This window comes from Psychrilyobacter piezotolerans, assembly GCF_003391055.1.
Classification (GTDB): domain Bacteria; phylum Fusobacteriota; class Fusobacteriia; order Fusobacteriales; family Fusobacteriaceae; genus Psychrilyobacter; species Psychrilyobacter piezotolerans.
In genome coordinates this window covers 1-57671 of record NZ_QUAJ01000007.1, presented here as the reverse complement: position 1 = coordinate 57671, position 57671 = coordinate 1, and the positions used below count along the sequence as shown (strand labels likewise).

The 57671-nt window shown below is 34.7% G+C and carries 55 protein-coding genes and 2 riboswitches (1 of these 57 running past the window's edge); of the genes, 17 read left to right on the top strand and 38 right to left on the bottom strand.

Going from position 1 to position 57671, the window contains the following annotated elements:
* A protein-coding gene (carB, locus tag DYH56_RS05470) for a carbamoyl-phosphate synthase large subunit (protein ID WP_114641860.1) crosses the window boundary here: on the bottom strand, positions 1-2178 show its 5' portion. 1029 nt of this gene lie to the left of the window's left edge; only the first 2178 of its 3207 coding nucleotides appear in the window; it begins with the start codon at positions 2176-2178; the stop codon falls past the left edge of the window.
* A gap of 118 nt (positions 2179-2296) precedes the next feature.
* On the bottom strand, positions 2297-3358 hold the full coding sequence (gene carA / locus DYH56_RS05465; RefSeq protein WP_114641859.1) for a glutamine-hydrolyzing carbamoyl-phosphate synthase small subunit: 1062 nt from the start codon (positions 3356-3358) through the stop codon (positions 2297-2299).
* 370 nt (positions 3359-3728) lie between these two features.
* On the opposite strand from carA, the gene DYH56_RS05460 reads away from it, so the two are divergent.
* A complete protein-coding gene (locus DYH56_RS05460) occupies positions 3729-4712 on the top strand; it encodes a DUF8173 domain-containing protein (protein WP_114641858.1) in 984 nt (327 codons plus the stop codon).
* A gap of 146 nt (positions 4713-4858) precedes the next feature.
* Here DYH56_RS05460 and DYH56_RS05455 read toward each other — a convergent pair whose 3' ends face one another.
* From DYH56_RS05455 to DYH56_RS05445, 4 genes are all read right to left on the bottom strand, one after another.
* The gene (locus DYH56_RS05455) at positions 4859-6961 is read right to left on the bottom strand and encodes an HD domain-containing phosphohydrolase (RefSeq protein ID WP_114641857.1); all 2103 of its coding nucleotides are present in this window, start codon (positions 6959-6961) and stop codon (positions 4859-4861) included.
* 10 nt (positions 6962-6971) lie between these two features.
* Positions 6972-7121, bottom strand: coding sequence for a hypothetical protein (locus tag DYH56_RS15920; RefSeq protein ID WP_158539064.1), 150 nt, complete (start codon positions 7119-7121; stop codon positions 6972-6974).
* Positions 7122-7167: 46 nt separating this feature from the next.
* On the bottom strand, positions 7168-7641 hold the full coding sequence (locus tag DYH56_RS05450; protein ID WP_114641856.1) for a free L-methionine (R)-S-oxide reductase MsrC: 474 nt from the start codon (positions 7639-7641) through the stop codon (positions 7168-7170).
* A gap of 119 nt (positions 7642-7760) precedes the next feature.
* On the bottom strand, positions 7761-8246 hold the full coding sequence (locus DYH56_RS05445) for a YchJ family protein (RefSeq protein WP_114641855.1): 486 nt from the start codon (positions 8244-8246) through the stop codon (positions 7761-7763).
* Between the two features lie 184 nt (positions 8247-8430).
* On the opposite strand from DYH56_RS05445, the gene DYH56_RS05440 reads away from it, so the two are divergent.
* The 9 genes from DYH56_RS05440 to DYH56_RS05405 all read left to right on the top strand — a co-directional run bounded on the left by DYH56_RS05440 (position 8431) and on the right by DYH56_RS05405 (position 15133).
* On the top strand, positions 8431-8808 hold the full coding sequence (locus DYH56_RS05440; protein ID WP_114641854.1) for a desulfoferrodoxin: 378 nt from the start codon (positions 8431-8433) through the stop codon (positions 8806-8808).
* 24 nt (positions 8809-8832) lie between these two features.
* Complete coding sequence (locus DYH56_RS05435) at positions 8833-9084, top strand: Rdx family protein (RefSeq protein ID WP_114641853.1); 252 nt, start codon at positions 8833-8835, stop codon at positions 9082-9084.
* A 68-nt stretch (positions 9085-9152) separates the two neighbouring features.
* Positions 9153-9296, top strand: a complete 144-nt coding sequence (locus DYH56_RS15915) for a hypothetical protein (protein WP_158539063.1) — start codon at positions 9153-9155, stop codon at positions 9294-9296.
* A gap of 59 nt (positions 9297-9355) precedes the next feature.
* Positions 9356-10147, top strand: coding sequence for a dihydroorotate dehydrogenase electron transfer subunit (locus DYH56_RS05430; RefSeq protein WP_114641852.1), 792 nt, complete (start codon positions 9356-9358; stop codon positions 10145-10147).
* Positions 10147-11115, top strand: a complete 969-nt coding sequence (locus DYH56_RS05425; RefSeq protein WP_114641851.1) for a dihydroorotate dehydrogenase — start codon at positions 10147-10149, stop codon at positions 11113-11115. The genes DYH56_RS05430 and DYH56_RS05425 overlap by 1 nt, the downstream gene beginning before the upstream one ends.
* Complete coding sequence (pyrF, locus tag DYH56_RS05420; protein ID WP_114641850.1) at positions 11099-11827, top strand: orotidine-5'-phosphate decarboxylase; 729 nt, start codon at positions 11099-11101, stop codon at positions 11825-11827. The genes DYH56_RS05425 and pyrF overlap by 17 nt, the downstream gene beginning before the upstream one ends.
* A 54-nt stretch (positions 11828-11881) precedes the next feature.
* Positions 11882-13135 carry a dihydroorotase gene (locus DYH56_RS05415; RefSeq protein WP_114641849.1) on the top strand — a complete coding sequence of 418 codons (1254 nt, stop codon included), beginning with the start codon at positions 11882-11884 and terminating at the stop codon, positions 13133-13135.
* Entirely contained in the window at positions 13128-13751 is a 624-nt protein-coding gene (gene pyrE / locus DYH56_RS05410) for an orotate phosphoribosyltransferase (protein ID WP_114641848.1), read from the top strand. The genes DYH56_RS05415 and pyrE overlap by 8 nt, the downstream gene beginning before the upstream one ends.
* A gap of 650 nt (positions 13752-14401) precedes the next feature.
* Complete coding sequence (locus DYH56_RS05405) at positions 14402-15133, top strand: tyrosine-type recombinase/integrase (protein WP_114641847.1); 732 nt, start codon at positions 14402-14404, stop codon at positions 15131-15133.
* Positions 15134-15218: 85 nt separating this feature from the next.
* Here the strand turns inward: DYH56_RS05405 and DYH56_RS05400 are convergent, their stop codons facing one another.
* Positions 15219-15494, bottom strand: a complete 276-nt coding sequence (locus tag DYH56_RS05400) for an HU family DNA-binding protein (protein ID WP_028857317.1) — start codon at positions 15492-15494, stop codon at positions 15219-15221.
* A gap of 267 nt (positions 15495-15761) precedes the next feature.
* Here DYH56_RS05400 and DYH56_RS05395 point away from each other — a divergent pair, with 267 nt between their 5' ends.
* From DYH56_RS05395 to DYH56_RS05385, 3 genes are all read left to right on the top strand, one after another.
* Positions 15762-18014, top strand: a complete 2253-nt coding sequence (locus tag DYH56_RS05395) for an adenosylcobalamin-dependent ribonucleoside-diphosphate reductase (protein WP_114641846.1) — start codon at positions 15762-15764, stop codon at positions 18012-18014.
* A 95-nt stretch (positions 18015-18109) separates the two neighbouring features.
* Complete coding sequence (aroQ, locus tag DYH56_RS05390; protein ID WP_114641845.1) at positions 18110-18550, top strand: type II 3-dehydroquinate dehydratase; 441 nt, start codon at positions 18110-18112, stop codon at positions 18548-18550.
* Positions 18543-19085: a hypothetical protein gene (locus tag DYH56_RS05385; RefSeq protein WP_114641844.1), complete on the top strand. Its 543-nt coding sequence runs from the start codon at positions 18543-18545 to the stop codon at positions 19083-19085. Before aroQ ends, DYH56_RS05385 begins: the two co-directional genes overlap by 8 nt.
* 13 nt (positions 19086-19098) lie before the next feature.
* On the opposite strand, the gene DYH56_RS05380 is transcribed toward DYH56_RS05385, so the two are convergent.
* A complete protein-coding gene (locus tag DYH56_RS05380) occupies positions 19099-20454 on the bottom strand; it encodes an ATP-dependent nuclease (RefSeq protein ID WP_114641843.1) in 1356 nt (451 codons plus the stop codon).
* Between the two features lie 143 nt (positions 20455-20597).
* Between DYH56_RS05380 and gnd the strand changes: the two genes are divergently transcribed.
* The 3 genes from gnd to pgl are packed head-to-tail and all read left to right on the top strand — an operon-like array spanning position 20598 to position 23660.
* A complete protein-coding gene (gene gnd, locus DYH56_RS05375; RefSeq protein ID WP_114641842.1) occupies positions 20598-21503 on the top strand; it encodes a phosphogluconate dehydrogenase (NAD(+)-dependent, decarboxylating) in 906 nt (301 codons plus the stop codon).
* A 10-nt stretch (positions 21504-21513) separates the two neighbouring features.
* Positions 21514-23019, top strand: coding sequence for a glucose-6-phosphate dehydrogenase (gene zwf, locus DYH56_RS05370; RefSeq protein WP_114641841.1), 1506 nt, complete (start codon positions 21514-21516; stop codon positions 23017-23019).
* On the top strand, positions 23016-23660 hold the full coding sequence (pgl, locus tag DYH56_RS05365; RefSeq protein WP_114641840.1) for a 6-phosphogluconolactonase: 645 nt from the start codon (positions 23016-23018) through the stop codon (positions 23658-23660). The genes zwf and pgl overlap by 4 nt, the downstream gene beginning before the upstream one ends.
* A 50-nt stretch (positions 23661-23710) precedes the next feature.
* Here pgl and DYH56_RS05360 read toward each other — a convergent pair whose 3' ends face one another.
* From DYH56_RS05360 to DYH56_RS05215, 30 genes are all read right to left on the bottom strand, one after another.
* Positions 23711-24196 carry a DUF2628 domain-containing protein gene (locus DYH56_RS05360; RefSeq protein WP_114641839.1) on the bottom strand — a complete coding sequence of 162 codons (486 nt, stop codon included), beginning with the start codon at positions 24194-24196 and terminating at the stop codon, positions 23711-23713.
* Positions 24178-24927, bottom strand: coding sequence for a metallophosphoesterase family protein (locus DYH56_RS05355; RefSeq protein WP_114641838.1), 750 nt, complete (start codon positions 24925-24927; stop codon positions 24178-24180). Before DYH56_RS05355 ends, DYH56_RS05360 begins: the two co-directional genes overlap by 19 nt.
* A 71-nt stretch (positions 24928-24998) precedes the next feature.
* The gene (locus DYH56_RS05350) at positions 24999-25352 is read right to left on the bottom strand and encodes a hypothetical protein (protein ID WP_114641837.1); all 354 of its coding nucleotides are present in this window, start codon (positions 25350-25352) and stop codon (positions 24999-25001) included.
* A 129-nt stretch (positions 25353-25481) separates the two neighbouring features.
* Positions 25482-26390 carry a DMT family transporter gene (locus tag DYH56_RS05345; protein WP_114641836.1) on the bottom strand — a complete coding sequence of 303 codons (909 nt, stop codon included), beginning with the start codon at positions 26388-26390 and terminating at the stop codon, positions 25482-25484.
* A gap of 168 nt (positions 26391-26558) precedes the next feature.
* A riboswitch (FMN riboswitch) is annotated at positions 26559-26671 on the bottom strand.
* Between the two features lie 46 nt (positions 26672-26717).
* Positions 26718-27503: a M48 family metallopeptidase gene (locus DYH56_RS05340; RefSeq protein ID WP_114641835.1), complete on the bottom strand. Its 786-nt coding sequence runs from the start codon at positions 27501-27503 to the stop codon at positions 26718-26720.
* Between the two features lie 30 nt (positions 27504-27533).
* A complete protein-coding gene (locus tag DYH56_RS05335; RefSeq protein ID WP_114641834.1) occupies positions 27534-28850 on the bottom strand; it encodes a cobyrinic acid a,c-diamide synthase CobB in 1317 nt (438 codons plus the stop codon).
* A 674-nt stretch (positions 28851-29524) separates the two neighbouring features.
* Complete coding sequence (locus DYH56_RS05330) at positions 29525-30949, bottom strand: leucyl aminopeptidase (RefSeq protein ID WP_114641833.1); 1425 nt, start codon at positions 30947-30949, stop codon at positions 29525-29527.
* A gap of 129 nt (positions 30950-31078) precedes the next feature.
* On the bottom strand, positions 31079-31537 hold the full coding sequence (locus DYH56_RS05325; RefSeq protein ID WP_114641832.1) for a precorrin-2 dehydrogenase/sirohydrochlorin ferrochelatase family protein: 459 nt from the start codon (positions 31535-31537) through the stop codon (positions 31079-31081).
* 331 nt (positions 31538-31868) lie between these two features.
* Positions 31869-33161, bottom strand: a complete 1293-nt coding sequence (gene hemL / locus DYH56_RS05320) for a glutamate-1-semialdehyde 2,1-aminomutase (protein WP_114641831.1) — start codon at positions 33159-33161, stop codon at positions 31869-31871.
* Between the two features lie 62 nt (positions 33162-33223).
* On the bottom strand, positions 33224-34195 hold the full coding sequence (gene hemB, locus DYH56_RS05315) for a porphobilinogen synthase (RefSeq protein ID WP_114641830.1): 972 nt from the start codon (positions 34193-34195) through the stop codon (positions 33224-33226).
* Between the two features lie 14 nt (positions 34196-34209).
* The gene (cobA, locus tag DYH56_RS05310) at positions 34210-35667 is read right to left on the bottom strand and encodes a uroporphyrinogen-III C-methyltransferase (protein ID WP_114641829.1); all 1458 of its coding nucleotides are present in this window, start codon (positions 35665-35667) and stop codon (positions 34210-34212) included.
* A complete protein-coding gene (hemC, locus tag DYH56_RS05305) occupies positions 35660-36559 on the bottom strand; it encodes a hydroxymethylbilane synthase (protein WP_114641828.1) in 900 nt (299 codons plus the stop codon). The genes cobA and hemC overlap by 8 nt, the downstream gene beginning before the upstream one ends.
* Positions 36517-37542: an NAD(P)-binding domain-containing protein gene (locus tag DYH56_RS05300; RefSeq protein WP_114641827.1), complete on the bottom strand. Its 1026-nt coding sequence runs from the start codon at positions 37540-37542 to the stop codon at positions 36517-36519. The genes hemC and DYH56_RS05300 overlap by 43 nt, the downstream gene beginning before the upstream one ends.
* Positions 37529-38593 carry a threonine-phosphate decarboxylase CobD gene (gene cobD / locus DYH56_RS05295; RefSeq protein ID WP_114641826.1) on the bottom strand — a complete coding sequence of 355 codons (1065 nt, stop codon included), beginning with the start codon at positions 38591-38593 and terminating at the stop codon, positions 37529-37531. Before cobD ends, DYH56_RS05300 begins: the two co-directional genes overlap by 14 nt.
* 26 nt (positions 38594-38619) lie before the next feature.
* Positions 38620-39567, bottom strand: a complete 948-nt coding sequence (gene cbiB / locus DYH56_RS05290; RefSeq protein ID WP_114641825.1) for an adenosylcobinamide-phosphate synthase CbiB — start codon at positions 39565-39567, stop codon at positions 38620-38622.
* A complete protein-coding gene (gene cobK, locus DYH56_RS05285; RefSeq protein ID WP_158539062.1) occupies positions 39564-40301 on the bottom strand; it encodes a precorrin-6A reductase in 738 nt (245 codons plus the stop codon). Before cobK ends, cbiB begins: the two co-directional genes overlap by 4 nt.
* Complete coding sequence (gene cobJ, locus DYH56_RS05280) at positions 40298-41029, bottom strand: precorrin-3B C(17)-methyltransferase (protein WP_199532976.1); 732 nt, start codon at positions 41027-41029, stop codon at positions 40298-40300. The genes cobK and cobJ overlap by 4 nt, the downstream gene beginning before the upstream one ends.
* A gap of 473 nt (positions 41030-41502) precedes the next feature.
* The gene (gene cbiG, locus DYH56_RS05275) at positions 41503-42537 is read right to left on the bottom strand and encodes a cobalt-precorrin 5A hydrolase (RefSeq protein WP_114641823.1); all 1035 of its coding nucleotides are present in this window, start codon (positions 42535-42537) and stop codon (positions 41503-41505) included.
* A 99-nt stretch (positions 42538-42636) separates the two neighbouring features.
* Positions 42637-43395 carry a precorrin-4 C(11)-methyltransferase gene (gene cobM / locus DYH56_RS05270; protein ID WP_114641822.1) on the bottom strand — a complete coding sequence of 253 codons (759 nt, stop codon included), beginning with the start codon at positions 43393-43395 and terminating at the stop codon, positions 42637-42639.
* A complete protein-coding gene (gene cobI, locus DYH56_RS05265; RefSeq protein WP_114641821.1) occupies positions 43374-44093 on the bottom strand; it encodes a precorrin-2 C(20)-methyltransferase in 720 nt (239 codons plus the stop codon). The genes cobM and cobI overlap by 22 nt, the downstream gene beginning before the upstream one ends.
* Positions 44094-44096: 3 nt before the next feature.
* Positions 44097-44666 carry a precorrin-6Y C5,15-methyltransferase (decarboxylating) subunit CbiT gene (gene cbiT, locus DYH56_RS05260; RefSeq protein ID WP_114641820.1) on the bottom strand — a complete coding sequence of 190 codons (570 nt, stop codon included), beginning with the start codon at positions 44664-44666 and terminating at the stop codon, positions 44097-44099.
* A 47-nt stretch (positions 44667-44713) separates the two neighbouring features.
* The gene (gene cbiE, locus DYH56_RS05255; protein ID WP_114641819.1) at positions 44714-45346 is read right to left on the bottom strand and encodes a precorrin-6y C5,15-methyltransferase (decarboxylating) subunit CbiE; all 633 of its coding nucleotides are present in this window, start codon (positions 45344-45346) and stop codon (positions 44714-44716) included.
* The gene (cbiD, locus tag DYH56_RS05250; protein ID WP_114641818.1) at positions 45333-46523 is read right to left on the bottom strand and encodes a cobalt-precorrin-5B (C(1))-methyltransferase CbiD; all 1191 of its coding nucleotides are present in this window, start codon (positions 46521-46523) and stop codon (positions 45333-45335) included. The genes cbiE and cbiD overlap by 14 nt, the downstream gene beginning before the upstream one ends.
* Positions 46524-46530: 7 nt before the next feature.
* Positions 46531-47178, bottom strand: coding sequence for a precorrin-8X methylmutase (locus DYH56_RS05245; RefSeq protein ID WP_114641817.1), 648 nt, complete (start codon positions 47176-47178; stop codon positions 46531-46533).
* A gap of 12 nt (positions 47179-47190) precedes the next feature.
* Complete coding sequence (locus DYH56_RS05240) at positions 47191-48090, bottom strand: ABC transporter substrate-binding protein (RefSeq protein ID WP_158539061.1); 900 nt, start codon at positions 48088-48090, stop codon at positions 47191-47193.
* Position 48091: 1 nt separating this feature from the next.
* Positions 48092-48865 carry an ABC transporter ATP-binding protein gene (locus tag DYH56_RS05235; RefSeq protein ID WP_114641815.1) on the bottom strand — a complete coding sequence of 258 codons (774 nt, stop codon included), beginning with the start codon at positions 48863-48865 and terminating at the stop codon, positions 48092-48094.
* Positions 48862-49860 (bottom strand): FecCD family ABC transporter permease, encoded by a 999-nt coding sequence (locus DYH56_RS05230; protein ID WP_114641814.1) that lies wholly within the window; start codon positions 49858-49860, stop codon positions 48862-48864. Before DYH56_RS05230 ends, DYH56_RS05235 begins: the two co-directional genes overlap by 4 nt.
* A 3-nt stretch (positions 49861-49863) precedes the next feature.
* Complete coding sequence (locus tag DYH56_RS05225; RefSeq protein WP_114641813.1) at positions 49864-50784, bottom strand: sirohydrochlorin cobaltochelatase; 921 nt, start codon at positions 50782-50784, stop codon at positions 49864-49866.
* 172 nt (positions 50785-50956) lie between these two features.
* A riboswitch (cobalamin riboswitch) is annotated at positions 50957-51133 on the bottom strand.
* 423 nt (positions 51134-51556) lie between these two features.
* On the bottom strand, positions 51557-53287 hold the full coding sequence (locus DYH56_RS05220; RefSeq protein ID WP_114641812.1) for an ABC transporter ATP-binding protein: 1731 nt from the start codon (positions 53285-53287) through the stop codon (positions 51557-51559).
* A gap of 267 nt (positions 53288-53554) precedes the next feature.
* A complete protein-coding gene (locus DYH56_RS05215; RefSeq protein WP_114641811.1) occupies positions 53555-55117 on the bottom strand; it encodes a GGDEF domain-containing protein in 1563 nt (520 codons plus the stop codon).
* Between the two features lie 288 nt (positions 55118-55405).
* On the opposite strand from DYH56_RS05215, the gene DYH56_RS05210 reads away from it, so the two are divergent.
* Positions 55406-57613, top strand: a complete 2208-nt coding sequence (locus tag DYH56_RS05210; RefSeq protein ID WP_114641810.1) for a diguanylate cyclase — start codon at positions 55406-55408, stop codon at positions 57611-57613.
* The last annotated feature ends 58 nt before the right edge of the window (positions 57614-57671 follow it).

The following is a 57671-nucleotide window of genomic DNA, read 5'->3' as shown; positions in this document are numbered from 1 at the left end:
TTCCTCTAAGTAACAGATCTCCATACCTTGTCCGCCCAATACATATGAAGGTCTTACCAATACCGGATATTTTACTTTTTCAGCTTCTGTTATACCGTCTTCAGTATTCCAGACAGCCCTTCCCTTTGGTCTGTTTATATCTAATTTTTCTAAGATAGCCTCAAATCTTTCTCTATCCTCGGCAGCATCTATCATATCAGCAGAAGTACCAATGATATTAATTCCTAAGTCTGCTAAATCATTAGCCAATTTTATAGCAGTCTGTCCGCCAAATTGCAGGATAACTCCCTCTGGGTTCTCTTTTTCAATGATATTCATTACATCTTCTAATACCAATGGTTCAAAGTATAATTTATCAGCAGTTGAGAAATCAGTCGAGACAGTCTCAGGATTGTTATTTATAATGATAGTTTCTATATCTAGACTTTGCAGTGCTTTTACTGTGTGTACTGTACAGTAGTCAAATTCAATTCCCTGTCCGATCCTGATAGGCCCGGATCCAATTACTATAACCTTTCTTCTGTCAGATATTTCTACTTCATCATATAGATCATAAGTTGAGTAGTAATAAGATGAAGAAGCTTCAAATTCTCCTGCGCAGGTATCTACCATCTTGTATACAGGCATAACATTTAATTCTTTTCTTTTAGCTACTATATCATCTTCATTTAATCCCATAAATTCTGCCATGGCTCTGTCTGAGAATCCTTTTTTCTTCCAGTTTCTAAGGTTTTTAGGAGTAAGATCAGATAATTTAGTCTTCTTTAAAATTTCTTCCTGTCTAACTATCCATTGGAGTTTTTCCATGAAGAACGGATCCATTCCGGTAATTTTCTGCAGCATAGTCTTAGTATACCCACGTCTGAGCATCTCAGCCAGGTCAAATATTCTTTCGTCATCTGGACTCACTACCCTCTTTTTTAGTTCCTCCATAGATCTTATCTTAGAGGCTTTATGCTCTAAGCTGTACTGCCCGATCTCCAATGATCTTATACCTTTTAAAAATGCAGCTTCAAAGTTGTTTCCAATAGCCATGATCTCCCCTGTAGCCATCATCTTTGTACCTAACTTTCTGTCAGCTTTATCGAATTTATCAAAGGGCCACTTTGGAATCTTTACTACTATATAGTCCAGTGCCGGTTCAAAACAAGCGTATGTTTTTCCTGTAACCTCATTTTTTACTTCATCCAGAGTGTATCCCAGTGATAATTTTGCCGCTACCCTTGCAATGGGATAACCAGTAGCTTTAGAAGCTAGTGCAGATGATCTTGATACTCTGGGATTGATCTCTATAATTGCGTATTCAAATGAATCAGGGTTGAGAGCAAACTGTACATTACACCCTCCTACAATTCCGATCTCATCTATAATGTTAAGTGCAGATGTTCTCAGCATTTGGTATTCTTTATCAGATAATGTCTGGGATGGAGCTACTACGATACTGTCTCCTGTATGGATTCCAACGGGGTCGATATTTTCCATGTTGCATACTGTAATTCTATTCCCATTGATATCTCTCATTACCTCATATTCTACTTCTTTCCATCCAAGGATAGATTTTTCAACTAAAACCTGTCCTACACGGGATAATACCAATCCCTTCAATAAGATGTCTTCCAACTCCTGAGGGTTAGCTGCCATTCCTCCACCAGTACCACCCAATGTATATGCAGGTCTTACAATCAACGGGTATCCTATTTTTGCAGCGAATTCCAATCCATCTTCCAGGCTCTCAACTATCATACTCTCTATAGTAGGTTCCCCTATCTTATTCATTGCATCTCTAAACAGGTCTCTGTCCTCTCCCCTTTTTATAGAATCGATACTTGTACCCAATACCTTGATATTGTGTTCTGCTAATATTCCGCTGTCTTCCAATTCCACTGCCATGTTAAGAGCAGTTTGTCCACCCATTCCTACCAGGATTGAATCAGGTTTTTCCTTTATGATTACCTTAGTTACAAACTCCAATGTAATGGGTTCTATATATATTCTATCGGCTACACTTTTATCTGTCATTATAGTTGCGGGGTTAGAGTTTATTAATACTACTTCTATCCCCTCTTCTTTCAATGCCTCACAAGCCTGTGTTCCAGAATAGTCAAATTCAGCAGCCTGTCCTATTACAATTGGTCCCGATCCTATTACAAGGGTTTTCTTTATATTTTTATCTAACATTCAATTACCTCACTTTAAAAAAATTTACCAAAGAGAAGACTCTTCTTTTTTATGGTTTCTCTTGGTTAAAGAAACCAACGTAGGAGCTTTGAAGCTCTACGATGTCAATGGGAAATGCCTATCCCAGCATTTTGATGAAATCATCAAATACATACTGAGAATCTTCCGGTCCAGGTGCTGCTTCTGGATGATACTGTACCGATGCTATCTTATTCTTATAGTCTTTCATTCCCTCTACAGAGTTGTCGTTTAAGTTTATTTGAGTGATCTCCACACCTTCCGGCATTTTGTCTACCACATACCCATGGTTTTGAGATGTGATAAATATCTTATTTTTTTCCAAATCTTTTACCGGGTGGTTAGCTCCCCTGTGACCAAACTTTAACTTGTTCGTCGACCCTCCCAATGCCCAAGCCAGAAGTTGGTGTCCTAAACATATTCCGATTATAGGAGTTTTTCCAATCATTTTTTTGATCTCATCTATTACACCTGTTAGATCAGCGGGATCTCCTGGTCCATTAGATAAAAAGACACCATCCAGATCATAGGATAAGATCTCCTCAGCAGTTGTATTCCATGGGAATATAGTCAAGTCACAGTTTCTTTTATGAAAAGATCTGATGATATTTTGTTTTATTCCAAAATCAATCATTCCGATTTTTTTATTTACTTTTTCTGCACCACAGGGAGCTTCATAGATCTCTTTTGTACTTACTATACTTACTGCGTCTATATTTGAAAAATCATTCATTGTATTTTTTATTTCTTTTTGTGTAAGCTCATCTACGGTGATGATAGCTTTCATAGATCCGTTATCTCTTATGATCTTAGTTAAATGTCTTGTATCGATACCTTTAAATCCCATGATCTTATGTTGTTTTAGATAACCATCCAGGGTCATCTCACATCTAAAGTTATTCGGCAGTTTAGCAGGTTCTTTTATTACAAATCCTCTTACCTTTGCACCATTACTTTCCAAGTCATCCAGGTTAAGACCGTAGTTTCCTATCATTGGGTAAGTCATTACAACTATTTGTCCATAGTAAGATGGATCAGTAAGGACTTCTTGATATCCTGTCATAGATGTATTAAACACTAACTCTCCTACAGCTTCCTCTATGTATCCAAAAGCTTTTCCTTCAAATACCATTCCGTTTTCTAATATCAGTTTTGCCTTCATAACGCCTCCTAGGTTCTCATAAGTTTATGCTAAAAAAAAAGAACAATAACTAAAATAGATTAGTCATTATTCTTTAGAATAAAATTATTATTAAAATTTAAAAACAAAGATACAGCTCCATATGTTATATAGGGAACATCTTTCAAAAATAAAAATTTGTTAAATTGAAACAGATTATTGAATTTAATTGGTATTACTAGTAATCTATTATTTTTCAAATCTAACGCCTCCTAAAATTTTCTTATATCAGAATATCAAAAATAATTGAATGTGTCAATATTTATTTTTGAATTCTCCCTAATATTGGTGTAGTATTATATATAGCTTAAAAAAATTTAACATAAATAAAAAATAGAGCGGGGAGGTAAGGATGAAGAAATTATGTGTTTTATTGTTCATAACTTTAATTTCAGTTTTCAGTTTTTCAGAGTCGGAAAATATTTTTGGAAAATTTGCAATTGGAGAAAATATAGTTGTAAATGATGGGGATGAGGGAGATTTAGTTGTAGCAGGCAGAGAAATACTTATAGACAGAAATTCCTCTAAGCGTGTAATTATTGCTGGTGAAAGAATTACAATAAAAAGCAGGTCAAAAGAACTTTACCTGGCAGGGAAATATGTCGCAATAGATGGGATGGTAGAAGATAATTTAAATATAATGGCTAAAAATTTATATATAAATGCCCCTGTAGGCGGAGATGTCAGAATGGTTGTTGAAAACGCTGTCGTCTCAGAGGGGGCAGTTATAAATGGTGATATTGAGATAGATGGAAACCTCCTGGTATCCAAGGGAGCGGTTGTTAAAGGAGATATCTATTATAGTGGTAAAATGCCTGTAATAGAAGGCCGTGTAATGGGAGAACTTGTAAAAAAGACAGAGCAAAGTTATACCTTTGAGAGACACTTTACTTTTCTTCCATTTAAACTATTTTCAGTATTTTACTTGTTTATACTCACCTATATAATTTTTAAACTAAAAAAAGACCTGGGGAAAGAAAGGCTGGATAGATATTTAAATAATAAAAGTTTAATTTTATTCAAGGGATTTGCAGGTTTAGTCCTCACCCCGGTAGCTGCTGTATTATTATTTATTACAATTTTAGGATTTCCCGTGGGGGTCTTACTGATCTTATTCTATATGATCTTACTGTTCCTGGCTACTCCCATAGCAAATCTGATTATAGCAACTAAATATTTTGATGAGATAAACTTTCTCAAGCTTTTATTATCTAGTTTTGTAATAATAATTTTAATAAGTTTACCCTTTATAGGATGGCTGATAAAATTATTCTTAATTTTACTTGGCTTAGGAAGTATAATAGACAGGTTTGGAAATAAGATGATCTGCAAATAAAAATAGGCTTGATCCTTTTGGGTCAAGCCTATTTTTATTTTGGGTTCAATTGGATTCAAAAATCAAATTAAATTTTTCATTATATTTTATAAAAACATCTACAATTTCAGGGTCAAAGTGCTTTCCCCTTTCTTCTAGAATAATATTCATGATTTTTCATGGGTAAATCCGTCTTTATAGGATCTTTTTTGCCGCAGGGCATCATATACATCGGAAAGAGCAGCTATTCTTGCTTCCAGAGGAATTTCCTCTCCCTTTAATCCTTCTAAATAACCCATACCATTCCATTTTTCATGATGATAAAGGGTTATGTTCTCTACCATAGAAGGGAGATTAGCATCCTTTATAAGATTATATCCTATTTTCACATGTTCTTTCATAGACTTAAATTCTTCTTCGGATAATTTCCCATTTTTCTTTAGGATTCCATCATGGACACCTATTTTTCCTATATCGTGGAGGGAGGCATAATAACCAATATCTTTAATAAAATTCTTATTACACCGGAGCTTTTCTGCAATTAATCTTGAATATTCATTTACCCTTCTTATATGATTACCGGTGTCTTCATCGTTATAGTAATTGGCATTTTCCAGAGTAGTAACCAGGGATAGGGTGATTTTTTGCAGGGCTATTTTTCTATTTTTAACATTCCTATAGGAACCAAGGGTAATACTCAGTATACCGAGGGAAATTACTAATATAAAGATAGAAACCTTATAATCACCGGAAAAAACTGCGTAGTCGGCATTCCATTTTTTCATCAAAAATTTATTTTCTATGTGAAGCTTGGAAAATATTTTATTTAAAATACTATAAAGCTGGGGATTGTCTCTATTTACAGCAAAGGAAACCTCATATGTTTTATCGGTAACTCCTGCAATTTTTATGTCATTTATCTTGGTACCCAAAAGATGATTCTCAATAGTTTTCATATCCCCTACTAAGAAATCGACTTTACCTTCCCTCAGGAGTTTAACAGATTCAGCCAGGGATCTTGTGTAAATATAGGTTGCATCATCCAGGTTGTTTTTTAAATAACCGAAATAATATGCTCCCTTAATTACTGCTATAGTGCTCTTTTCCAGGTCTGAAATGTCATCGATAAATCCGGCTGATTTATGGTTGTAGACACTTAAATTAAAGGAGTAGTATGGTGCCGGGAATAAGAATTTTTTTTCTCGTTCAGGGGTTTTAATTAAAAGGGGCAGGATAAAATCTTTATGAGTATAGGATTCTTCATAAATTTTATCTTCCTTCACCGTATATTCTATATCTATATTTTTATTTAATATATTTTTTATAGAATTTATATAGTCGATTGCAAGTCCTTTTAAATTTCCTTTGGAGTCTCTGGAATAATAAGGAAAATAATTATCATCTTTTAAAAGAACCAACTGTAATTTTGAAAGACGGCTTAAAAATTCTCTTTCCTCAGAATCAAAATAGATATTATTTTTTTTATACTGCAGGAGGTATATTTCTATAAGTTGTGATTTCTCCTTGTCATTGTATAAATTAATAAGCTTATTAAAAATATCTTTCAAAGGGCTGTATTCTTTTTTTACGGCAAATTTCAGACTGGAGTTAATCTCAGTCAATAAAAAATTGAGTTTAACAGTATTATTTAAGTCAATAAAATTACTATTTTTTTCTACTTCACCTATATACAATAAAGATTCATCGGCATTTAAATTTTCAAATACCTGTTTTCTGTTTTTGGCAAAGACAGGAGTTATGTTCAGATACCCGTATTTAACCATGAAATCATCGTATAATTTATCCCCCTTTAAAAAAATAATTTTTTTATCTTTTAAATCTGAGATTTTTTTTATATCTTGCTGTCCCATAACTGCTGTATTAAAATTATAGATGGGTTTAGAAAAAACATAATGATTATGAAGATCATTTTTTTCGAGCATATCAAAAATTATTGTTCCTTCCCCTTTTTCCTTGAGCCGGGACAGTTCAAAAATTTCTTTGGGAATTATATTTAAATTAAGATCAAAAATATAATTCATGTCTTGGATGATCTTGGGGTATAAACCCCTTTGATTTTTTTCAAGATCATAAAAAAATAAAAAATTATCGGAGTTTTCTATGAATACATCTATTTTTTTGTCTCCTATTTTCTTTAAAAAAGTTCTTTCTTTTTCTGAAAGAGAAACTTGGGATATGTCAATATCAGGTTGTGAATAAAGGTTGGTGCCTAAAAAAAATATAATAAGAAACATTATATATTTTTTCATTTGTATCCTCCTATTTATCTTCTATTTTTTCATATTTAGAGCCTGAACATACGGGACAGAGATCCAAAATTTCTCCTTCCTCCATCTTTAAATCTAAACCGCATAAGATGCACCTATAAATACCTTTTTTTACTTCTTCATCAAAATAATAATATTTCATATATTCCTCCTAAAAATTTTTTTATCTAGTTTATTATACTATAAATTTAAGCTGAAATTATACTGTTAGTTATTAAAATCGTAACCAGTTTTTCTAAATTAATTTTATCTTCCTCGGAAAATCTATTCAATTTTGGACTGTCTATGTCTAAAACTCCAATTAATTTATTCTCTTTTATTATGGGAATTACAATCTCTGAATTAGATGCTAAGTCACAGGCTATATGACCCGGGAATTTATGCACATCAGGAACTACATATGTAATTTTATCTCTGGCGGAACTCCCGCAGACTCCTTTTCCCAGCTCTATCTTAGTGGTAGCAGTCTGGCCCTGAAAGGGTCCTAAAATCAATTTTTCATTTTTCCACAGGTAAAATCCGGCCCAATTTAAATCCTCAATATTATTGAAGATAAGGGAGGAGATGTTGGCACAGTTGGCAATAAAGTCGTCTTCATTTTCAGTTAAATTCTTAGCTAAGTTTAAAAGATAGGTATAACTTTTAACAATATTCTTATTCATAATGCCTACAACTCCTTAATTTTTATTTTAATTGAGTATATCATATTTATTATCATTCTCTAGATAAAATAATAGATTTTTATTAAAAAAAAGAGAGAAAATTCTCTCTTTTTCAGTCTTTAGTTTTTTCCACAACATTTTTTATATTTCTTACCTGATCCACATGGACATGGATCATTTCTACCAATTTTAACTTCTTTTTTTATTGTCTTTTGTGTAGATAAGGCTGAATCATACATCCATTCTCCATCTATCTTTTTAAATACAGATCTTTCATGGTGAAACAATGTTTCTCCCTCTTCTGAATAGTAACCTTTAAATTCAACAATACCTTCAGAATCATCTGCTCCTCCATCTACAGTTTCAATGATCTCTAACTTATTCCATTCTGTAGATTCAGACCAGTGTTTGATCTCTTCTTTACTAAGAGTTCCACGTGTTTTAGGATTATGTGTATTATAGACATAATCTACCTCTCCTACAACATAGGCTGTATATCTAGATCTCATCATATCTTCAGCAGTAACTGGGGTCTTTTCACCTAATATATATGGCTTACAACATTCTTCATAACTTAATTCTTTTCCACAAGGGCAATTTTTCATTTGTTTTCCTCCTAAATATTATGCATAATTGCTTATAATTATACCATATGTAGAGTAAATTTCCTAAGAGTTCCTATAGATAGACCATAGAGTATAAATGTTAAAAAAAAAATTAAAATTTAATTAGAAAAAAGATGAAAATAGGGTATACTAGAAAAAAGGACAAAAAATTCAGGGGGGAAAAATGACTAAGAAATTAGAGGTTTATAAATGCGAAATCTGCAATAATATCGTAGAGGTAATGCATACAGGAGCTGGAGCATTAAGCTGTTGTGGAAAAGAGATGGTTTTACAAGTAGAAAACACAAGGGATGCCGCTGTGGAAAAGCATATACCAAAAGTTATTAAATTAAGTGATGGTTATGAGGTTCAGATAGGATCGACTCTTCACCCGATGACAGAAGATCATTATATCGAATGGATAGAATTAATAGTGGATGGCTGTGTATCTACTCAATTTTTAAAACCAGGAGACACACCAAAAGTTACTTTTAAAGCGTGTTACGGGGAAAAAGCAGAGGCTAGAGCTTATTGTAACCTGCATGGACACTGGAAAAAATAAATAAAAGAAATAAGGAGGAGAAAAATGAAACCAGTTTTATCTATAGAATTTTGTATATCGTGCGGGTATGAAAAAAGAGCACTTACTCTTATGGAAACATTTGTGAGGTTGTATAAAAATGATGTAAGTTCATTCAATCTTATTCCTTCTTCCGGAGGAGCCTTTGAAATTAAATTTGAAGATCTGCTTATATTTTCAAAGAGGTCGGAAGACAGGTTTCCAATAACGGAAGAATTATTGCGTACCTTGGATGAAAAAATAAGAGATAAAAAATAAAACTCCTTGACAGTCTTTTATTAGTGTGATAATATCTTTAAAAGATAAAAAAAGACAGGGAGGATAAGATGAAATTTTTAACGACAAACAATAATTTTATAAATTTCATAGATAAATTTCTTATTTTTCTAACTGATGTTCCCTATGTTATATTTGGAGCAGTCAATTCAATTTTTAATTTTTATATTTATAATAGTGGGAATAAAAACTAATATTTTAGTTTTTATTCCTTTTTTTTTAAATCAATATTAGGGTATCTTAGGAGGAATATATGTTTTTAGAGGATGTTAAGATCATAGAAAATATACAAATAGCAGATAACTACTATTTAATGAGGGTAGAAGGGGATAAAATACCTGAACATTCTAAACCAGGACAATTTTTCATGCTCCAGTGTCAAGACCGTTCAAGAGTTTTAAGGAGGCCGATAAGTTTACACAATGTAGACGGTAATATTTTGGAATTTTACTATGAGTCTCTGGGAAAGGGGACTGAAGAATTCACCAAATTACCCATAGGCGAAACTATAAATATCCAAGGGCCATTAGGAAATGGATACGATACAGATCTTGAGGGGAAAAATATAGTAGTAATCGGCGGGGGAATGGGAATGGCTCCCATCAAGTACCTCATTAAAAATTTGAAAGATAACAACAAGGTGACGTTTATAGGTGGAGGAAGAAATGCCGGAGCTGTAAAAATCATAGAAAAATTTAATTTTGAAAATATAAAGATAGAGGTAGCCACTGATGACGGCAGCGTGGGGATAAAAGGAAATACTGTAGATCTGCTAATGAAAATATTAAAAGATCAAAATATAGACATAATTTATACCTGCGGACCCCACCCTATGATGGAGGCAGTAGCAAAAGTAGCACAGGAGAATAATATAAGGTGTCAAATATCTTTAGAAGAGAGAATGGCTTGCGGGATAAAAGCCTGTGTAGGGTGCTCTATACTGACAAAAAAAGGTATGAAAAAAGTTTGTTATGATGGGCCGGTATTTGAAAGTACAGATATAGTGGATTTAGATGTGATAGATCCAAATGGAGGATGTAAATAATGAGCAATAGATTAAATATAAATTTTTTAGGAAAAAAGTTAAATAATCCTATAATGACAGCATCGGGGTGTTTTGGATACGGATTGGAATATAAAGATTATTTTAACCCCAATGAATTAGGCGCTGCTGTATTAAAGGGAATTACTATGGAGCCTAGAAACGGGAATTCCGGTACCAGGATCGCCGAGACACCATCTGGAATGCTAAATTCAGTGGGATTAGAAAATCCGGGGATTGAAGAATTTAAAAAGATAATACCATCTATAAAAAAAGAACTTCATATTCCCCTGGTGGCAAATATAAATGGAAAGATCCTAGAGGAATATATAGAGATAGCCAGAGAGGTTGAACAGATAGAAGAGATAGAGATAGTAGAACTTAATATATCCTGCCCCAATGTAAAGGATGGAGGGATGGCCTTTGGAGCTAATCCAGAGATGGCAAGGTTAGTAACCCGTGAAGTAAGAAAAGTTTTAACTAAACCTATGATTGTAAAATTATCACCAAATGTTACCAATATAGTGGAGATCGCAAAAATAGTAGAGGAAGAGGGAGCAGATGGTGTAGCCCTTATCAATACTCTATTAGGAATGGCAGTGGATATAAGAAAAAGAAAACCGGTTTTAGGAAATATAATGGGCGGATTATCCGGCCCTGCTGTAAAACCAGTTGCACTGAGAATGATATACCAGGTGTCCCAGGCAGTTTCAATCCCGATCCTTGGAATGGGAGGAATATCTTCTACAGAGGATGCAATAGAATTTATTATGGTAGGAGCCAGTGCTATATCTTTAGGGACAGGAATGTTTGCTAACCCGACATTGCCAATAGAGATAAAAAAAGGACTGGAAAAATACTGTAAAGAAAATAATATAGATAATATCAGTGAGATTGTAGGAGCAGCTCATCCCGATGGAGGAGCAGCTTACAGGAATAGATTAGGAGGGAATTATGAAATTAAAAGCTAAAGACAGGTTGATAGTAGCATTAGATTATAAAACATTAGATGAGGTAAAAGATATAGTAAATGAAATTGGAGATGCCGTATCTACATATAAGGTAGGATTAGAATTATTTTTAAACACTCGTGGAGAAGCGGTAGATTACCTGCATAGTATAGATAAAAAAGTATTTTTAGATCTGAAATTTCATGATATTCCAAACACAACAACTATGGCATCGATGTTTGCAAATAAGCAAGAGGTATTTATGTTTAATGTCCATGCAGGCGGGGGGCCTACAATGATGAGATCAGTTGCAGATATGTTAAAAGAAAATAGCTCCGATTCAATAGCAATAGCAGTGACTGTATTGACATCATTCACAGAGGAAGAGGCGGCAGCCCACTTTAAAAGTGATTTAAACATCAGTGGATTAGCCAATCACTGGGCAATAGAAACTAAGGAATCAGGATTACACGGAGTAGTGTGTTCCCCATTGGAAGCCAAGAAAATAAAGGAACTTTGTGGAGAAAACTTCTACACAATCTGCCCGGGAGTAAGACCATTATGGGCAGCTTCAAATGACCAAAAGAGAATCATGACTCCTAAAATAGCTGTTGAAAATGGGGCTGATTTCTTGGTGGTAGGCAGACCAATAACTAAATCAGAAAATCCTGTCCATGCAGCTAAATTAATTTTAGAAGAAATAGAGGCAGGGTTAAAAATAATTAACAGTTAATCAAAAAAGTCAGATTTTAGTCTGCATTAAAAGGGAGAATTGGGAGGCAGAACTTTGTTAATAAAAAACGCTAGAATAAGTACTATAGACAATGAATACGAGATAAAAGATATCTATATAAAAGATGGAAAGATAGCTGAAATAACTTCTGATATCGATACTTTGGATATAATTAAAGGGACATTTTTATCCTCAGATGAAATTATAAAAAAATTAGAAATTATAGATTTAAAAGGAGAGAAATATCTCATCCCGGGAATCATAGATGCCCATGTGCATATGAGAGATCCAGGGCTGACTCATAAAGAAGACCTGTATACAGGATCTAGAGCGTGTGCCAAAGGCGGGATTACTACTTTTATAGATATGCCGAATACAGTACCCACCACTACAAATCCCCGTGCACTCCAAGAAAAAAAAGACCTGGCTTCCGTTAAATCACTGGTAAACTATGGATTTCATTTTGGCGGTACAAGTACAGACAACAGTGATATTATTCCCGGTGAAGGGATAGCTTCTACCAAGGTATTTATGAATATATCCACAGGAAAGATGTTGGTAGAAAAAGATGAGGTTTTAAAAAATATATTTCTAAAATCAAAGATGGTTTCAGTCCACGCTGAAGGTGAGATGGTAGAAAAAGCTATCACCTATAATGAAAAATATGGAAAAAAACTTTACCTGTGTCATATTTCCAATAAAAAAGAGTTGGATATTATCAGAAAAAGCAGGTTGAAAGCGGAAAAAAAAATCTATACCGAAGTAACCCCCCACCATCTTTTTCTTAACGAAAATGATATAAAGGGAAAAAACGAAATGTTACTGCGAATGAAACCGGAATTAAAAACAACCCATGATGTAGAAGCTCTATGGGAAGCTGTAAATGACGGTACTATCGATACCATCGGTACTGACCATGCACCTCATCTGCTTTCAGAGAAACTGGAAAAGGTAACATTTGGAATTCCGGGAGTTGAAAACTCATTACCATTGATGTTAGATGCTGTATCTAAAGGTAAAATTACTTTATCTAAACTGATACAGCTCATGTCTAAAAATCCCAGTAAAATATTTGGTATAAAAGACAGGGGAGAGATCAAAGAGGGTTACTATGGAGATCTTGTAGTAGTGGATCTAAATAAAAAGTTTATCTTAGAGAATAAAACTACCCTGTCAAAATGCGGATGGACTCCATTTGATGGATATACAGGCTACGGTAAGATTGAGACTACGATAGTTAATGGAAAAATAGTATATAATAAAAACCAAATAATTGAGAATACAGGGAGTGAGATTGAATATGAATAACGCCAAAAGAGTAGCTAGAGCACTATTGAAAGTAGAAGCAGTAAGATTAAATGTAGCACAACCATTTACCTTTGTATCAGGGATAAAATCTCCGATATATTGTGACAATAGAAAAGTTATTGGTTTTCCAAAGGAAAGAACAGATATAGTAAATGCTTTTGTAGAAGCATTAAAAGATAAAGATTTTGATATCTTAGCAGGAACTGCAACAGCGGGAATTCCATGGGCAGCATTTATCGCGGAAAAGATGAATAAACCAATGGCTTATATCAGATCTAAACCAAAAGCACATGGAGCAGGGAAACAGATAGAGGGAGCAGATGTAGAGGGGAAAAAAATAATCGTAATTGAAGATCTTATCTCCACTGGCGGAAGCTGTATATCAGCACTTGAGGCTGCAAGGAGAGAAGGAGCTAAAGATGTAGAAGTTATGGCAATATTCTCATATGAATTTAAAAAGGCATATGATAGATTTGAAGAAGCTAACTGTAAATGGGAAACACTCTCTGGATTTCCTGATTTGATAGAATTAGCAGTTGAAGAAAATTATCTATCACCTGAAGATGCAGAAGAAGCCAGCCAATGGAATAAATCCCCAAATACCTGGAAAAAATAATTTTTTAATGTTTGACCCTATAATTAAAATTATAGGGTCTTTTATATTTATGGAGAATTATTTAATTGAAATTGAGTGTAATACCAATTTTAATTAATATAATTCGTGGTATAAATTCATAAAATCTGGATCATCGGATTATCAGACCTATAATTTTAACTATAGGACTTTTTTTCTGTTGTGCAAAAAAAAATTAAACTTTCATGACCTCTAACACCAGTAAAATCAGCATTTTTCATCAAATATTCGATTTAAAGGCTTGGTAAAATAAAAGATGAGTGTTTATACCCTTAAACTTCTTAAAATCAAAATAAGGGCGTCTTATTTTTTTAACCCTTTTTTAAGATATGTCCGATTAATAAAAATATTGAATAGATATTTGGAAGGAATTATTCTAGCTATATAATTCAGCTTCTGACCTAGAAAAATCCATGAAAAAACTTTGTATTTCCGCTTTTTATAATGGAACATTCGTTTTTTTATAAACAACGAAAAGGTTTTACCCCTTTATTTACAAGGATCTATTTCGAAAGTTCCAAAATAAACATTTTGGAACTTTCATTGAAATATGATGAATTTTAGGGTATTATATAGTGAATGAAAATTTTAAGGTAAAAAAATAAAAATAATAAAATTTATAGGAGAAATTTATGGATATAGGTCAATTGGATGCTCTGAGGAAAAAACTTGAAGAAAATAAAGATGATGTGGTAATCAGTATCTTACTGGAAGATAAGATAAAGGAACTTGAAAAACAGCTGAAAAAAGGGAAAAAGAAAAGATCTGTAAATAGGGAAATTAAATATTTGACCAATAAAGAATTTGACAAATTAATGTTATCTTTTGAAGAAGCTGAAAAATTATTTTTCCTGGATAAAAAGAAACAAAAGTTTAAATTTTTTAAAAGAGATAAATTAATTTTTCTCCTTGCTTACGAATGCGGACTGAGAGCAAGTGAAATTTCTAACTTAAAGAAGGAGGATTTTCATGAGAACAGCAAGGAATTATTTTGCAGAAGGTTGAAGGGGAGTAGGAATAATACCATCCGTTTAACCAGAGATACAAGCAGATTATTAAGTGAGTATATCGGTTATGAAAACAATTCAAATCATATATTTTTAAGTAGAAAATCGACACCTTTAAGCCGCCAGCATCTCACGAGGTTATGTAAAAAATATTTTGATTTGGCAGATATACCAAAAGAAAAACAACACTTTCATACCTTAAAACATACAGCAGGGGTTCATTTAGCTGATTGCGGATTAGATATAAAGGAAGTCCAGTACATTTTAGGCCACAGAAATGTAGAAAACACCATGATTTATTTCGATTTCACATCTAAACAACAAGAAGTTTTATATGGTAAATTAGGGAGAGATTAAGCGGTGTTCGGAATAAAAATTATCTCGAATAATTTAGAAAGAAAGGTATAAAAAAAAGGAGATAAAAATCTCCTTTTTTATTTTTTTAGTTCATCTTGTCGTTTAATTTTTTTCCAGCTTTAAACTTAACAGCTTTCTTTGCAGGAATAGTGATCTCTTCACCAGTTTTAGGATTTCTTCCTTTTCTTTCAGCTCTTGCAACTACTTCAAATTTTCCCCATCCGATAAAGTTAACTTCATCGCCGTTTAATAATACTTCCTCAACAGTTGTCATGAATGTATCTAATTTTCTTTCAGCCTCTGCCTTAGATTCAAAATTTCCTCTCTCTGCAAATAATGCTACGAATTCTTTTTTAGTCATTTTAATACCTCCCATTTTTTATCCCTTATAAAACAAGGGCTTCAATGCTTCTATCAATTTATACCATATTTAATAAATGATTTCAACTTTTTTATCTATTTATTATTTTATTTATTACTAATAAAATAGTGAAATTTAGTTTAATATTGTTTGTTTTTTTAAAAAAATAGTATGAAAATTTCGAAATCGGTGGTATATACTATAATATAAAACACAATATTTAGTGAAATATATATAATAAAAACTATATAATGGGGTGAAATTATTTTGAATGAGATTAAGTGGTTAGGAGAAGAAAATATTTTAGGTCAGGATATTTGGAGAAAAAAATATAAATATAATGATGAAACTTTTAAAGAGTGGTTGGACAGAATTTCCAATGATGATCCTTTATTGAAGGAAGCTATAGTTAATAAAGAATTTATTTTTGCAGGCAGAATATTAGCTAATAGAGGGCTGCATAAGTTAGGGAGAAAGATAACTTATTCAAACTGTTATGTATTAACTCCTCCAGAAGACAATTTAGAGTCGATATTTGAAACAGCTAAAAAATTGGCTCGTACTTTTTCCTACGGTGGTGGATGTGGGATCGATATATCCAATCTGAGACCCAGGGGAACTACAGTTAATAATTCGGCTATGGAAACCACAGGCTCAGTTTCTTTTATGGATCTATATAACCTTACTACTGAGATCATAGGACAAAATGGAAGAAGGGGGGCACTAATGCTGTCCCTTTCCATAGATCACCCGGATATTTGTGATTTTATAAAGATAAAGGGAGATCTTTCAAAAGTCCAGAAAGCCAATATCTCTGTCCGAATGACCGATGAATTTATGGAGAAAGTGAAAAAAGATGAATTATTTACATTAAAATTTGAAGTTTTGGATACAGATCAGGTTGTGGAAAAAGAAGTTAGAGCTAAAGAGTTATTCAAAGAATTAGCACGTCAAAATTGGAATTATGCTGAACCAGGGATGTTATTTTGGGATAGAATATCCAACTGGAATCTTCTCAGTGAAGATGAAAATTTTGAATTTGCAGGAACCAATCCCTGTGCAGAAGAACCTCTTCCTGCTGGTGGAAGCTGTTTATTGGGTTCACTGATTCTTCCTAGTTTTCTAAATGAAAGAAAAGATGAATTTGATTTTGAAAGATTAAAAAAAGCTGTAAGGATAGGAGTAAGAGCGCTCAATAATGTTTTAGATGAAGGTTTACCCTTACATCCATTAGAAGAGCAAAGGGAGTCTGTAGCCGACTGGAGGCAGATAGGATTAGGAATTTTAGGAGTAGGAGACCTGCTTATCCACCTGGATCTCAGATATGGTTCTCCTGAATCTATAGAATTTTGTGATACTCTGGGGAAAATTATTATTATTGAAGCCCTCAAAGAGAGTGCCCTCCTTGCGAAAGAAAGTGGAAGTTATCCTAAATTTGATTTAGAAACAATTTTAAAGTCACCATTTTTAATTGAAAACTCCGATGAAGAAGTTATGGAATTGATTAAAAAATATGGATTAAGAAATTCCCAGCTGCTTACCATAGCTCCTACAGGATCTATCGGCACTATGCTGCAAATAAGTACCGGGATTGAACCTAACTTTGCTTTTTCCTATACAAGAAAGACAGAGAGTCTGCATGGGGAAGATGTATTTTATGAAGTTTTTGCTCCCATTGCCAGGAGATATATGGAAAGGTATGATATCCAAAATGTAGAAGATCTCCCTGAATCCTTTATAACAGCTCAAAATTTAGACCCTGTTGAAAGACTGGAGATGCAGGCTGCCTGGCAGAACAGAATAGATGCCAGTATCTCTTCTACTGTAAATCTGATAAATAAAACTACCACAGAAGAGGTTGAAAATATATATCTAAAAGCCTGGGAATTAGGACTAAAAGGAGTTACTGTCTACAGGTCTGGATGTGCCCGGGAAGGAATCCTCACATTGGAGGATGAGGCGGCAGAGGAAACCGCAAAACTATCCAGGGGAGAGTTGAAAAGGATAGCTGAAGATACGATATATTACCCTAAAAATTTACGAATTGGCTGTGGAAAATTAAAGGTGATGATTGGATATTCTCCAAGTGAAAACAAGATCCAGGATCTGTATGTAATAAGGAGCGGATCTGGAGGTTGTGAAAAAAACATTCAAGCTGTAGCCATATTTATGTCAGGGATGCTGAGGTTAGGAGGAAATTTATTTATGCTGGAAAAATCCATTGAAGGTATCAGCGGCTGTCCTGCTTTTGCCGGGGGAAATGCTGTAGGAAGAAAACTATCTAAGGGTGATACCTGTCCACTTGCGATCCTGAATATATTAAAGGAATTTGAAGATGAGATGGGGTTAAAAGATTATGAAGCAGCACAGGTTTTTATAAAGCAGAAAGAAGAGAAGTTCAATGAAGAAGTTGATGAACTACACAGGCATGAGGCAATCTGCCCTGAATGTGGGGAAAAATTGGAGATCTCTGGAGGATGTTATTCCTGCAGAGCTTGTGGATATTCAAAATGTGATTAATTTTTGATTAAGTTGAAAACCTCCTGCTTTTATAGTATGATATAAAAAAACAACGTGACGCTGCATTCAGTTAACAAAAATAGTAGGAGGTTTTTATGAAAATTTTAGTTATAAATGGTCCCAATATAAATATGCTGGGAATCAGGGAAAAAAAAATATATGGAAATCTGTCATATCCTAAATTAATAGAGATGATAGAAGAAAAATCTAAAGAATTAAAGATACAAATTGAGTGTTTTCAAAATAATATTGAGGGTGAAATAATAAATAAAATTCAAAGTGCATATGCTGAATATGATGGTATTATAATCAATCCCGCAGCATATACTCACTATAGTATTGCCATCCTGGATGCAATTAAATCCGTTTCAATCCCGACAATAGAAGTTCACCTCAGTAATATTCATTCTAGAGAAGAATTCAGACATCGGTCTGTTACAGCTTCTGCCTGTATAGGTCAGATATCTGGATTTGGTCCTTATGGGTACCTTATGGCACTAGACTATTTTAAAGAGATGGGAGTCATTAATGAATAAATTTATAATCAAGGCAGATATTATCTTTATAGTTTTATTTATTGGATTTCTTTCATTTTTTACATTCTTCAAGATAAAAAATAACTATAGTCTCTCATCCTTATCCAGTACAAATAAGAATCTTACCTTAGTTAGAAGGTCTATCGATGAATTTTATAGCACTTATGAGAGATACCCCAGTGAAAATGAGATAAGGGGGCGCGATGAAGATAGAAAGTTCTTCTCTATTTTAGCCGATAATACTGGCAGTGGTTTTAATCTTTTAAAAAACTTCAAATTTCCAGTCACTCCTAAATACACAAAAGAAGTAGATGGGGTATCTGTAGAGATAGAAACAAGTAACAACATTAAAATTTGTAATAGATTAGAAAATTTAGGCTTAGCTAATGAATTCTATACCTCAAATGGAGGATGGATATATTCACCTAAAAACGGGGAGTTCAGAGCAAATCTTCAAGATGGTCAGGCTAGAGATAGAAAGACCGCTTCCAGCAGACCCAAGTGGGGTAACGAAATAGATTGGTATTATAAATAGGAGGGCAGCCCTCCTATTTATATATCTTTAAAATCTTCTTTTTTAAACCGTCGGGAACTATATAGTTCTCGCCGGAAATATTTTTTATAGCAATAAATGGTTTATTTTTATAATTTTTTTTAATCCTATCCTTTCCTTCCAGTTCCTCCTCTATATCATTTGTGAACTCCACAATTTCTCCTATGTTTTCATGGATCAATTGTTTCAGATATTTATTGTCACGCCTGCTTTTTATCTTACTCTCATAATCTCTCCACAGATGCTCATCTTTATCATACACAGCTACATATGGTATTTTATATTCATTCAATAACCTTATAAATTGAGGAATACTGCTCTTACTTCCGCACTCAACAATGGAGTACTCATACTTATACACTCCTAATTTTTTTGCTAAAAAAGGTATGATAATCTTATCGGTCTGTCCCTCTACTAAGATCACTTTCTTGGCAAAGAAAAGCTCTCCCCTGTCAGGATTCATCCAATAGTTCATATTAAAATTTTTTATCTCGTCTCCTTTAAATAGATCCCCCTTATGCTGCATCACGTGGGTTCCATCATCATTTTTTCTAACTAAACATATAGATTTATAATTATTTAACTCTATAAATGAACTAGAATGAGTAGTCACATAGATCTGCCCGCCATATCTGGCAATATTTGTCATAACAGAATGCAGTTCCCTTTCAGCCTGTGGATGAAGGTAAAGTTCAGGCTCCTCATACATGATAATCGTATTTCCCAATAGATTATACCGGGTACTCTTAGTCACGCTGGCTATTCTCCTCATCATCCTGAACATTACTTCTCTCTGAAGACCTCTGCTGGCATACCTTTCCTCCAGATACTGCATCTCTAAATCTAACTTATCTATTAATTTTTCTACATAAACAAGTTTATTGTTATTAGTTAAGACCAATATAATTTTTTCATATATATCTAGGATAGTCTTATTGGACGAAGCAGAAAATGAGGGAATAAATATTATCTCTATATTTTCCCTTATATAATATTCTAAGTGTTCTGACAAAGGGTGAAATTCATTGTTATTTTTATAAAAATATTGTTTTTTGTCCGCTGAAAGAACTTTTTTTATGACAATTTCATCTTCTGTATTTTTAATATCCTTAAAAACATTTAATTCCTTCAATCGCAGGCTGTCAAAGGTGATAATAAGCTCTGTAGGAATATTCATACGATAACTATGTTTATTTTTAAATATAATCTTGTCAAAAAATAGGAGTATCGCAGATAAAATATTTGATTTACCGTGATTACTCTGCCCTATAAATAATAAGAAGTTTTCAAACTCTATATGAGTTTCATCTATAGATTTCCAGTTTTTAATTGTTAAGTTTTTAATATGCATCTTTCTCCTCCTATCATTATTTAAACCTATTACTAGTATACCTAATGTTTCCTTGAAATGCCAGAAATACTAAATTTTAAAAGGTTTTAAAAGATTCCTTCAGTATATAAAAAGAAACTATAATACTACTAGGAGGTAGAAATATGAAGATAGGCATCATAGGTTTAGGCAAGATGGGGGGGAAGATTGCCCTGAGATTGTTAAAATACAATCATGAAGTTTTTGTATACGGACACCATCGTGATAAGATTGATCTTATGGTAGAACATGGAGGAGTGGGATTCAATCATATGGATGATTTGATTGAGGAACTGAATACCCATGAAACCCCTGTAGTTTGGGTTATGATTCCATCTGGGGATATTACAAACAATGTGTTGATAGAACTTGGGGAAAAATTAAAAAAAGGGTCTATAGTCATAGATGGGGGGAACTCCAACTATAAAGAGAGTGTCAATACCGCAGCTTTATTGAAAGAAAGATCTATAAATCTATTGGATATAGGCACCAGTGGAGGACTTTGGGGATTTGAAAACGGATATTGTTTGATGGCTGGAGGAGAGAGAGAATCCTTTGATATAGTAACACCAGTCTTAAAAGATCTAAGTGCTCCAGGGGGATATGAATATATGGGTAGGAGCGGCAGCGGTCACTTTGTAAAGATGATACACAACGGTATAGAATATGGGATGATGCAGGCCTATGCTGAAGGGTTTGAAATATTAAAATCCAAGGGAGAGTTCCATATAAATCTTGATAAGGTTGCCAACGTATGGCAGCACGGAAGTATTATCGAATCTTTCTTACTAAATCTAACTAAAGATATGTTTAAAGATGATCCTGATCTAAGCAGGGTCAAAGGCTGGGTGGAAGATTCAGGAGAGGGCCGATGGACGGTATTAGAAGCTTTGGAAAACAATGTTTCTGCACCTGTCATTACCCTATCCCTCATGCAGAGATTCCGTTCCAGAAAAAAAGAGACTTTTACTGATAAAGTTTTGGCAAGTCTTAGAAATGAGTTCGGTGGACATAGTATAAAGGAGAAGTAGGAGGAATAGGATGGATTTAGAGATGAAAACATTATGTGAACCAGATGGTATTGAGGTAAATACCCAGCCCTTTGTTTTAATTATCTTTGGAGGAGGAGGAGATCTAAGCCAGAAAAAACTATTGCCATCCCTCTATAACCTCTTTAAGTTAAATAAATTAAATAATGACTCCTATATTCTCTCCTACGGTAAGAAGGAGAGAACACAGGATCAGTATAGGGAACTGGTAAAAACTTCCATTGAGAACAGTTTTCAAGGGGAAAAAGTTAGGATCGAGGATAGTTTTTTAGAAAAATTTAGTTATCTCAGTGGAGATTCTGAAAAGTTAGAGGAGATCGATGAGATAAATAAATACATTTGTAACTTTGAGGGTATCAAAAAATATCAAATAATATTTTATCTGGCAACTCCTCCAAATTTAGCAAAGAACATCTTAAACCTAATTCAAAAATTAGAACTGTGTGATAAACATTTTGTAAAGAAGATTGTCATGGAGAAACCTTTTGGGGTAGATACAGAATCTGCGGCAAAGCTAAATAAAAATCTCAATGAAATATTTAAAGAGGAAGAAATATACAGGATAGATCACTATCTGGGGAAGGAAACCGTTCAAAATATCTTATTTTTCAGATTTGGAAACAGTATCTTTGAACCTCTATGGAATAGAAGTTTTATAGATCATATTCAAATTACAGCAGCGGAAAATATTGGGATAGAATCTCGTGGAAATTTTTATGAAAAAGCCGGTGTATTAAAAGACATCATCCAAAACCATATGATGCAGCTTATAGCTCTGGTAGCTATGGAACCTCCGGCTAACTTTGAGGCTGACTGTATAAGGGATGAAAAAGTAAAGATATTTAAAAGTATTTCTAATATGACCGATGAATATATGTCAGAAAACTTGGTTTTAGGCCAGTATGGAACCGGTAAAATAAACGGTGAAAATGTTGCGGGATATCGAGATGAAAAAAATGTGAACAGTGATTCAAATACCGGGACTTTTTTCTCCGGTAAATTTCATGTGGATAACTGGCGGTGGGCAGGAGTTCCATTTTATGTAAGGGCAGGAAAAAGATTGAATCAAAAATTAACTGAAATAGTTATAACTTTTAAAATACCACCATTAAAATTATTTGGGAATGCCTGCAGAGATATGCTGGCCAACGAGCTTGTTTTTTCTATCCAGCCTGAAGAAAAGATATCCCTATCAATAAACATGAAATATCCAGGAATGGAAAACTATCCCCATCCAGTAGAGATGAACTTCAATTATTCTAAATTAGACACCATATCTCTTACTGCCTATGAAAGGCTGCTGGTTGACTGCATAAAAGGAGATTTAACATTATTTTCAAGGCAGGATGGTATAGAAGAGATGTGGAGAGTATTGGATCCTATAGTAGCTTATTTCAATAAAATAAATTTTAAATTCCCAAATTATTCTGCTGGATCTTGGGGACCTGAAAAAAGTAAATTACTACTTGAAAAAGATGATCGGAAGTGGAGAATATGATGCCTATAAAAATATTTGAATCTGAGAGATCCATGGCTATAGGCGCTATAGATATAATTAAGTCTGAATTACAGAAAAAAGAAAAGTTATCCATAGCTTTTTCCGGTGGGAAAACTCCCGTCAGATTCTTTCAATTGCTGGCTGCAGAAGATATAAACTGGAAAAATATAAATATTTTTTTAGTGGATGAACGGTGGGTGCCATTAGATCATCTGGATAGTAACTATTGTCTAATTAATATGTTTTTGTTAAAACATATTACTATTCCCAATGAAAATATCCACCATATAGATTACTCCCCATCTATAGAGAGATCCAGGAAAGAGTACGAAGATGAGCTTTTAAAATATTTTAAAGGGAATATCATATTTGATCTAATATTTTTAGGAGTGGGAAATGATGGACATACTGCATCTATCTTTGAGGAAAATGAAGCCGGTTTACTAGAGGATGTTATTGTGACATCTAGCAGGAGTCACCCATATAGGAGGATCTCCCTGGGGATGAATGTAATTAATATGGCTGAAAGAAAAATATTTTTATTGGGGCCTGAAAAAATATCCATTATAGAGTCGACTATTTCTAAAAACCTGCCTGTATCTAAGGTAGTAGATCCAGAATTTTTATCTTATATAAAATAAATAAAAACAGCAGGAGAGCAGTTATATAAATGCTTTCCTGCTGTTTTTAATCACAGACTCAATATTGTATTTAAAGCAAAATAAACGACAATTCCAACTATCACAGCTCTCTTGTCTGTTCCTCCGATGGACTTCATTTCTTTTACCGTCTCTTCACTAGAAACAGGCCTGCTTTCTATAATAGTTTTTGATTTTAAGTATCTCCTGTATACAAGATTATGAAGCAGCCCTCCTGAAAGTAATCCGATAAACAGTGATGCTCCTCCTATCATTTCAGCTAGATTTGGCATATATTTACTTGCGAGACCTCCCAGCATATGAACCAATAAAAAATAAGATATCCCCTCAAGATAGCATTTTCTATACAGTAAATACAGCCAATTCCCTATAAATGCCCACCAGGACCATTTCCATGAAAATCCTCCTGAAAGATCCCCCTTTTCAAATGAATCCTTATACCAATCTAAAGTTTTTTTCGTTTTTTCCAAACTTTCTTTCTCGCCAATATAGGCACTTATTAATCGATCTCTGTCCACTGTCCTTCCTCCTTATGCCGTTGATATCTGGCTGTCTTTAGTTCTTTTATATATTCTGTTTTTTTAGGCATATCTGTAGCACTTGCATCAGCTATAGATTTTTCTACATCATAGGGAACTCTCACTAAGGATGTCAGTATAGGTGATGATATCTCCGACTGATAATGCCCTTCTATTATAGCATAAGATGCTTGAGGAATCTCCAATGGATTTCCTACACTACCTACATTAAATAAACTTTTCCCTTTAAAGTTATCTATAAAAGCTCCATGAATATCTCCATATCCCACTATATCCGAAGGTTTTTTTAAATCACTGGGAGATTCAAATAATTTCATTTTTTCATCCAAAGTATTGGTAATATATGTTCTATGAAAAAGATCTTTGGGTGAGGCATGGAATAATCTTACTAATTTACCACTGATATAAAATTCTAAATACAGAGGAAGATTTTTCATATACTCCAGCCTTTCTTTTCCTAATTTATTTTGATGCCATTTTAACTCCTTAGAAATATGTTCTTTAGTAACATAATAATCCCAGTTTCCTTTGACTACCCATTCACAATTTTCTCTAACAGTATCAACTACACTTGCCGAACTGGGGCCTTTACCTATAAGATCTCCTAAACAAAATATTCTTTCTATTCCCCTATTTTTTATATCTTCCAGTACCGCTGAAAGAGCGGGAAGATTTCCATGGATATCTGAAATAATGGCTATTTTTTCCATTTTTTCCCACCTCCTACTATGCTTATACAAAAAAAACTGCAATTACCTGCAGTTTTTTACTTAATCATCTATTATTTTTTTTCTCCGAATAATTCATCCCTGTTATTGTCTAAAAATTCCTCTAATTTTAAAATCCTTCTTTTGGATGCATTGTGCTTATGAAATTTATAGAGGAAATCATTTACAACATCTTCCCTGGTTGACAAAGAAAAATCTGAAAAAATTCCCCTTAAAACATCGCTTCTTTTTAAAAATTTGAGGTTTTTCTCTTTTTTTATATTTGTTAAATGTCTTTCAAAGCTAAAAGGCAATTCTTTTTGAAAACGTCTAAAATAATGATAGACAATGTTGTCATTAAAATCTTCAAAGTTATTTTTATTAATTTCTTGCACTAAATCTATTACTTTTTCCCATTTCTCAGTCATAATATCCCCCTTGTTGGTGTATAATATAAAACCTGCTACTATTTATATACCTCAGTTTTAATGATTTATCAAGGAATTAATTTAGAAAAAAACCACCTATTAGTGAATTTAAATAGATGGTTTATATATTTAGTTTACTTTTAACTTGGTTATTTTAATTATGGAAAAAACCATAACACTCATACTTACCCATTGAAACGGGGATAAGACACTTCCGTTGAAGAGGTAGTCGAATAAGATACTTGAGATGGGAAATGAAAGTTCACAAATGGTAGCTACATTTGCTTTTACATGCCGCAGTCCGTAATAATATATAAATGCTGCTCCACTTCCGCTGGTTAATCCAATTATTATAAAGATCTGCCAGTTAAGAGTGGTTATTTTTGAAAACTCAACTAAATTATCGCTTAAAACATTTACAACTGCAAGAATCAGTGTTGTGAGTCCATATCTAAAAAACAGCGTCTGTTTATGTGTAATTGTAGACACCATTCTTTTCCCGAAGACAGTGGAACTTCCAAATGCAAATGCTGCAACTATGGCATACATTGATGCTTCCAGCATATTCTGATGGTCAACAGAAAACGGATTACTAAATTCAAAAGTTAAAAAATAGCCGGCAAATAAAGCTAATACAGCCCATACAACAAATTTTCTTGCTATCTTCTCTTTGAGAATAAACCTGGCTAAAACAATTGCAAATACCGGCTGTAATTTCTGCAGGAGTGTTACTATTGTTAGATGCTGAAAATTCAATAAAAACAGTGCTTTTACTATGGACAATGTCCCTATTACTCCTCCAAAGAGTGCTACTAAAGTCATAAATATATAGTCATACTTAGTAAACTTTTTTAAAACTCTATACTCCTTATAAAATATAAAGTTCATCCCTATAAAGGGCAGCAGATGAAGCATAAACACCACAAATTTCGTATCAAGATTATACAGGCGTGGTGTAAGAACTATCCCATCTAACCCCCATAAAGTAGCAGCTAAAACTATTGCCAGCCCGCCTATTTTAGTCTTTCTTTCTTCCATTTTCCCTTCCTCCTAATAAAAAAGCAACGTGACGTTGCATCCAGATAAACACAATTCAGATTTTATAATTTTTTATTTTTTCAATAAATTTTATAATCTCCTAAACAATAAAAAATACCCCAAGTAAACTTAGGGCATTAAAATTTAGGATATTTATTCCAATTTTTTAAATAACTTCTATCATCCAGACTCTACTGTCGGTATCAGAATTCCACTGATTCGGCCTAAGCTCGCGGACTATCACCGCCGGTAGGGAATCACACCCTGCCCCGAAGTTTTATACAACTTATAATTGATTATAAACTATATCAATTTACTCTGTCAATTTTATTTATTGTAATAAGTCATGGCTTCAGGAAGATATTTCCCTATATCCTCTATCCTATGCTCATGAGATGGATGGGTGCTCAAAAATTCATTCCCTCCATCACTGCTAAGTTTTGCCATTCTTTTCCAAAATTCTATGGCTTCTTTAGGGTCATATCCTGCCATAGCCATAAAAATCAACCCTAATCTGTCTGCCTCTAATTCATGCTTCCTGGAATAACTTAAGATCCCCAGATTAGTCCCTACTCCATAAGCCTGGAGTGCCAAATCACTTGAAATAGAAGTTTGTACATTGGACAAACCTAAATTTAGAAGATTAGCACCTGTTTGTACCGCTATTTGATGACTCAATCTTTCAGAGCCGTGTCTGGCTACTGCATGGGCCACCTCATGCCCCATAACTACTGCTAACCCCAGCTCATCTTTTGTTACAGGCAGAATCCCGGTATAAAAAGCTACCTTTCCTCCTGGCATACACCAGGCATTTATATCTTTTCCATCTACCAGGTTAAATTTCCAATCATATCCCTCAAGGAGGTCCTCCTGCCCCTTTTCTTTAAAGTATAACTCTACAGCCACAGAGATATTTTTACCAACTTTTTTTACTAATTCCGAATTTTTATTGTTTAAAGGCGGATTTTCCTTTAAAAATTCCTCATACTGCTTCTCACTGGATACAATGATGTCACTTTCATTCACCAGCATTAATTGATTTCTTTCTGTAACTGGTACATTACTGCAAGATATAATAAATATTAAACTAAATAATAATACTAATTTTTTCATTTTCTTCCTCCCTAGTTGTCTTTTTTTTGATCATCTATCAAATAAGTTCACAAACAGATCTAAATTTCCATAGAAATGGATGTGGGGATATCCTGCGATAATCTTATCCTTCTCATAGCCGCACGACCATCTTCTTCCATTTTTTTTCTTCAGTTCAAAATATAGGTTTTCCTCATCTATATCATAGATATCCGAATAATGAAATTCATGGCATCTGCCGATTATTCCATCTTTACTCTCGTAGTCCACATATCCAAACCTTCCGATATTAAGCCGCGGTTTCATCTCTACCTTTATATCTAACAGTCCGCACATATGATCAAAATTCCCATCCAGCTGCTCTATCCCCTTTGTAAGGTACATGAACCCCCCACACTCAGCATAGACAGGGATCTCCTTGGAAGCTTTTCTTATATCTTCCATCATAGAGCTATTCCCGTATAATTTTTTAGCAAATATCTCCGGGTATCCTCCTCCTAAATATATATAATCCAGATTAGGAGGCAGATGAAAATCATTTACAGGAGAAAATTCCACTATCTCCATCCCTGTATATTCCATAAGTTTTAAGTTTTCGGAATAGTAAAATGAAAATGCCCTGTCCTTTGCTACTCCTACCCTCTTCCCTTTAAACCTGTCTTTCAGATATTCCGCTGGATTTTTAAGTTCAACCGCCTCATTTCCATCCTCTGCAATCTCTAATATCTTATCTAAATCTATATATTTTCTTGCCATATCCTTTAATATCTCGATCTTTTCATTTAAATCCTCTATTTCACTGGCCTGCTGCAGCCCAAGATGACGCTCACCTATAGATACCCTGTCATCCTTCGGGAAATATCCCACACACGGGATTTTGGTGTATCTCTCTATCCCTTCTTTCAAAAGGTTATATAATCCTTCACTTCCGACATTATTTAATATAACCCCTCTTATCTTTACCCTGGGGTCTAAATTTTTAAATCCCAGCACTGTAGCTGCTATACTTGTGGAACTACCCTTTCCACTGACTACCAGTATTACAGGAATATCCAGAATACGGGACAGATGAGCACTGCTGTAGTTATCCAGTTCATGGTTCAATCCGTCATAGAGGCCCATAACCCCCTCTACTATACTGATATTTTTAGTATTTTTAGAGAATATATATTTTACTGCATCCTCACCCATCATAAAAAGATCCAAGTTGTTGGACGGATTTTTAGTTACAAATTCATGAAACTTTGGATCGATATAATCGGGCCCTGCCTTAAATGGTGATACCCCTTCTAAAGCACCCATTATAGCTGTACTAATTGTTGTTTTTCCTGCTCCGCTGGATGTCCCTGCAATAAGTATTTTTTTCATTTTTCCCCCTATTTTGGAAGGATATATATCCCTCTAATCTTAATACTAAAATTATACAATTCCTTGGAAATTTTTGCAAAGATTAATAAAAAAAATGACTTTTACCTCCTACTCCATGTTTTCTCTCGGCTATCGCTAGTTACCACAAATAAATCAATAGAACGCGGATTATATCTGATCATAGCTCTGGTTATCGCTGATCTAAAACCTTCCTCTGTCACGGATTACACGAAGAATATACAAGTATTAAATTTTCTTATAATTAGAAAAAAATTTAAATGTATAAAACTCTTACAGCTATAGCACGAAGTCTTCTTATTTTTCCTTAGGTTTTAAACTGAAGTTTATAGTCGTTCCGCTTCAGCAGTATTGTTCCTACAATGACGATCGTGACTTACTCTACTAAGACAACATATAAACTTCCGGCTCTTTTTGGATACTTATTTCTAGCTGTTGAGAAAAAGTATCTCGCTCCTTTAGGAGTGAAACATGTTTTCATGAACCCTGTTAATGGCGGAACCCTAAAAAGGAAGAGGGTATTTAGAATCTTATTTTTGTCTAAACTTCCTACTTACAAATAAAAAAACCTCCCTAATTAATAGAGGATCCTCTGTTAATTAGGGAGGTTAAGTTAATTTAACCTAATTTCCCAATAAAATAATTTTTATCTTAATTTACTTCTTTAAATAATAATTATAAAGAGTTCTTACTATTTGTCCGGTTCCACCGTGGGTATAATAACCATATGGTGCATCTGTAGATGATGTCCCTGCAATATCAAGGTGCATCCAAGGAGTCTCCCCTACAAATTCCTCTATAAACATTCCTGCTGTGATACTTCCGCCAAATCTTCCCCCTGTATTTTTAAGGTCTGCTATCTTAGATTTATAAAGTTCCTTGTATTCAGGGAAGTTAGGTAATCTCCAAACTCTTTCACCTGCTATTTCAGATGCTTCCTCTAAGTGTTTATACATCTCATCGTTATTTGCCAGTACACCTGTTGTAGTCATTCCCAGAGCCACCAGTACCGCTCCTGTAAGGGTAGCTACATCTATTACTTCCTTTACGTTTTCATGATTGATGATATAGTGCACAGCATCGATAAGAGTCAATCTTCCTTCAGCGTCTGTGTTATCAACTTCTATAGTTTTTCCCCCCATAGACCCAATAATATCTCCAGGTCTATAAGCATTTCCACCAATTGAATTTTCACACGCAGCGATTACAGTTACTATATTTTTCTTTACTTTCATCCTGGAAAGAGCGCACATAGCTCCTATTACAGTGGCAGCTCCCCCCATATCTGTTTTCATATTAGCCATTCCTGCACTGGGCTTTAATGATAATCCACCTGTATCATATGTCAAACCTTTTCCTACTAATCCATGGATCTCTGTAGGATTAGATGGATCTCCCAGATGTCTCATAATTATAAACTTAGGTCTTTTCTCAGCAGCCCTGGCTACCGATAAAAATGCTTCCATCTTTAATTCTAATATCTTATCTTCATCAAATATTTCTACTTCAAACTCATACTTTTCCCCTAATACTTTAACCTCGTGAGCTAAACTTTCAGGGAAAATAACATTTGCAGGCTCATTTACCAGGTCTCTGGTTAAAATTACAGATTCCGCTAAAACAGTTCCCTCACAGATATCCGTTGTATCTTCCTCTACAAAAATATCAAAACTGCACTCTTTCTTCTCTTTTTTATCTGTTTTATATTTATTGAAATCATATTTAGCATAGTGGGCAGCTTCTACTACCTGGGTAACTTCTACACCATGAGTTCCTATTAAGATTTCTCCATCCAGATCTTTGAGAGCCTTATGGAAGGCATCTATAACATCATAGGTCTTTAATTTTTCTCTTTTCCCAAGACCTATATAAGTTATGTTAACTAATTTTCCCTTATGCATCAATTCACAGCTAATAGATGTATTCTTTTTACCTGTAAATTCTTTTTTCTCAATCAATTTTTCTAAAATTATCCTTTCTTCGATTGTTAATTTATCATAGACCTTTACTTCCCCTTCAAATTTTGGCATAACATACGCATCATAGATCTTATTAAAATCCTTTACTAATTTAATATTCATAATTCCCCCAATTTTAATCGTTTTATTTTATCTTTGTCTATTCTTAGTATAGTATATCTAAACTATATAAGCAAGTATAATTGTAATGATTATAAAAAAAGCTCCAGTATTAAAACTGGAGTTTTTTCTTTAATTACTATTAATTTTTTCCTCCACAGCTTTTTTCAGTTCCAATGCTCTTTTAGGGTTTCCTTCATCTGTTGAAATAGCTACCTGGAAATCTTCCCCTCTATGAACAGCACAAAATCTTGCATTGAGATCTTCCTTAGTTGTTATATTATTGACTAAGGTATTCTCTGAGTCTCCTAATTCATAGATTTCCTTATTCAATTCTTTATTGTCTGTAGCCCCTACGACTAAAAATCTCCCATGGATATCGCTGTTCCTGAATTTTCTAGGAGTTAATTTAATACTTTTTTCTTCTACCAATTCATAAAACTTTTCATCCCTGATCTCTGGTGTGATAACCTCTATTCGGGCTCCGTAGCTAAGGAGGGTTTTTACCTTTCTATAGGCTATCTTTCCCCCACCTACTACCAGGATATCTTTTTTTTCTAAATCTACAAAGATTGGAAAATATTTTTTCATTCTGACTCCTTATTTTTTTTATTAGGAAATTTCTTTTTGCCACCAATCTACACCAATAACTAAAAATCAGTAACAAATAACGGCTCACTAAAACTCTTGACGCAGACTAAATTCTGACATTTAAATACAGACTAAAATCTGATTTTTGTCACGAATTACACGAATCATTATAAGTTAAACAGTTTGAATTCTGAGTTTTAAATTATAAATATATCTGTGATTATCTTTATTTTATCCGTGTGTGCATAAGCATCAGCGTTCTATTCCTTTTTTAAGTTATTGGTTAACTTATCGGGTAAGCACAAGGCATTATCCTTATGAATTATTATAATTACTTTGAAATTTCTATAAATGCCTTCTCCATTGCAGATAAAGTTTCATTTAAGATCTCTTCATTATGAGTTGCACCCATAAAGTGTGCTTCAAATTTAGATGGTGGAACTACTACTCCATTTTCTAACATAGCATTAAAGTATTTAGAATATTTAGTGGTGTCACTGGCCATTACATCTTCCAATGTTTCTACTTTTTTCTTGTCTGTAAAGAATATAGTGAATAAAGACCCTGCCTTGTTAACACACACTGGTACGTTATATTTTTCAGATAACTTATATATACCCTCAACAATGTAATCTACTTTAGCTTCTAAATCTGTATATAGAGATGGAGTATTTTTTAATATGCTTAGAGTTTCAAATCCAGCCGTTACCGATATAGGGTTCCCCGATAGTGTTCCTGCATGATATACATCTCCTACAGGTGCAATCATATCCATTATTTCTCTCTTTCCACCAAATGCTCCGACCGGGTATCCCCCTCCAATTATCTTTCCTAAGGTAGTTAGATCAGGAGTAATTCCATAGTGCTCCTGTGCTCCCCCGGCTGCGATTCTGAATCCGCTTATAACTTCATCAAATATTAAAAGTGTATTATGCTCTGTACATAATTTTCTTAATCCTTCCAAATATTCCTTTTTAGTTTCGATAAGTCCCATATTAGCAGGAATTGGCTCTACTATGATACAGGCTATCTCTTCTTTTTCCATCAATTTTTCAACTTTTTCTAAATTTCCAAATGGCAGAGTCAATGTATCTTTTAATACACCTTCTGTAAGACCATTACTATCCTGGTAACCTTCAGTTAACAATCCCGATCCTGCTGCTACCAATAATGAATCTGAGTGACCGTGGTAACACCCTTCAAATTTTAATATCTTATTTTTCTTTGTATATGCCCGGGCTACCCTTACTGCTGCCATTGTAGCTTCTGTTCCTGATGTAGTTAATCTTACTTTTTCAATGGAAGGAACCATGGATATGATCAGTTCAGCTAACTCCACTTCTTTTTTAGTAGGCAGTCCAAATGAACAACCATCTAAGACAGCGGCTTGAACTGCTTTTATTACCCTCTCATCATTGTGTCCTAAGATCATAGGCCCCCATGACTGGATAAAATCTATATATTTATTTCCATCTTCATCCATAAGATGAGCTTTATTTGCTGATTTTACAAAGATAGGAAACTCTTTTTCCACCGATTTAAATGCTCTGACTGGGCTGTTTACTCCTCCAGGAATTATATTTACCGCTTTTTCAAATATATCTTTAGAATTTTTATAGTTCATCTCTCTCTCCTTGTATAATGAAATAGGGCTATATATGCACTATTTCTAGTTTATTTTGATTTCTACTTATCTTCTTTTATCCATCTGGCTATGTCTTTTGCAAAATACGTAATAATTATATTGGCTCCTGCCCTTTTCATGGCATATGTTTTTTCCATAACTATATTTTTTTCATCTATCCAGCCGTTCAATGCCCCTGCTTTTATCATTGCATATTCCCCGCTGACACTGTATGCAGCCACTGGAACTTCAAATGTATCTCTTATTTTTCTGATTACATCCAGATATGACAGGGCAGGTTTTACTATTACTATGTCTGCTCCCTCCTCTATATCCGATCTGGCTTCAGAGACTGCATCTATACTAAACCTATAATCCATTTGATATTGTTTTCTGTCTCCATGTGCAGGAGCTGAATCTGCAGCTTCTCTAAATGGCCCGTAAAATGATGATGCATATTTTACACTGTAACTCATAATAGCCAGTTCATTGAATCCATTTTCATCTAAGATATCTCTTATTGCCTTTATTCTGCCGTCCATCATGTCTGAAGGTGCTACAATATCTGCTCCAGCCTTAGCATGGGATAAGGCTATTTTTGCTATATATTCGATGGTAGTATCGTTGATAACCCCTGATTCATCTATGATACCACAGTGCCCGTGAGAAGTATACTCACACATACAAACGTCGGTTATAACTACCATATCAGGTGAATGTCTCTTTATCTGCCTGACTCCTTCCTGTACAATACCGGTATCGTTATATGCTTCTTTTCCAAAAGGGTCTTTTTCCAAAGGGATACCGAATAATAACACCGAGTTAACTCCTAATTCATTCAATGTATCCAGCTCTGCATCCAGCATATCCAATGACAGTCTGTATTGTCCGGGCATAGAAGAGATTTCAGTTCTTATACCTGTTCCTTCCTCTAAAAATAATGGATAAACCAGGTCATCTGCACTTATATATACATCTCTTACTAACTTTCTTATACCAGCTGATTTTCTTAAGTTTCTGTGTCTTTTAAACATATCCCTTCTCCTTTTTATAAGTTAATATAATAATTTTTAATCTCTGCCAATAAACCCTGTGCTGTGGAAGTTTTAGCTTCTATCTCTACTTCCAACCCATAGCTTTTGATACTTTTTGTTGTCATCTTCCCTATAGATGCTATCTTTATCTTTGAATCATGTTTTTTATCTCCTAAACTCTCCATATACGCATCTACTGCTGATGAACTTAAAAAAGTAATTAGATCCACTTCTTTTATTTTATCATCTATATCGGTTGTTATCACTTTTTCTGTTTTGAAGATTCTAGCAGCTGTAAAGTTTCTATTGTGCTCTTTGGACCACTCTTGTGTATTAATTGGTGAAATATCCGATGTTATAAATAAGATCTTATCTCCCTCTTCTGTAAAATTAAGGCTTTCCTCTGCCAGTCTTTTCCCCAGATACTCTTCAGGCATAAAGTCAGGTTTGATCCTGTGTTTCAAAAGTTCTTCATAAGTTTTGATCCCTACAACACCTATTTTTTTATCCCCCAGTACACGTACATCATCTAGTTTTTCAAAGAAAGTTTTTACCCCGTTCTGGCTGTTAAATAAGATTGCTTTAGCATCTTTTATATCCAATTCAATATCTAAAGGCTCTATATTGATAAGGGGCAGTACCGTAGCTTTACCGCCTAATTTTTCTATTTCATAGGCAAACTCTACAGATTTTTTATAATCTCTCGTTACCAGTATGTTTTTGCCAAATAATGGTAATTGTTCAAACCAATTAAATTCCGATCTCAGGTTTACTACTTCTCCAATAATTATGATTGCAGGGGGAACAACTTTTTCTTCCTTTGCTATTTCAACAATGGTTTCCAATGTTCCTACCATTACCCTCTGCTTACTGGTGCTGCCTTTTTCTATTATAGCCACAGGAGTTGCAGGAGATTTACCATATTTAATTAAATCACCAGCTATTAAATCTAAATTTTTTATCCCCATCAAGAATACCAGTGTTCCTTCTAATTTAGCAATGGCGTCAAAATTGTGCCAATCTCCCTCTTTTGAAGTATGTCCTGTAAACACATGAAATGAACGGGCTATATTCCTGTGGGTAACCGGTATTCCAGAATAAGATGGTACAGATATAGAAGACGTTATCCCGGGAACTACCTCAAACTCTATCTCAGCTTCATTTAGAGCTAAAATTTCTTCTCCTCCACGACCAAATACAAAGGGGTCTCCTCCCTTTAATCTGGTAACTATCTTTCCTTCTTTCGCCTTTTCTACAATAGTTCTGTTTATCTCGTCCTGGATAACTCCCCCTTCTGTGTTTCCTTTACCAAGATAGATCATTTCACATTCCCTTTGAGCTAAAGATAGTATTTGTGGATTTACCAGCCTGTCATAGACTATACAGTGGGCCTCTTCTACACATCTTTTTCCTTTTAGAGTCAATAACTCTAAATCTCCCGGGCCTGCCCCTACAATATAAACCTTACCCATTTATCTGCCTCCTAATCACATCAGCTAATTCATGTGCTGCATTTTTACTATTACTCTTACACCCTGTGACTTTTCCTTTATATATCTTATCTTTGGTATAATACATTCCCTCTAAGGTTAGTTTATCTCCTGTTAATGTCCCGTGACAGCCCATAGGAGTCGTACATCCTCCCCCGAATATCTTAGAGAATTCTCTTTCTGCTTCTATGACTATGGAAGTTTCAAGATGGTTCATCTTTGATAATAATTCCATAGTTGATGTGTCATTTCCATTACATTGGATGCATAGTGCCCCCTGACCTGGAGCAGGCATAATTCTATCTATTTCAAAAATTTCAGTTGCTAAGTGAGCTAACCCTACTCTTTTTAGTCCTGCATAAGCTAAGATGATCCCATCAAAGTTTTCATTTTTTAATTTTTCTATCCTGGTATGGATATTTCCACGAATAGGCTCTATTACCAGGTCTGGTCTTAGATCTCTTATACTTTCTACCCTCCTGAGACTGCTGGTTCCTATTACGGATCCTGCCGGCAGCTCCATTAAGCTTGCTCCACTTTTAGATATCATTATATCCCTGTTGTCTTCCCTTAGGGGTATAGCTCCTGTAACCAGACCTTCAGGGGGACATTCCGGCATATCTTTCATAGAGTGTACTGCCAGGTGGATTTCTCCTTCCAATAGGGCTTTTTCTATTTCTTTTACAAACATATCTTTTAATGATTTGTTATCCTTATTCCAATTAGTTCTCTGATCCTTGTCTCCACTGGTAATAATCTTTTTTATCACAACATCCAGAGAGTTATCTATTTCTAATAATTTTTTTTTCGTTAGTTCTGCCTGAGCTACTGCTAAGATACTAGCTCTTGTTCCAATAATGATTTGTTTCTGCACCGACTTCTCTCCTTGAATTCAAAATGTTTTATTAATTTATCCAACTGGTCACTTAATAAGTATTCATATTTAGTTATAAGCTTACTTCTATTTGCTTCATTTCCCCTATAAACATCCCACAGATGATCCAGGTTATATAGTTTTATATTCCCATGTTTTTCTATCTCTACATCTATATCTCTAGGTAAGCCCAAATCTAAAAAGATCTTATCTCCCATTGCTCCTAGTCCTTCCATCATTTTGTTTTCCAGGATAGTATGGTGAGCTGCTGTTGCACTTATTATAATTTGTGATTTTTCAATTTCTAAATACCTGTCTTTGAAATCTAAAGCATCTACCTGGTATTCTTTTTGTAATTCTATAACTCTTTTTTTACTTCTATTTGTCATCACAATATTATTAATGTTATTTCTAGTAAATATATTGAGTACAGATACTGCCATCTCTCCTGTTCCAACTATTAAAATCCTCTGATTTTTTAAGTCATCAAAATGACTTTTTATAAATTTTAACGCAATAGCTTCCAAGGATAGAGCATTTTTAGAAATTTGGCTTTTATGTCTGAACTTTTTTCCCAGTTCAATAGCTTTATTAAAAATAACATTCATACTCTTAGTCGTATTTTTTCTTTCTAACTCCTTTAAGTAACTATTTTTTATCTGGGATAAAATGTGATCTTCTCCCTTTATTATAGAGTGAAACCCGCATATTACCTGGAACAGGTATTCTACTCCTGTAATTCCATTTTTCTCTATAGAAAAAACACCTGCATTTAACTCTTTTTTTACCCCTTCTATATCAGCTGTTTCAAGATAGATTTCAATTCTAAGGCAGGTTTCAAGGAGTATATACCCATCGATCTTTCCGATTTCCAATAATCTATCCAAAATCTTTCGTGACCCTTTTTTTACCACTTCTTCTCTTTGAACAAGGGATAAATCTTCATAAGTAACACCTAATACGTAAAAACTATCTAACTGCATCCTCTACACACCTCAAAACCTTTCTGTTGTTTTCCCTGTCTTTTATTGCTAGACGAAAATAACTATTATCTAAATAATTAAAATTACTGGCATTTCTAACCAATACTCCCAATAAAATCATTTTTTCCCTAAACTCTCCTGCTTCCATACCATTTGTCAATTTTACTAATATAAAGTTTGATTCTGTTTTATATGGTTTTATCCCTTCTATCTTACAGAGTTCCTTATACATATATTCTTTTTCTGTTCTTATCCAATTTTCTGATTTTTCTATATATTCACTGTCTTCCAATAAGATCTTGGTTGCTAATTCTGCTATGGCATTTACACTCCAAGGCTCCCTGGATGATTCTATTTTTTCTTTCAGTTCACTATCAAAAGTTATTCCGTATCCTAACCTCAGGCCGGGAATAGCAAAGAACTTTGTCAGAGCTCTGACAATAAATACATTTTCATTTTTATATTCCAGTATAGATTCACTCAAATTGCCTTCTACAAACTCTATAAAAGCTTCGTCCAATAAGATATTAGTATCTTTTGTCAGGCAAAATTTCGCCAGATCATCTAATATATCTTTTTTTATAAATTTACCTGTAGGATTGTTGGGATTGCATACTACCAGCAGATCATAAGTTTCATCCAAGGTTTCCTTTAATCTCGGTATATTTAATATAAAGTCTTCATCTTCCCTCAACTGAAAATATTCAACCTGGCAATTTGTTGATTTTAATGCCCTTTCATACTCTGCAAATGTAGGAGATACTATAAGCACCTTTTTAGGTTTCAAACACTTAGCATATAAGAACATGATCTCTGTAGCTCCGTTCCCCACTACAATGTTATCTATCCCAATACCATTATAATCTGCAATTATTTTTTTCATACTGATATATTCAGGGTCAGGATATTTTTCCAATACACATAGATTATCTGTGATTCCTTTTTTCAATTTATCAGATAATCCAAAGGGGTTGATGTTAGCACTATAGTCCAGTACTTCTACCCCTTTTTCCCTTTTTAATTTATATATGTTACCACCATGTAGTTCCAATATTTATTCACCTCTTTATAGCTTCATTAATTCATAGACCTTAGCATAAGTATCATATAAGTCAGTCCCATCCCTAAAAAGGCTGACCCATACATTAATTTGATATTTTTCTTAATATCCGATAGTTCAAACTCCTTTATCTTATCTCCAATGGTAGGCTTTTCTGCCATCCTTCCAAAATAACTGGTAGTCCCACCGAATTGAACCCCCAGAGCTCCTGCTACAGCTGATTCAGATTGTGCTGAATTCGGGCTGGCGTGATTATATCTGTCTCTGAAAAATACCTTCCATGAATTTTTAAAATCATATCCAAGGAAGAATGCCGATACCGGGATTAAGATTCCTCCCGTTAATCTGGCAGGAATAATGTTTGCCCAGTCATCTACACGGGCTGAAAACCATCCAAAATCTTTATATTTTTCATTTTTATATCCCACCATGGAATCCAGTGTATTTACAGCCTTATATCCCATCCCCAGAGCTACTCCTAACGGCGTAGAGGGTGCAATCAGATACCCAACTGCTATAAAAAACAGCGGCGATATTATACCATCCACTGTATTTTCAGAGATGGTTTCCATTACACTCCTGACTATATCCTTTTCCTGCATATAGTTTGTATCACGGCTGACTAGGTAGGAGAGTTCCTTTCTTGCCAGCTGCATATCTTTTTTCTTCAATATATTAAATACCTTCACTCCCTCAAGAGCCAGGGATCTTGTGGCAAATATAGTGTAGATCAGGTAGATCTCAATTATCTCTAAATAACCCGAAATCAGGTATGTTAGACCTATAGTCAGCCCTACAACTATTAAATTTAATATTATCCCGCCTATTTTTTTATATTTATATAATATTTTTTCTAAAAAAGTGATGACCCTCCCTATTACTACCACTGGGTGCAGTAAACTCCTGGGATCTCCAAATACCAGATCCAGAATAAACCCGATCAATATTATATTTTCAACTCTCATTTAATCGCTCCTATCAGATCATCTATCCCGTTATAAAGGTTTCTATACTGAACTACCGGTCTTTTTAAAACTACCACTCCTACTCCTAAATTCGAAGCTGCCTTTACCTTTTCCAATTCTCCCCCTGCAGCTCCGCTCTCCTTGGTCACAAGGTATTTTATATCATAATTTTCATAGATAGCCTCGTTGAAGGTGGTGTTAAAGGGGCCTTGAAGACCTATTATCTGAGAGGGCCTGAACCCTGCATCCTCACATTTTTTTATGGCATATTCAGTAGGCAGTATCCTGATGTAGATAGATTTTTTATTTTTTAAGTCTTTAAATCTATGGATATTATTACTTCCTAAGGTAAGGAGGATATTCCCCCTTACTCCCTCTAAAAAATTAATTAACTCCTCTAAATCATAAAAACTGTTTTCTTTTTTATATTCCAACATCCTTCTTTCATATCTATAGTAGGGCACCCCTAAAATTGTCGATAATTTTAGTAAATTATTAGAAATCTCAATGGCATAAGGGTGGGTGGCATCTACTATCCGGCTTATATTCATCTCATAAGCCAGTTTTTCAAGGCCTTCTAGATCAAGCTTTGCCACCCTGACTTCTAAATCCAGATGGGAGATCAGCTGACCTCCGTATTCTGTGGCTGTAGTCACGATGATCTTATGTTTATCCCTTAACAGCCTTTCAGCTATTATCCTGGAATCTTTAGTCCCTCCGGCAAGTAAGATCAAAGTTTGTATCCCCTAGGTGTTATCATCTTGCCGTTTTTTACATAGGTTTTGGAATTTCCTACTATTACCACAGTGAACATGTTGATCTCATGATCCAGCATATCCCCCAATGTAGTTATCACATACTCTTCCCCGTCTCTTTTCGCATTTCTTACTATTGCCACAGGGGTGTCTTTACTCTTATGTCTTAACATGATCTCCCTTGCTTCTACAATTTGAGTAGTCCTGGAAAAACTCTTAGGATTGTAGTATGAAATTACAAAATCACCCTGGGAAGCTAAATCTATCCTCTTTGTTATTAAATCCCAGTCGGTCAACAGATCACTCAAACTAATTGTTGCGTGGTCGTGCATTATAGGAGCTCCCACAACACTTGCCCCGGCATTGGAAGCTGTAATTCCCGGAACTACTTCTACCTCAATGTCACTGTCTAAAGCTACTTCCAGCATGATTCCTGCCATCCCGTAGACTCCAGATTCACCGCTGCTGATTAAAGCTATGGTTTTTCCACTTTGAGCCAGCTTCAATGTTTCATTACATCTGTCTATCTCTTTTTTCATAGCAGATCTGATTAGTTCCTTTTCCGGAAACATCTCTTCTACCAATGAAATATATGTTTTATGTCCAATTAATATATCCGATTTATTCATAGAATCAAAGGCTTTAAAACTCATATTATCCTTATTCCCAGGCCCCATTCCAACTACATATATTTTTCCTTTTTCCATAATATGTTCTCCTCCAAGTTTATTACTCATTATAATATTTTACTTTTCTTTAAAACCCTATTTTGACGCTAACAACAATCGTGTATTACTCACTAAGACAATCTATCAACACAGAGATACACAGAGATTTAAACTAGAGTTTCACGGAGTTTTCTTTTTCTAGGTGTTATCTTAACTTAGTCGCCTTTTTTAATTTTGAAGGCGATGCTGCTTTAACGATGATTATCCTACTAAGAGCGATATACAGATTAAGTTCCACAGTGAAACGAGGACTGTAGCCCGTAAACTCGTAGCTATTTTATCCCTACCCTAAAGCCATTTTCAAAATTTCTGCTTTTTCTCAAAATTCTTAGCTTATGAAATAAGCATTAGTTATTTTGGTGATGACCCTTGCGGTCACTTTCCTCTATTTCTTTTTCAGATAAAAAGAAATAGAGTCCGTTAAGGGTGACACCCTTAGGAAGGAAGAGGGTCTACTCCTCCTCATATATAGATACTGTCATACCCTTATATATTTTTTTCTCCGTTATAAATTTACCATTTTTATTGCTGGACAGATAAGCTGCAGGAGCAGATACACACCTCACTCCTATGGTTTTTTCTACAAAATCAGAACCTTCATAGTTATCCTGGACAGGTTTTATCTGCTCCCTATCTATAACTATCAATTCTTTGCCTAATTTCTCACAAACTTCTAATAGTCCAGTCTCATCTGCTTTTACATCTACAGTAGCAAGATGTTTTATACTATCCATATGCAGGTTGAACTCTTTCATAGTTAATTCTATACCCTTTGATATAGTTTCAGCAGGTGTACCCCTTCTGCACCCGATCCCCAATATTATGTTTCTGGGAATTATCTGGGTTATCTTAAGATCCAGCCTGTTGGACACAGCCACTATTCCTGCTATGTCTTTTTTTATATTCTTCTCTTGATCTCCAGGATAAAAAGAGTCTAGGCTTACTACCATATTCTTAGGTAATCTTAGTTCCACCCTTTCCCCGTTGACTATAAGAGCGGTTAGATCTTTGGCACTCTCAAGATTCCTCAGGTGTGCCTTTAACTTCATAGCTATAGTGTCTACTGCTATACTTCCAGATACATCAGAAGCTGTGGAAATAACAGGAAGTCCCCCTATATTTTCTGCTATGAGGGAAGCTAATTCATTAGCTCCTCCCAGATGACCGGAAAGCAACGATACGACAAAGTTTCCATCTTCATCACTTGTAATTACAGCAGGGTCTACATCCTTACTTTTCAGTAGGGGTGCTATGGTCCTCACCACTATTCCGCTTGCCATGATAAAATATAAACTGTCATAGCAATCAAATATCCTGGATACCGTATCTTTAAAGCCTTTATCCATAGGTATAGTTTTATCATCACTATATTTTGATAAGGCAAATACATCTATGGTTTTAAATCTATCTGTAGGAGTGAGCAGTTCTTTTATCTCGACCCCTTTTTTCATGGCCTTTTTAGTCAGTGTGATAACAGCTAATCTCATAAAAATCTCCCTACTGTAAATAATTTTTTTCATTTCTCCAAAAAACTACACTTCCCCCCACTTATATTAAGAGGGGGAAACAAAGGGGGCGTTAAGTCTCTATTTTATTCCTTCCCTGTATTCATGGGTAAAATGCTTATCATATAATTTTGACTTTGAATATTCATCCCCCATAAACCTTCCCACTAAAATTTGAGCTGTTTTTGTGATATTTGCCTCTTCTACCTTTTCTGCTATATTTTCCAGTGTTCCCATTACTATCTTCTGATCTTCCCAGGTAGCTCTCTGGATTACTGCTACCGGTGTATCCAACTCATAGTGGGATAACAGCTGAGATACCACCTTGTCTATCATCTGTACCGATAAGAAGATTGCCATAGATGTCTTGTGAGAAGCCAGCAGTTCTAACTTTTCTAATTCCGGAACCGGTGTTCTTCCCTCCATCCTTGTACAGATAACAGTTTGAGATACATCTGGAAGGGTAAACTCTTTTTTTATAGCTGCAGCTGATGCCAGGAAAGAACTTACCCCTGGGATAACTTCAAATTCTATGTTGTGGCTGGCTAATATATCCATTTGTTCCCTGTGGGCCCCATAGATAGCAGGATCTCCTGTATGTACCCTGGCTACCATCTTACCGTCATTTATAGCTTTTACCGTTACCTCTATTACTTCATCTAAATTCATAGAAGCACTGTTGTATACCTCTGCTCCTTCCTTATGACACTCTATAACCTGTCTCGGTACCAATGATCCTGCATAGATGATTACATCGGCTTCTTTTACCAGTCTTTGTCCCTTTACTGTGATTAATTCCGGATCTCCAGGGCCTGCTCCTATGAAAAATACTTTTGCCATTGTCTCACACCGCCCTTTTTAAGTAATATCGTTGAAAAATATGAGATATCATCACGGGTGATATCTTCTAAATCATAAAATATTTTTTCCGAATCTTTTCCGCAGTTAGAAATTAAAACTACATTTTCCATATTATTTGTTTCTCTAAAAGCCTCTTTTAATCTTTCTAAATTTCTGGTAACCTTCATAAAGACTAAATTATCCGCTGACTCTATCTCTTTTACCAGATCTGTTTCCTTCGCAATAGGGATAACTTTTAATGTTTCATCTCCCATAAGTAAAGGTGTTCTCAGTCTTGAAGTTATAGAAGCAAATGAAGTAATCCCGGGGATAGACTCTACTTCTATCTCATCCTCTAATAGTTCCATTGCATACACGAATGTACTGAGGGTCATAGGATCTCCAATAGTTATAAACGCTATATTTTTCCCCTCTTTTACCAATCTATTTACAATCTTTGAATATTCCAATCTATCATCTTCACGTATTTTATCGTTATCTACAGTTGTAAAGTCCAAAAATACCTTCTCAATATCTTCCTTCATGTATTCTTTTGCAATCTCAAATGCTGTACTATAGTTTTTTGTATTTGCACGGGGTAAAATCACTACATCTGATTCTCCCAAAGCTCTTACAGCTTTCATTGTTAACATTTCCGGATCTCCTACACCTACACCTATTCCATATAATTTTGCCATTTTTTATTTACTCCTTTTGGCCGATATAATATATATCGGGTTTTCACCCATCATCATATTGTATCTACCTATTTTTTTATTTCTTGCTATATTTATATTAATTACTTCTATCTCACAAAATTTCAGCTTTTCCAATCCCTTCACAGCATCACTCAGACTTTCCAAGGTTATGGTATTTATAACTACCTTTGCATTATCCCCGGAATGACAAAGAAACCATTCCAATATGGTTTCTAAGTTCCCCTTAGATCCCCCTATAAACATCCTGTCTACACAGATATCAGGAATATCAACTGGAGCTAATCCCTCTACAAGTTCATAATTTGCTGTATTAAATTTTTCCAGATTCTGCCTGATCACTTCTATTCCATCAGGATTTACCTCTATTCCAAAGACCTTACCTTTGGGCATAAAGTTAGCAGCCTCTATACCCACACTGCCGGATCCTGCTCCTACATCGATTAGGACACTATCCTCTTTCAAATCTAACTTTGCTATGGATATACACCTGACTTCCTGCTTAGTCATAGGTACTTTTCCCCGTATAAATTCTTTATCTTCTATATGAACCATTGTCTTCTCCCTTTTCCTGTTATCCTGCCTCTATGGCTCCTCCTTCATTAGGATGGAGTATCGGGTATTACGATCACTACATTTATATCAAAGATGATCTTTAGATCCGCCATCTCTTCTAAACTCATTGTTGTTATTCTTTCATCATCATAACTCAGTCTTTCTCCTACAAAAATAGTCCCTCTTATCTGATTTTCCAATAAATTTTGGGCAATTACCTGGGGAGTAGTTTTATTATCTGTGAGGAGCCCTGCTTTTTTCCCTTCTTTTACAGGGGTAAGGTAATCGCAGTTCCTTCCGTGGACACTGCCTATAAAGGTATCTTCATAGGAGTAGCCTACTGCAGAAAACATATATTGCATGGAGGAGATTCCCGGAATGATATTTAGTTCTTTTATTTCAAAATGTTTTTTCATAAAGGGAACCATACTGTAAAACCCTGAATCCCCGGAAACTATAAGAGAAATTCTCCTGTCTCTGTTCTCTTTCATATAGAGAGATAACTGGTCTAAATACCTGTCTATATACCGCAGTTCTTTTCCTTCTGCCAAAGTCCCTAAAGATTCTATATTTCTCCTGCCGCCGATCAATATCTCGGATTTTTTTATACATTCTTTAGTAATGGGAAGGATATATTTTTTATTCCCGGGGCCCAGCCCCAGTATATTAATTTTTTCCATAATTATTCTCCATATAGTTATTTACCATAGTATTAAATCCATCTGTTCTGGCTAACTCCCCATGATCAAAGGAAAAAGTTAACACCTCCACCTCTATTTCATCAAAAACTCTACCCTCACATTTCTGCTTGATTTTTTCTGCAATTATTTTATTGGTGTCCTTTAACTTCAGATAGGATAAACCTTCTTCTGTAGTATTAGCTTCTATGATTTTGATTACATCTTCCGGAGTTTCTCCGGCTAATAGGGCATTGGCTCCTAAGATTTCCATTCTGGCATCGGATACCTTTGAATGGGTATGAAATATCCCCCCGGCTACCTTGATGAGTTTTCCTATATGTCCCACTAAGACTATTTTTTTATATCCCAAGACTTTTATATTGTCCAGGATAAACCCCATAAAATTACTGATAATCAGTATCTTTTCAGGTTCTATCCCCAGTTTTTCCACCAGGAATTTCTTCCCATAGTTCCCGGGAGTAATAATTACTGTGTCTTCAGAGAACTCCTCCAGCAGCATCTTTAATTCTACGACTATGGAATCTTTGAAGGCTTCCTCCGACATGGGTTTTACTATCCCGGTTGTACCTAAGATAGAAATCCCCCCTAAGATCCCTAATTTAGGATTAAAGGTCTTTTTTCCTATTTCAACCCCCATTGGAACATCTATGGTAATTTCTATCTTTTTTCCTTGAGGCAGGATCTTTTCTACCTCATAAAATATAGTCCGGACAGGTACAGGATTTATTGCTGGTTTTCCTATGGCTACCTGGAGCCCCTTTTTAGTAATTTTTCCTACACCTGTTCCGCCCCGTAGGGAAACACTCTTTTTTTCATTGATAAAGTTATCTCCCCTGTCTTCTATTTCTTCATCCTCTGAAACTTCCCTGACAGTGGCAAAGATCTCTATCTTATCGGTAGCATCGGGGTCATCTCCCCCATCTTTTATGATACTGGTTTTCACATATCTGGAGTTATCTTTAGTCCCTGTTTCGATACTGTTTATATCCAGATTTAAATCCCATCCCTTGGGAGTTTCTATCTCTATGGTGGATATATCTTCCCTTTGAAAATATATCTCCACTGCACCTTTACATGCTCCTGCTGCAGTTGAACCGGTAGTGTATCCATACCTCATCTTTTTGCCATCTTGGACTGTATATTTATCTAATTTCATCTTAAAATTATTCTCCTAAAAATCCTTTTCTGTCATACATATCGTACAAAATTCCGTGGAATGTAGCTACTGCAACTGTACTTCCACCCTTTCTACCCCTGGTTACAATATAAGGGATGTTTAGTTCTCTCAGTCTTTCTTTGGAATCCTCAGCGCCTACAAATCCAACCGGTACTCCAACTACAAGATCTGGCCTGTATCCTTTTTCAACTGCTTCCATCAATGTGAATAGAGCTGTAGGAGCATTTCCGATCAAAAATATTTTTGTTTTCTCGTCTTTTATTGCTTTTTCCATCCCCACTATAGAACGGGTCAGTCCCCTTTCCTTTGCTTCTATAACTACTTCATCATCTGAAACCAGACAATAGGCACCGACACCCCATTTTTCCATTGTTTTTTTACTGAGGCCGTTTACAATCATATTGGTGTCACAGTAGATCCTGCTCCCCTCTTCAATGGCTTTTTTTCCGCTTTCTATTGCGTCTTCTGATATCTCAACTATATCTGCATATTCAAAATCGGCAGTGGTGTGGATCAGTCTTTTTACTATCTTTAATTCATCTTCTGTAAATTTTTTTACTTTTTCTCCTAATTCCTCGGTAATTATCTCAAAACTCTTATTTTCAATTGCCATAGGCTTTTTTACATAACTCATTTTATCCCCCTGTTAAAAATATTTTGGATATACAATATGTCCAATTTCTTTTATTCCGTCCAATAGTCCGTTTGTTGGTCTCGACACATCATATTCATCTATTATATAGATTTCCCCTTCCCTTATTGCCCTTATTGCCTTATAGCCAGGTGCTTTTTTTATTATATCTACAGTGGGCCTGTTCATTGCTCCATATTGTGCTAAATATACATCGATCTCTTCACCCCTGCTGAGCAATAACTCTTTGGGAAAATCAGCTACACTGGATCCTTTTTTTGCAGGAACAGCATCGTAGGCTATATTATCTATATCCAATACCCCTAAAATATAAGCCGGTATCCCTTCTAACGAGGTTGTCTGGTTGGTCTTATGTCTGGCCTCGAAGAACACTGTTTTTCTCTCTTGAACAGGTATGGAATCTGCTTTTGCCCTTAACTCTGCCAGATTCATATGAAAGTCATCTGTATATTGAATAGCTTCCTTTTCATGTCCGCTCAATCTACCCAATGTCAGCCAATAGTTATCCAACTCCTCAAACTTTGTAGGTTTTATAGTGACTACAGTTAAGTTTGCATTTTTCAACGACCTTATTAACCCGCTGAACCTGTCCCTGATCATGGGTCTTATCAGGATTAAATCCGGTTTTGCAGATAGAAACTTTTCTACACTGTCCTTATAGGAGAATACCTCTATCCCCAGATCTGCACTGCTTTTATCCACTCCTACCAGATTTTCTTTCCCCCCTATATTTATCAATACATCCGTATGAGCTCCATAGAGGGAGATAATTCTTGTATGAGGTTTGCTTAAATTTACTACTTTGCCGGATTCACTTAGCAGCTCTTTATTAGAAGTAAAGGACAGCTGTGTTATAAAAATAAAGACAGATAATAATTTTATTGTTTTAATCACTCTAATCATCTCCTAATTTTGGAAATACAAATGTATTCTTTTCCGTTTTATATTTCTCCCACCCTATTTTAAATACTTCTTCCAGCGCCTTTGAATTAAGTACCTCCTGGGTTTTCCCGCTTGTTACAATCCTTCCCTTCTCCAATAAGAGGATTTCATCACAATAAAGTGTAGCTAAATTAAAGTCGTGAAATACTCCTATAACCATGGTTTGTTCCTCTTCCACTCTTTTTCTTACAAGGCTCAGTAAGGTATGGGAATAGTAAGGATCCAAATTAGAGGTTGACTCGTCTAAGAATAAGATTGGTGTTGTCTGAATCAGAGCCTTTCCAAATATAACCCTCTGTTCCTCCCCGCCGCTGAGGGCAGTTATTTCTTTATCTAAAAATTCTTCTAAGCCTATCTCTTTTATCACCCTGTCGATAACCTCATAATCTGATTTTTGTAAACTGAAAAACTTTTTCTTATAGGGATACCTTCCCATCTCCAGTATATCGGAGACAGAAAAAGGAAATACTATATCAAATTTTTGCGGTACTATTGCAATTTTTTTTGCTAACTTCAAAGGGGAATATTCCTTTAATTCCTTATTTTCTATATAAATCTCAGAATCTGGAGCATTTTTATACCCGCTTAAAACATCCAAAAATGTAGTCTTTCCGCTTCCATTTGGGCCTAAGATCCCGTAAAATTTACCCTTTTCAAACTTAAAAGACAGGTTATCCAAAATTTGAGTTCCGTCTATAGAATAATTTATTTTCTTTATATCTATCATCTCAGACTTCCTCCTCCCATCTTTTTCCTAAAAATCAGCGCAAAGAACGGTGCTCCCAGCAGTGATGTGATTACTCCTACAGGAATATCATTTGGCAATACTACCCGGACTACATTATCTGCAGCTCCCATAATGACCCCGCCCCATATGGCACAGCCTATAACCAGCTTTTTATTGTCCGTTCCCAGAATAAACCGCAGAAGATGGGGAACTACCAATCCTACAAATCCTATTATCCCGCAGGTGGAAACTGCCACAGCCGACAAGATAGAGCTGACAACCAGCAATATCCTCCTGATCTTACTGGGGTTTATCCCCAAAGAGATAGCACTTTTTTCTCCTAAGGCTAAGATATTTAAATCTTCTGCATAATAGCAGAAAAATATGAATCCAAAGACCCATACTGCACTTAAAATACCCACTTCCATCCAGGATTTCCCGGTAAAGCTTCCAAGGAGCCAAAATATAATGGCTCCTACACCTTCATCAGCTAAATATTTTAAAAAACTCAGTCCTGCAGAAAAGAAAGCTCCTATTATTATCCCTCCTAATATTATAGAAGTGGGATTCATCTTCCTTTCAAAAGAACCCATCTGAATAACAACTGTCAGACAGAGGATTGCAAATATAAATGAAACTATATGTGTACTGAAAATTCCAAAAATTGTTATATTTAAGACTATAGCCAGCGCCGCACCAAATGATGCACCGCTGGAGATTCCCAATGTATATGGATCAGCCAGGGGGTTTAATAAAACCCCCTGAAACACCAATCCGCACATGGATAAAATTGAACCTATTAAGATCGAAGTGAGAATCCTCGGTAACCTCACTTCATGGATAATATACCAGTTAGGAGCTCCCTCCCCGCCTTTGATACTCTCCACCACTTCCTTCAATGGAATTTTTATATATCCCATTTGAAGGTAGAAGAATATTGAAAGGATTAATAGTATTATTCCAATTGTCGTCCATAATTTAAAATGTTTTTTCATAGATTAAAGGGGCTGCTTCCCATTTGCATATTCTTTCTTTTTGGCTAACATATTTTCTTCCTCATGAGTCAACCCGAATTCTGCATGTTCAACAAATATCTTCCTGATTTCCTTATTTTCCCCCAATCCAACCAGGTGAGCTTTTACAGTAAATCCATTTTTTTCTAACTCTTCCTTCATATCCACAGCAATATCATTGTTTGCATGATCTCCTGCTACGATCATAAACGGATATAATTCTACTTTTTTTATTTTAGCTTTCTTTAAACCCGCAATGACGTCATCCAATGCAGGATACCCTTCTACAGTTCCTAAAAATGCATTTTTAACCCCTTCACCGTGGAATACATGCTCCAGCATGGAATAAGCAGAGTTCCCAGGATGGTGGGTACCATGTCCGATAAATACCACAGCTTCATCTTTCTTTAAATTTTTATAAGTCGGCTTTAGTGCCTTAACAACCTCTTTATAATCCTCTACACTGGTAAGTAACGGAGTACTTACTTTTAGTACTTTAAAGTCTCCCTTATAGCTTTCTACTTCCGTTTTTAATGTTTCAGATTCAATAGCGTTCATAATATGGGTCCCCTGCACCAATACATGGGTATACCCGTCTTTTTTTAATTTCTTCAATGCTTCACTGGGGTTATCATAGGTAATCCCCTCATTTTCTTTGATTCTTCTCATAATTATTCTGGATGTAAAAGCAGTAACTACTTTAAAATCAGGATAATCAGCTTTAAATTCTTTCTCCAATGCACCTATAGTTTTTTCCCTTGTTTCAGGAAAAGTTGTTCCAAAACTCACCAGCAATATTGCTTTCTTCTCCCCCTTTTTCAGATCAAAATCATTTGATTTTGCTCCATTCGCAAATAAAGAGATCCCCATTGCCAACATTACCAACACCACTAACATTTTTTTCATTTTTTCTCCTCCTAAATTTAATTTTGAGAATAAAAACAACATGACGTTGCATCCAGGTAAGCATAATCCATGTTTTTCTAAACTTTTAAATAATAAAAAAGGCCCCTAAAACTTAGAGACCTAAAACATTTTATATACCAAAATACAAATGTCTACATCCTCGTCCTCGCAAGTTCGTAAAAATAATCTGGCAGGTCTCCTGACTTGACTTTACCCTACTCATAGCCCTTCCCGAATCACTTCAGTGGTATGCTATTTTCGTCCGTCTTACAGTGGCGGGACCGTGTAGGATTTTCACCCACTTCCCTTTTAATCGATACAAATCGAACCAAGATTATATTTTATTAAATTGTTACTGAATTTATACCATGTTTACTTTTTTTTTACAATATATTTCTTTTAACTTAACATTAATTTTATTGATTATAAATTAATTTTTTTTAATGAATTTCAAATACTTTTGACCCCGACTAAAATCTGACTGATACACGAGTATTAACTTTTTAATTAAATCTAATTTAATCAAAAAAGTTAAATGTGTTCCACCAATCCACACCAATTAAAGCCTATAAAACCTCATCACTAAGAAATAAGATAAAGAGGCTCACAAAGTATTTTTTCTTGATTTTAAACCTAGAAATTAATCTTCGTGTACCTCTGTGTTCTCTTTTCTTTGTGCTGAATCTATGTTGAATACCGTAATTCACGGTTAATGTCTTAGTTTTTTATCAGTTCTTCTCATCATCTTGAGAGCTTCTTATTAGTTAATTCTCTACCGGTAAAGTTTAGCATAGGATCCCTTTAATTTTAATAACTCTTCATGGGTTCCCGTCTCCACTACACCATCTTTATCCATAACCACAATTCTGTCGGAATTAATAATGGTGGACAGCCTGTGAGCTATAGTTATGGTGGTCCTGTCTTTAGATAATGTCATGAGGGCTTCCTGGATGAGTTTTTCCGTAATATTATCCAACGATGCCGTAGCTTCATCCAAGATTAAGATCTTAGGATTTTTTAAAAATATCCTGGCTATAGATATCCTTTGTTTTTGTCCTCCTGAAAGTTTTACCCCCCTTTCTCCTACCAGGGTATCAAATCCCTTTGGCAGGCTACTTATAAACTCATATATATTAGCTTTTTTAGATGCTTCTATTAATTCATCTCTCGTTGCACCCAGCTTACCGTACCCTATATTCTCCCCTATAGTTCCTCCAAATAAAAATGCCTCCTGGGGCACAATACCTATATTTTCCCGGAGGGAACTCAACTTTATCTTACTTATCTCCTTTCCATCTATGGTGATACTTCCAGAATCAATGTCATAAAATCTTGGAATCAGATTTGAAATAGTTGATTTCCCTACACCACTGGATCCGACTATGGCTATACTTTCCCCAGATTTTATTTTTAAATTGAATTTATTCAAAATCAGTGATTGGTCTTTATCTAATTCTTCAGATGATTTATTATAGGAAAACTTTACATCTTTTAGCTCTATATTCCCATTTATTTCCTTTAAAATCAATGGATTTTCTATATCTTTAATCTGCGGAATTATTTCCATCATCCCCTGAAATCTCCTATATCCTGCCATTCCTTTTTGATAACTCTGGACTAAGATCATCATCTTTCTGATAGGCTCCATAAATCTATAGCAGTATAGTAAAAAACTAATTAAAATACCATAGGTCAACTCCCCGTGCATTATTAAATAACCACCATAAAATACCACTATAAACTGCATAAGGTTCATAAATATATGGATTCCCGAAAAGAAAACAGCAGTGGTTCTATAAGTTTCTTTTTTAGCTTCTTGAAATTCCTGGTTTTTTTTCTCAAATTTATCTATTTCATGATTTTCATTGTTGAATAATTTTACTATCCTGACTCCGCCGATACTTTCTTCCGCACAGGAATTTATACCCGCTATCTTTATCCTGGTCTTCCCAAATGCCAGTTTCATCTTCCATTTTTGAGTGACAGCAAAATATATCATGAATGGAAGAACCGAAAATATAACCAGGGTCAATTTTACATTTAAGGTGACCATCAGTATAAATGCTCCTACCAGCCTGATTACAGCAATAAACAGGTCTATGGGTCCATGGTTGGCTAACTGCGATATTTCACCCAGGTCATTGACCAGTTTTGACATAATTACCCCCGTCTTGTTGTTGTCAAAATAACTAAAGGATAATTTTTGAATATGGGTAAACAGTTCTTTTCTCATCTGGGTCTCTATCTTAATTCCTAAAATATTTCCATAGTACAGCTGATAATAGCTGACTGCATATCTCAGCAGATACATGACTATCAATCCGCCGGAGATATAATAAAATGTTTTTAAGTCCTTTGCCGGGATTATTTTATCTATCATTATTTGAATTATTTTTGGAAAAGCCAAATCCAGCAGGGCCAGTAAAACAGCACACATTAATGTAAATATTAATAGTTTGATATAACATTTGTAGTATTTTATAAATGATCTTAATTCTTTCATTTTAGCTCCTATGTTTTAAATTTTATATTATATTATTATCGGTCTTTTATGAAATGGATTATATACAATTTTAAAATCATCTTATCATATCTTTTAAAATAAAACTATATCCTTCCTTTTTGAGATAAAAAAAAAGGAGAAAATTCTCCCTAAAATTTTTCTGATCTTACATGGAGTCCCTCTGGCAAATACATTATCATACTTTGTCATTGTATAATAACTTCAAAGGCACTATAGATCTTTGATGTTATGGATTTCTTTATCTCATCAACTTAAAAAAGAAGGGTTTAGCGGCAGAGGTGTCCTCTGTTTCTTTTCTGTTTTATTCTTATACATACTTTCATCTATTCTTTTTATGACTTCATCTAAACTCATCTTTTTGTCCTTAGAAAATTCCAATAGGCCATAACTAAATTCTATATCCAGTTTTGACCTTAGATCGATAAGGACTCGCTTTTCAAAGAATATTTCAACATCTTCCTTGTGCTTATTTGGGAAAGCTGCTATGAACTCATCTCCTTCCACCCTGAAGATGTGATCCTCCTGACGTAGATTTAATTTTAATATCGATGAAAATTCTTTCAGGTATCTGTCTCCCTCTTTATGCCCAAAATTATCATTGATTTTTTTAAAATCATCTATATCTAAGTAACAGATAGTCAAGCTGTGCCCTTGTTTAATCTCATCCGATAGGAAGCTATATGCAGCTCTTCTGTTGAATAAACCAGTAAGTTCGTCTGTCATCACCTGATTTTTAAGTACTTTCTCTATTTTTTCCCTCTTGTGGATTTCCTTCAATAAATTAAAATTAGAATCCTGTAACTTTTTAGTTCTTTCCTTGACTATTTCTTCCAGATTCCAATATCTTGATTTTAGATTATTAACCATGATATTAAAGTCGTTAGCCAGTTCTCCTATTTCATCATTTTTATCTAAGGTTATTTTATGGTCAAAATTCTTCTTAGATATTTCCCTTGTACTTTTTTTCAATATACCCAGAGGTTTTATCAACTGGATGTGGATGAAAATTCCAAGCGCTATGAAAAAAAACAATATTATCAAGAGAGTTATAATAAGTTTTTTCTGCATGTTCTTATTTGTTTTTTCTATGGATTTGTTTACATCTGATTCCAGTAAGCGAACATTGCTATCCACCATCTTGAGTATATTGTTATAAGTCTTCATACTGTTCTCTGTTTCTGCCAGGATTGTTTCCTGAAATAAAAGAACCTCCGATATGGTCTGGGAGATTTTATGGTATTCTTTTGTATGAGCTATGAGATTGGATGTTGTGGCAACTTTTCTCAGGGTATAAATGGCCTGTTGCCAACGATCAAAATGTTTTTGGTCTCGATATTGGAAGATGGCCTCCTTACTATTATATATGACCTCACCCAGCACCTTTGTTTCATTGTAGTTTTCACCTTTATAAACAATATCCCTCATCACATGTCTTGTGGATTTCTCTTTTTTATAGGTCTCTGAAAAATCTAGATTCAGCTTGAGATTTTCTTTGTGAAGGGATAAGATTTTGTTTTCTAGCACTTCTAAGTCATTTACACCTTTAAAAACGTCTGTTTTTTTTAGTTCCTTATCTATTATTTTTAATTTTTGTTCTTCTTGCATGAACTTTTGGTAATCATCAATGAGCAAAAGACTTTTTATAAAGTCTCTCCTCTGGTAAAGACTTGTTACCGATTCTTTTTGTTGCATATAGTTTTTATTTATTTTTTGTGTTTCCAATGAGACCTGATAAAAGTTAAATCCAACTAAGGTCAAAATGAAACTGAAAATAAAGAATACAGATAAAAATTTCTTTTTTAATGACATATTCCCTCTCCTTTTGTTATATTGTTAAAGCATTGTTATAGTGTAACCCTAGCTACTCTCAATTAAAATTTTATATTATTCTATACTGGAATACTAAAGTTTTCCTTTTTTCAATAAATACAAGAAATATGCTAACGCCTAATTCACCCTCCTTCCCCAATCTTAGGAGTTTTTTTTGTATTATTCATAGCTGCCAATGAAAAAAATTACCAAATTGATAGGAAATTAAAATTATTACAGTAATTGTATTATATTAATTTAAAAATAAACTGCAATGGAGGAAAAATAATGAATGGAAAAATTTTAAACAGTTATAGTTCAAAAGTTGTTTTTGCATTAATGGTTGTCTCAATTATTCCGCTGTTTATCTATCTACAGTCAAATAACCTTATGGTTAAAAATTACTTCTCAGTCCTGGAAAATAAAAATGTCGAATCCCGTATAGATCATGCTGATAAAATACTACAGAGCGAACTAGAGGATCTAATTATAATCGCCAAAGACTATGCCGCGTGGGATGACACCTATGAGATTATGGCTGAGGAAGACCCAGACATGGATTGGGTAAAGGAAAACATCTCCGAGTGGATCCCATCCAACTTTGGCATGGATTTTCTGTTGCTTACTAGAAACGATATGACCATTGTCGATGCCTATGGTCTTGAGGAAGGGGGAGATCAGGAGTTATTCAACAAGTCTGAGGTTAGAGATATATTGAACGGAAAATATGATGATTCCATAGGGTATAAGAAGGGGGAGTTTCCAAATGGAATAACCATGTTTAACGGCAAGCCATATATACTCTCGGTTACCCCTGTTCTTACGTCGGATTTTGAAGGTCCATCTCGGGGTGCTCTGATACTGGGAAGGGAAATATCACCTGCAATGCTTCAAAACATAAAGGAGAAATTCGGATACGATATCTCTATAGGCTTAAACAACAAATTGATTTCAACCCCTGAAACCCAGATAGTAGCAGATAAATTTTCAGACCTTCTCTTGAAAAATGAGAAAAAAATCATAAAAATTAATGATCATGATATCGTCGGTCAGAAGATAATTCCCGATATTTCCGGCTTATACAAGATCAGACTTTATATTTTTGATTCCAGATATGTTTTTGTATCTACATTAAAATTACTAAAAACAAATGGAAATATCGTTATGTTTTTTAGTGTCGGGCTGATACTTTTACTGAGTTACATTTTAAAAAATGTAATAGTAAATCCCATAATTTCCCTGCAAAAACAGCTGGTAGACATGAATCAATTTAACACTCTTGAATATATCGATATAAAAGGGGCAACTGAAATAAAAAGTATGGCACAATCCTTTAATACCCTGGTAGAGAATCTCACTGTCAAAGAACACGAAAACAGGGTCCTCAAACAGCAAAACCATACCGATGAACTCACTTCATTATACAACCACAGGCATTTTCACCAGACAATGAAACATAAAATAAATTCAGAGATTAGTTCCATCTCAATTATCTTTCTGGATATAGACAAATTTAAAGTTGTTAACGACCTCCATGGACATGTTGTCGGTGATAGAATATTAAAAACTATAGGTGAAATCCTAAATACCTACGTGCCAGAGAACTTACATGCGTTCCGGTATGGTGGAGAGGAATTTGTCGTCATAGCAGAAAACTACACCTTGAATGAAACTTATCTTTTGGCAGAAAAACTAAGGTCTGAGATAGTTAAATCCAATGCACTTCAAAATCAATGTGACGGCTTACCAATAACAGTCAGCGTGGGACTAGCTTCGTGCCCAGAGCACACAAAAAATCCTCTTGAACTCCTAAACAAGGCTGACAGAGCTATGTATTTTGCAAAACAAAACGGGAGAAATCAAACTTATATCTATAATAAAAATATCGAGAATTTTCTCAAGGAAAATAATAAAGGTTTCAGGCAGAAAGAGGTTCTCCTTGATTCAGCCCTGGCTTTTGCAGCGGCAATAGATGCCAAAGACAAGTATACTGGAAAACATTCTGAAATGGTAACCAAATTCTCCCTTCTTCTTGCAGAAAAACTTGGTTTATCAAAAGAGGATAAATATGTTCTGAGGATAGGCGCTCTCCTTCATGACTGCGGTAAGATAGGGATACCCGATTATATTATCGGGAAGACAGCTAAGCTTACTTCGGAGGAATATGAGATAATAAAAACTCATCCTGTACTTGGGAATACTATCTTGAAATATATTATAAATGATGAAACCGTTATGTCCTGTGTAAGAAACCACCACGAAAAATGGGACGGCAGCGGTTACCCAGATGGTCTGTCAAGAGAAGAAATCTCTTTACATGCAAGAATAGTTACTTTGGCAGACTCTTTTCATGCCATGGTTTCACAAAGACCTTATAGAAATGCTCTTTCCATTGATACAGCTATCGAGGAATTAAGAAAAAATAGCGGGACTCAGTTCGATCCTTCACTGGTTGAAATATTTATCCAGTCGGTTCAGGAATCCTACGAGGTCTAAAGATAAATCATAGTTTTATAAAAAAAGAGGCTTGACCCAAAAGGGTCAAGCCTCTTTT

Excerpts from the sequence above, each read along its gene's own strand:
- DYH56_RS05230 (WP_114641814.1), bottom strand. The coding sequence starts at position 49,860 with ATGAAAAAACATTTTAAATTATGGACGACAATTGGAATAATACTATTA.
- DYH56_RS05235 (WP_114641815.1), bottom strand. The coding sequence starts at position 48,865 with ATGATAGATATAAAGAAAATAAATTATTCTATAGACGGAACTCAAATT.
- DYH56_RS05400 (WP_028857317.1), bottom strand. The coding sequence starts at position 15,494 with ATGACTAAAAAAGAATTCGTAGCATTATTTGCAGAGAGAGGAAATTTT.
- DYH56_RS05460 (WP_114641858.1), top strand. The coding sequence starts at position 3,729 with ATGAAGAAATTATGTGTTTTATTGTTCATAACTTTAATTTCAGTTTTC.
- zwf (WP_114641841.1), top strand. The coding sequence starts at position 21,514 with ATGGATTTAGAGATGAAAACATTATGTGAACCAGATGGTATTGAGGTA.
- DYH56_RS05335 (WP_114641834.1), bottom strand. The coding sequence starts at position 28,850 with ATGAAAAAAATACTTATTGCAGGGACATCCAGCGGAGCAGGAAAAACA.
- DYH56_RS05210 (WP_114641810.1), top strand. The coding sequence starts at position 55,406 with ATGAATGGAAAAATTTTAAACAGTTATAGTTCAAAAGTTGTTTTTGCA.
- DYH56_RS05435 (WP_114641853.1), top strand. The coding sequence starts at position 8,833 with ATGAAACCAGTTTTATCTATAGAATTTTGTATATCGTGCGGGTATGAA.
- DYH56_RS05345 (WP_114641836.1), bottom strand. The coding sequence starts at position 26,390 with ATGGAAGAAAGAAAGACTAAAATAGGCGGGCTGGCAATAGTTTTAGCT.
- carA (WP_114641859.1), bottom strand. The coding sequence starts at position 3,358 with ATGAAGGCAAAACTGATATTAGAAAACGGAATGGTATTTGAAGGAAAA.
- DYH56_RS05350 (WP_114641837.1), bottom strand. The coding sequence starts at position 25,352 with ATGACTGAGAAATGGGAAAAAGTAATAGATTTAGTGCAAGAAATTAAT.
- DYH56_RS05245 (WP_114641817.1), bottom strand. The coding sequence starts at position 47,178 with ATGAGTTATGTAAAAAAGCCTATGGCAATTGAAAATAAGAGTTTTGAG.
- gnd (WP_114641842.1), top strand. The coding sequence starts at position 20,598 with ATGAAGATAGGCATCATAGGTTTAGGCAAGATGGGGGGGAAGATTGCC.
- DYH56_RS05405 (WP_114641847.1), top strand. The coding sequence starts at position 14,402 with ATGGATATAGGTCAATTGGATGCTCTGAGGAAAAAACTTGAAGAAAAT.
- DYH56_RS05440 (WP_114641854.1), top strand. The coding sequence starts at position 8,431 with ATGACTAAGAAATTAGAGGTTTATAAATGCGAAATCTGCAATAATATC.
- DYH56_RS05215 (WP_114641811.1), bottom strand. The coding sequence starts at position 55,117 with ATGTCATTAAAAAAGAAATTTTTATCTGTATTCTTTATTTTCAGTTTC.
- hemL (WP_114641831.1), bottom strand. The coding sequence starts at position 33,161 with ATGAACTATAAAAATTCTAAAGATATATTTGAAAAAGCGGTAAATATA.
- DYH56_RS15915 (WP_158539063.1), top strand. The coding sequence starts at position 9,153 with ATGAAATTTTTAACGACAAACAATAATTTTATAAATTTCATAGATAAA.
- DYH56_RS05340 (WP_114641835.1), bottom strand. The coding sequence starts at position 27,503 with ATGAAAAAATTAGTATTATTATTTAGTTTAATATTTATTATATCTTGC.
- DYH56_RS05455 (WP_114641857.1), bottom strand. The coding sequence starts at position 6,961 with ATGAAAAAATATATAATGTTTCTTATTATATTTTTTTTAGGCACCAAC.
- cobJ (WP_199532976.1), bottom strand. The coding sequence starts at position 41,029 with ATGGAAAAAGGAAAAATATATGTAGTTGGAATGGGGCCTGGGAATAAG.
- cbiG (WP_114641823.1), bottom strand. The coding sequence starts at position 42,537 with ATGAGATTAGCTGTTATCACACTGACTAAAAAGGCCATGAAAAAAGGG.
- DYH56_RS05300 (WP_114641827.1), bottom strand. The coding sequence starts at position 37,542 with ATGCAGTTAGATAGTTTTTACGTATTAGGTGTTACTTATGAAGATTTA.
- DYH56_RS05430 (WP_114641852.1), top strand. The coding sequence starts at position 9,356 with ATGTTTTTAGAGGATGTTAAGATCATAGAAAATATACAAATAGCAGAT.
- DYH56_RS05225 (WP_114641813.1), bottom strand. The coding sequence starts at position 50,784 with ATGAAAAAAATGTTAGTGGTGTTGGTAATGTTGGCAATGGGGATCTCT.
- cbiE (WP_114641819.1), bottom strand. The coding sequence starts at position 45,346 with ATGGAAAAAATTAATATACTGGGGCTGGGCCCCGGGAATAAAAAATAT.
- cbiD (WP_114641818.1), bottom strand. The coding sequence starts at position 46,523 with ATGAAATTAGATAAATATACAGTCCAAGATGGCAAAAAGATGAGGTAT.
- cbiB (WP_114641825.1), bottom strand. The coding sequence starts at position 39,567 with ATGAGAGTTGAAAATATAATATTGATCGGGTTTATTCTGGATCTGGTA.
- cobM (WP_114641822.1), bottom strand. The coding sequence starts at position 43,395 with ATGGCAAAAGTATTTTTCATAGGAGCAGGCCCTGGAGATCCGGAATTA.
- pgl (WP_114641840.1), top strand. The coding sequence starts at position 23,016 with ATGATGCCTATAAAAATATTTGAATCTGAGAGATCCATGGCTATAGGC.
- DYH56_RS05385 (WP_114641844.1), top strand. The coding sequence starts at position 18,543 with ATGAATAAATTTATAATCAAGGCAGATATTATCTTTATAGTTTTATTT.
- DYH56_RS05355 (WP_114641838.1), bottom strand. The coding sequence starts at position 24,927 with ATGGAAAAAATAGCCATTATTTCAGATATCCATGGAAATCTTCCCGCT.
- pyrF (WP_114641850.1), top strand. The coding sequence starts at position 11,099 with ATGAAATTAAAAGCTAAAGACAGGTTGATAGTAGCATTAGATTATAAA.
- DYH56_RS15920 (WP_158539064.1), bottom strand. The coding sequence starts at position 7,121 with ATGAAATATTATTATTTTGATGAAGAAGTAAAAAAAGGTATTTATAGG.
- cobI (WP_114641821.1), bottom strand. The coding sequence starts at position 44,093 with ATGGCAAAATTATATGGAATAGGTGTAGGTGTAGGAGATCCGGAAATG.
- DYH56_RS05380 (WP_114641843.1), bottom strand. The coding sequence starts at position 20,454 with ATGCATATTAAAAACTTAACAATTAAAAACTGGAAATCTATAGATGAA.
- pyrE (WP_114641848.1), top strand. The coding sequence starts at position 13,128 with ATGAATAACGCCAAAAGAGTAGCTAGAGCACTATTGAAAGTAGAAGCA.
- DYH56_RS05330 (WP_114641833.1), bottom strand. The coding sequence starts at position 30,949 with ATGAATATTAAATTAGTAAAGGATTTTAATAAGATCTATGATGCGTAT.
- aroQ (WP_114641845.1), top strand. The coding sequence starts at position 18,110 with ATGAAAATTTTAGTTATAAATGGTCCCAATATAAATATGCTGGGAATC.
- DYH56_RS05325 (WP_114641832.1), bottom strand. The coding sequence starts at position 31,537 with ATGAAAAAATATTTTCCAATCTTTGTAGATTTAGAAAAAAAAGATATC.
- DYH56_RS05425 (WP_114641851.1), top strand. The coding sequence starts at position 10,147 with ATGAGCAATAGATTAAATATAAATTTTTTAGGAAAAAAGTTAAATAAT.
- DYH56_RS05450 (WP_114641856.1), bottom strand. The coding sequence starts at position 7,641 with ATGAATAAGAATATTGTTAAAAGTTATACCTATCTTTTAAACTTAGCT.
- cbiT (WP_114641820.1), bottom strand. The coding sequence starts at position 44,666 with ATGGTTCATATAGAAGATAAAGAATTTATACGGGGAAAAGTACCTATG.
- cobA (WP_114641829.1), bottom strand. The coding sequence starts at position 35,667 with ATGGGTAAGGTTTATATTGTAGGGGCAGGCCCGGGAGATTTAGAGTTA.
- DYH56_RS05445 (WP_114641855.1), bottom strand. The coding sequence starts at position 8,246 with ATGAAAAATTGCCCTTGTGGAAAAGAATTAAGTTATGAAGAATGTTGT.
- DYH56_RS05220 (WP_114641812.1), bottom strand. The coding sequence starts at position 53,287 with ATGAAAGAATTAAGATCATTTATAAAATACTACAAATGTTATATCAAA.
- hemB (WP_114641830.1), bottom strand. The coding sequence starts at position 34,195 with ATGTTTAAAAGACACAGAAACTTAAGAAAATCAGCTGGTATAAGAAAG.